This window comes from Ralstonia mannitolilytica (assembly GCF_905397375.1).
Taxonomy (GTDB): Bacteria; Pseudomonadota; Gammaproteobacteria; order Burkholderiales; family Burkholderiaceae; genus Ralstonia; species Ralstonia mannitolilytica.
The window spans coordinates 113,975-155,225 of sequence record NZ_CAJPVG010000011.1 but is presented as its reverse complement, the minus strand read 5'-3'; the positions used below and the strand labels follow the sequence as shown (position 1 = coordinate 155,225).

Below are 41,251 nucleotides of genomic sequence, written 5' to 3'. Positions count from 1 at the left end.
GCTGCAGCGGCAGCGGGGGCAGCGGCCGGAGCCGGAGCCGAAGCAGAAGCCTGCGGCGCCGAGGCGCCCGCAGGCGCTGCTGCCGCGCCGGCCGGTGCGGGCGGCTCCTGCAGCTTGCCGCCAGCCGAGTTGGCCATGTAGACAATGGCGCGTTCGATTTCGTAATCGCTCACGTCATCCGGCGACGTGCCGCCACGCGCGGGCATACCGCCCTTGCCGGCCAGCGCCACCTTGGTCAGGCCCTCCAGCCCTTGCGACAGGCGCGGGCCCCAGCTGGCCGCATCGCCAAACTTGGGCGCCCCGGCCACACCGGCCGCGTGGCAGGTCGCGCAGACTTCCTTGTAGAGCTGCTCGCCGGTCTTGTAGACGCGCGGCGCGTTCGGGTCTTTCAGTTCGAGGTGCGCCACGGGCTTGATGCGGTCGTTCACGGCCTCTTCCGACATGCCGGAACTGCCGGCGCCTTCCTTGACGCCCAGGCCGACATAGTTGGCCAGCAGGATGATGACGAGGATGGGAACGGCAAACGCGGCGATCACCGTGATGATCAGCTGCTTCGGGGTCTTGATCAGAGGCTCGTGTTCGTCGTGCTGCGCGTCGGACATGCTCAACTCTCAGGATGGTGGAACCGCTCTGGAGCCCCCGGGGGCGCCACCGGCATGAAGCACGGGCATCGCCGGCAGTGCGTGGGGCCGCGTAAGGTCGCGATGGAGGCAGGAAGACCACGCGATGCCGCCGCATTGGCCCGAACAGACCTGTCCCCGCATTTCTTCTGTCAAATAACGGGCGATTATATCCGTATTGTTTCGGCGTTTGACACGCGGGAGAGCCCTAAGCAGCGCTTTTTGGCCGGCGTCAAACAGGCCGCGAAACGCGACCGCAGCATGCGGCATGCCACGCGATTTCGCGGGCGGGCGATGGACGCTTGCCGCCAAATGCGCTATCCTGCGGGGCTTCTCTTTCGGCGCGTTCTGCGCCGATGTGCGCCCGTAGCTCAATGGATAGAGTACTGCCCTCCGAAGGCAGGGGTTGCTGGTTCGATCCCAGCCGGGCGCGCCACCGATTTTCCGCTCGTCGCCATTGCAGCGACGCCAACAGCGAGGACGGCCACGGCGGTGCTATGTGCCATCCTCGTCGAAAAAAGCTCCCACAGTGATTTCTGCCCTGCCCGCTCCGCGCGGTCCAGGTCTGCGGCCATGATGACCGGTAGCGGGTCTTGCATGTCCAGCAGTTGCGCGATTTTCAGGCACGTCTCGTTCTCGACTGTGCGCGTCCCCGACCGCCATTGACTGACGGTGTTGGGCTTCACGTCCAGCAGTTCCGCCAGTTGCCTGTCGGTCTTCAGGCCTTGCGACGCCATCACTGCGTCTAGGTATTTGGCGATCTTCATCAGGCCCTCCTCAAAAATTGCTTGCAAAGTTCTCGATACGTGAACTATTCTCGCTGCGAGAACTTCACGGAACGTGATTTTCCAGAACTATAGCCGGTAAACCGGAAGGGGGTAAACGATGGCAATGCGAGTCAGCGAAGGTGTGCCCTTCGCGCAAGGCTGCGACGTCTACATCGTCGCGGGTCGTCACCATCACCAACGCGCGCGCGTGGTGGCCCTTCATCAGCACATCCCCACTCATCTGGAAGTCCGGTTCTTCGCGCCCAACGGCGAGTTGTCAAAGAGCCGCGATCTGATCCGCCGTGACGACTGCAAGCGAGTTGGCTGATATGGCGAATCACGTCTACGAAGCGCATGAGCGTTGCTCTAATCCGGGCGTTTGTCCCATCTGCGATGGCGGTCTGTCGGTGTGCACCGTATGCGGTGGCATTGAGGGCAGCCTGACAACCGAGTGTCCAGGCGTGCGTATGTCAGCGGATGAGCAGGACCGCGTTTATGCCGGCCTGCTCGATTTTCAGGGTGGTGAGTGGGTTCGCGTTGGTGAGGGCGGCTTGTGATGCTCCTCCGCTTCCTCGCCTTCTTCTCGGTCCGCGCCGCTCGGCGTCTGGATCGTCGTCGTTTCGCGCGCAAGTACGTCGTGGCTGTCACGACCAAGCGTGTTGCCGATCGTTTTCAACGCATTAAGGGGCTGCGATGAACCACCGCGCTGCGCCGTCCCCCCGGTCTGTAACACGGGGGGAAAGTACCACTCCCCTCAAACCGTTCGATGGTGTGAAGACCTCTATCGATTGGGTTCACGCAACGTGGCACCTCAAGACTGGCGACATCGGTGCCATGTACACCGATCCGCAGATGGTGCGCGATTCGATTTTCGATGACGTTGAACGCTTCAAGTTTGAAGACGGCAAGGGCATCTTCGGCTTCCAGCACAGCAGCAACGTCCTCACGCTTGTGCATGGCGAGTGGGAGCGCATCGGCATTGTTGCGTGGGGCGGGAAGGGTAAGCAGGCCGACATGGGCTTCCTGCAAATCACGGGCGTAGGCTGCGCCGCGCTCGGCCTCAACGAGAGCATGAGCGTGCGTCGCCGGCTGCGTCACGTGTTGGAACTGGCCGAGGCCAAGCTGACGCGCCTGGACATCGCCTTCGATACCGAGGAGATCGACATTCTGCAGGCGGTCGAGGCCTACAAGCAGGGCGAGTTCATCACGAACGGGCTGCCGCCTTCGTTCTGTCAGCACGGCGATTGGGAAATCCATCGGGGCGACGGTCGGACGCTGTACATCGGCAAGATGGAAAACGGCAAATGCTGCTGCATCTACGAGAAGGGCAAGCAGCTTGGCGACAAGCTTTCTGAGTGGCTTCGTATTGAGCAGCGGTGGGGCAACCGTGATCGCGTCATCCCGCTGGATGCGCTGGTCGATACCGATACGGCTTTTGCGGGGGCGTCTCCGTTCTGCGCGCGTCTCGTGCAGACCGTTGGCGTGCGATTTCGCACGTTTCAGCAGACCGCCGCGATGGTGGCGGAGAAGGCAGTCGAGCATGCGACGCGCAACGTTGGGCGGCTGGTCAACGTCTTGGCAGATGCGTTTTCTGCGGAATTCATCGTGAACATGCTACGGCGCAAGGGCGCGCCGAAGCGTCTTGTGCCGTGGCTCGCGGAAGGGCACGGCTTTTATCCGGACCGGTTTTTCGGTCACAACATTGTCAGTGAGGTCATGCCATGAGCACTCAAATCGAAGCACTTAAGAGTCTGCAACTGAATCAAGCGGTGCTTGCCGGGAAGATCATCGAGGTCAACGCGTTGGAACAGGGCGGCTATGCGACCGTGATCGCGCAGCCTGCCCGCGATGAATACCACTCGCCGGGCCGCGTGAACGTCATCAGTGCGCGCCGTCTCGGCAACAAGGACGACGTTGTTCGCGTGCTGGTCGAGTGTGGCGGCTACGGCCAGCGCGTGAACGGCGCCAAGGGCCAGTGGATGAAGACCATCAACACGTATCGCGCTGTTGAGTGACGCCATGGGCCGCCTGCGACTGTTGCTCGTTGTGCTCGCGTGCGTGTCGCTGCCCGCGCTCGCGCAGAGCACTGGTGACACGTGCTGCACCGCTGAGCAGTTCGCGGTGATTGGCATCGATGGGCCGACGATCTTTCAGTGGTGGTCGTGGGGCTTTGGCGTCGTAACTGGCTGCTGGTGGGTCGGCCTCGGCGTAGGCGTCATCGTGCAGGCCATCAGGAAGGCTTAGGGCATGAGCCCAGCCGCGCCGGGCGGTTTCCCGGCATTTCAGAAAGGGAGTTTCACATGTTCAAGAACCGTATCAATGCTGTTCGCAAGCTGGGCGCCGCGACCGTGGGCGCTGCTGCTGGTGTCGCCGCTACGTCGGCGCATGCCGCTGGCAACACCGCGTTTGACACCATCAGCGCAGCCGTCGATTTTTCGACGGTGGGCACGTGGGTGGGTGTGATCGGCGTTGCCATCATCGGCATCGTGATGGCCTTCAAGGCTATCGACCTCGGCAAGCGCGGCGTGAAGAAGGCGTAAGCCATGGTCACGGGTGCGCTGGTGGCGCTGTTCTACGGGCTGGTCGCGATGATTGGCGCCATCAGCGCGCTCGTTTTTATCTGGGCAATCGGGAGGGTTTTGTGATCGCGCGTTTGCTGATGGGTACTGCTCGCTTTGCTGGCGGCGTAGCGCTCTGGATCGTCAAGCGTGTTGCGTTCTCCGTCGCCGTGGTGCTTGTCGTGGGGATGATGGGCAGGTGTGCGCATGCTGCGCTTGTCGTCGTTTGAGGGGGCTTCGATGCGTGCGTGGAAGTACGTTGTCCTGCTTATCTCGTTGGTGGCCTGTCTGTGGTCTTTATCGGCCAGCGCAGCCGTGTATGGCGGCGGTTCCATGGGCGCAACTTCGTGGGCCTATGAACGGATGATGAACAACATCGTTCGTACGGTTCCGGGCGGCGTGATGGTGGGCGGTGATGGTGTTGCGCGCATCGGCTACGCGGGCAAGCAGATCGGTACGGTTGCAATGACGGAAGCTTCTGTCATCGGATTGGGTGACATTGCTGCCGTTGTTGCTCGCTCGGTGAACCCGGCCATCATTGCGCTCACGGTTGGGATGTTCGCGGCTGAAATGGCTTACAAGCGTTGCAATGACAGCGCTACGGGGTGGTGTAAGCGCGCCCCGGTTAATGCTAATCAAGGTGATAGCGGCTTCAATGGCTATCAGTTTTGCTTTTCGGGTGGAACCGGTGTGGAGGCGTGTGGCGACAGCCCTGACGCAGCTTGCGCGGCAGTAATTCGTGGTGCCGGGTTGAACTATGTTGGGCTGCATCCCTCGGATAGCCCTACTTATTACTGGTGCAAGTATCGGCTCCCCGATGGCACGCTGTTTGATGCCTCTTCTGGGGTCATTCAGGTGGCTAGATGTGTCAAGGGCTACACGGTGCAGGGCGGTCAGTGTAAGCCTGACCCGCAAGCGCCGGAGAACTGGCTGCCTGCGAGCTATCCGGATATTGCTGCTGCATGGAATCGTTCTGCGGCCATGAACCCTGACGGCATACCGGACTTCTGGAGACAGATGACGCCGGAAGAGCAGGCGCAGGCCTCTGCGAATGCGCAAGCGCAGCCGACGAAGATCAACGGCTCGGATACGGTGTCAGACCCTGCCGTGGAGACGAGCACGCAGACAAAGACCAAGCCTGACGGTACTACCGAGGAGTGCAAGACAACCAAGTCGGTTACGGTACAGGCCCGTCCCAACACCGGTGACGGCGCGAAGGACTCGCCGCTGAACTACAAGACCACGACAGCGACGACTACCGTCTGCCCTGACGGCACGACTACCACGACTACCGATCAGGACACGGGTAACACCGGCAGTGGCGGCGGCGGCAAAAAGGAAGACCCTAAGCCCGATCCAGTCACGGATACGCCGCTTGGCGATTTGCCGAAGCTGTATGAGGCGAAGTATCCCGACGGCATCGTGGGCGTTTGGAAGGCCAGCAAGCCAAACGTCCAGACGACGCCGTTCTTTCAGGCGATTGCATCGATGTTTCCGAGCTTCGGCGGCGGAACGTGTCCCGCGTTCTCGCTCAATCTGAACGTGATGCCGCACGGCATGTTCGGCGTGCGCACGATTGATGTGTCGTGCTCTGTGTTTCAGGTCGTAGGGTTAATCATGCTCGCGACGGCTGCATTTACTGCTCGCAAAATCCTGTTCTGAGGGGCTTCTATGGGTGCTGCAATCTCGGCGTTGATTGCGAAGCTGGTTGCCATCGTTGCGTGGTTCGGCAAGCTCGCTGTGGCGATTTTCGCAGCGGGTTGGCTCATCATGACCGACCTGTTTTGTTGGGCATTCGAGGGCTTGCTTGCTGTGCTGCAGGTCGTGCTTGAGGGCTTGCCGGGTCCGCAGGCGTTTCAAGGCCTCAACCCTGCGCAGTACATCGCGGGCATGCCGCCTGAGTTGGTCAACATGCTTGGGCTCATTCGGTTGGGCGAGGCGTTGGCGATCATCCTCGCCGCCATTGGTATCAAGCTGGTGTTGCAGGTCATTCCTTTCACACGTCTCGGGAGTTGATCGATGGATCGTTCTGAACTGATCGAGCGGCTTGAGCAGTTGGCGTTTGATTACGCCTCCGAGCAGCATTACTACCAAGAGAAGGCCGACGAGGCCGAAGAGAAGTACAACATCGTTTCGGACCGTGTGCAGGCGCTGTTGGCTGCCGATGGGTCCGACGATGACGACGACGAGGCCGAGTGTGATTAACCTCTTGTTGGGCGCGCCGGGCGGTGGCAAGTCGTACGAGGCCGTCGCTTATCACATCCTTCCGGCGCTGAGCGCTGGCCGCAAGGTCATCACCAATCTGCCGCTCGTGCTGGATGCGTTTCCGCCAGAGCAGCGTCTGTTGCTTGAGATCGTGACAACCAGCAAGGGCAGGCCAGCGCCGGTGCGTGCATCTGCGGCAGGTTTCCTCGCGTCGTTGCGCGGCATCGAGGAGGAGGGCGATGCTCCCGCAGTCGTGCGGCCGTTCGCGGCTGTGGAGGACTACGGTGACCCGTGGCGTCACCCTGAGACCGGCTCCGGTCCGCTGTACGTCATTGATGAGTGTCACTTCGCCTTGCCGCGCACCGGGACGCGGCGCGAGGTCGCGGAATGGTTTTCGATGCATCGTCACGAGCACGCCGATGTGTTGCTCATCACGCAGTCGTACGGGAAGGTCTGCAAGGACATCATCGACCTCGTGCAGGTGTGCTATCGCGTGCGCAAGGCTGTGGCGTTCGGCACCAACAATGCGTATATCCGCAAGGTTCAGGACGGCGTACGCGGTGATGTGGTGAACACCAGCATCCGCAAATACGACAAGAAGTTCTACAAGTTCTATCGCAGCCATACGAAGAGCAGTCAGGCCGGGCAGGAACTCGCTGCCACCGACATTGTTCCGTTCTGGCGTCGCTGGCCGGTGATCGGTTTCGGGGTCTGCATGGTGGTGCTGGCGATCCTGCTCACGCAGGTTAAGGGCAATCCGATGGACGGTAACGCCAACGCGGCGCGCATCCGCGAGAAGATGGCCAAGGGCGAGCCCTACACCGTCACTAAGACAACAACGTCGCCTGTCGTCGCCAGTGCGCCCGCAGCCGTGCCGGCGTCAGCCGTGGCGACTGGCGCGCGCAAGGATGAGCACGCCGAAGGCGCCACGGCTGACGCCGGCGCGCAATCTCAGGCGCAGCATCCGTTTGCAGGCATGGGCATTCACGTCGCTGGATGGGCGAGCAATGGCACGAAGGGCGAGCGGTATGTGTTCCAGCTATCGCAGAACGGCGTGCCAGTGTCCACGATCTACGGTGACGAGTTCGAGCGTGCGGGCTATAAGGTCACCGCGATTGCGCCGTGTGCGGCCAAGATCGACTACGGCGACGATGTGCACTTCTTCGCGCGTTGCGATCTGCCCCGGCAGACGATGAATCCGGGCGGCGCCGTCGATGGCAAGCCCGTAACAGACGGTGCCGGGCCTTCTTCAAGCGTCTAGCGTCGGGAGTGCCTGCGCCCTTGCCGAAGCCGCTAGGGGGCCCCTTTGGGGACATGGTTAGGGTAGGGGTGCTCCGGGCCGTTATCGCGCGTCTCAGCGCGTCTGGCGAGGCCGAGCAGCGGGTATGACCCGGAGCGTTAGAAAAGGGTTGTGCGGATCTGAACACCCCATTTTCTGCAAGCCAGGTTTTCAGCGTCCGATGTACCGGATTGCCATGAGGATCATCATCAACATCCACCCCAGCGCGATGAGCTTCACGGTCCAATGCCAGTTGGCGCCCGGTAGGTCTCCGGGCCTGTTGCCATCAGCATCCTGGCTGCTTTGCCGGAACGGCGCGTCTCTGCTGTCTGGTGCCTTGGAGCGCCGAAAACCCGCACTTTCTCGGTAGTGCATTCGACGGCGAAGCTCCTCGATGTACCAGTCCCGATCTTGTATTCCCATCGCCCTCCCCTGTCATTGCTCTGTTGATGGCAGCGGTAAACTACACCAAAGAAAATGTAGCAGGCGGGGATTATGACGTTTGAGGATGTCATTGGCATCTATATGTCGTCGGTCGCGCATCGCAGTCGCCAGCGCGATTTTTATTCGCTTCAACGATTGCAACCCCACTTTGGCGGGATGCCGATTGTCGATTTAAAGCGCGCGCACGTGCGGGCCTATGTACAGCGCCGCACGGTGGATGGCGTGAAGCCCGCCACGGTCAATCGCGAGTTAAAGCTGTTATCCGCTGCGATCAACTATGTCCGCATCGAGCATGATCGTCCTGAGTTGCCAAATCCGGCGCAGCGCCTCGGAATTGGTGAGGGCGAAGGCCGCGTGCGCTGGATCACGATCAGCGAGGCTTCTGCATTATGTGAGGCTGCCGAACGGCACGCGCGGCGCCCTCATTTGGCCGCATTTATCCGCTTGGCCCTGAATACGGGTTGCCGAAAATCAGAGTTAATTAAACTGGAATGGGCGCGCGTCATTTTCGAGCGGCGGCTGTTGCTGCTTGGAGCAGATCATACGAAGTCGGCACGTAGACGTTCGGTGCCACTTAACGATGCTGCTATCGATGCGTTGCGCGAGTTGCTGGCGTGGCGTAACAGGCATGCCCCAGGTAACCCGTGGGTCTTCGCTACGAAGGCCGGCAAGCGCATTACGACGTTTCAGAAGGGATTTGCTGCGGCGGTGCAGCGGGCGGGTATCGTGGATTTTCGCATCCACGATATGCGGCATACCTGCGCTAGTTGGCTTGTGATGGCAGGTACGCCGCTGGAGGTGGTTAGAGACCTGCTAGGGCACTCTTCGGTGACGGTGACAGAGCGGTACGCACACCTTGCGCCAGAACAGTTGCACGGCGCCGTGCAGCGGCTACTGCCCTTCTGAGGCGTCGGATAGAGTACTGCCCTCCGAAGGCAGGGGTTGCTGGTTCGATCCCAGCCGGGCGCGCCAAGTGTTCCATCCCGGCTCCCTCCTGTTTGCTGATCCGGCCATGCACGGCCGCCGCTTGCGCCGAAGTGAGCGATTGCTGCACACAGGTATGCGGAACATTGACCCTACGCAGATGCCGCAGGCTGGGAGCTGTGCCAGAATGCACGAGCGGAAAAACGGCGCGCCGACGCCGTCCGCTGTCCCCTGGGGCGAGCCGGTGCGGCGCACGGGCCCGGCAAGGGACGCCACACAACACACTCCCACAAAAGGAATCAGCATGTCCAATCGTCGTCAATTCCTGAAGAGCATCCCCATTGTGGCCGCCGCCGGCGCCGTCGGCATGTCGATCTCGGACCTGGCCAAGGCTGCGCCGCTGGTTGCCGAGAGCGACCCGCAGTCCAAGGCGCTCGGCTATGTGGCCGACACCACCAAGGCTGACAAGGCCAAGTATCCGAAGCACACGCCGGATCAGCACTGCGGCAACTGCGCTTTGTACCAGGGCGGCACGGCCGCACAAGGCGGCTGCCCGCTGTTTGCCGGCAAGGACGTCGCCAACAAGGGCTGGTGCAGCGCCTGGGCGAAGAAGGCTTGAGCCAGGCCCACGGCCAACGCAAAACGGACCCCGCGGGGTCCGTTTTTCATGGGCGGTGCGCGCGTTGCGCTACGGTGCCTGGATGCCGGCGGCCCGCACGATGCGGCCGTTGCTGTCGTACTCCGCGCGGATGCTCGCCGCGAATTGCGCGGGCGTGCCGCCGGCGGGCACCACGGCGGCCTGCGTGAGGCGCTCGCGCAGATCGGGCGCGGCCAGGGCCTTGTTGATCTCAGCGTTCAGCCGCGCGATGACCGGGGCAGGCGTCTTGGCCGGCGCGAACACGCCGAAGGTCGAAGCCATGTTGGCCTTGGCGTAACCGAGTTCGGCAAAGGTCGGCACGTTCGGCAGCGCATCGAGCCGGTGTGGCGCGCCCACCGCGAGCGGGCGGAGCTTGCCGCTGGTGATGTGCTGCATCAACGTCGGCCCCACGTTCGTCGACATCACCTCCACCTGCCCGCCGAGGGCATCGGTCAGCTGCTGGCCGCCGCCCTTGTACGGGATCAGCGTGATATCGACATGCGCCTGCGCCTTGACCTGCTCCAGCGCCAGATGGCCCACCGTACCGAGGCCCGAGGTCGACCAGCGGATCGAACCCGGCTTGGCGCGCGACTGGCTCAGCATGTCGGCAAAGCTCTTGCCCGTGAACGACGGCGTGCCCAGCAGGATCATCGGCGCATACATGACGTTGGCCACGGGGGCGATGTCCTTGAACGGGTCATACGGCAGCTTGCCGAAATGCGGATTGAGCGTGAGCGGGCTGACCGACGAGAAGCCCAGCGTGTAGCCATCGGGCGCCGACTTGGCTACGGCGTCCATGCCGATGCTGCCACCGGCACCCGCGCGGTTTTCCACCACCACCGGCTGGCCCAGCTGCGCAGACAGCTTCTCGCCCAGCGCACGCGCCACGTTGTCGGAAATACCGCCGGTCGGATACGCGACGATGATGCGGATCGGCTTGACCGGATAGTCCTCCGCCTGCACGGGTGATGCGGCAAGCAGCGGCACGCCGGTGCACAGCAGCGCAGCGAAAGCAATCAGGCGACGACGGGCGATACGTGCGGAAGTCATGGCGCAGTGTCAGAGGGAAGAGAAAGGAAGCGACATTGTAGGCCGATGCCCAGGCAAGTTCGCTTGGCCGCAGGCAAAAGAAAAGGCGCCCGAAGGCGCCTTTTCCGTTCCCAATCGAGTGACAGCGTCGATTAGAAGATGTGGCGGATACCCAGGCCCACACCCACTTGGTTCGTCTTGCCGTTCTGGCCATTGGCCGTGCCACCCGGCAGTTCCGGAGCAGCAGCGTCCTTGACCTTGTCGTAAGCGACCGTGCCGTACAGCTGGGTGCGCTTGGACAGCGAGTATTCGGCCAGCAGCACGCCCGTGTAGCGCTTGCCGTCGGTACCTGCGGCCAGCGCCGCGTCCTTGATGCTGTCGTAGTAGAACGCACCCGTCAGTGCCAGCGCCGGAGTCGCTTGGTACGTCACACCAACCAAGCCGATACGGTCACGGCGCTTGGTGGCGCCCGGAGTCAGGCCAGCACCGGCGGCATTGCCGTACAGGTTCAGACCGAACGTGCTGCGGTCGCCCGCGCAAGTGGTCGTGCTGTTCACGCACGCCGTGTTATCGCTGCTGTCGATATAGCCAGCGTACAGCTTGGCCGGGCCAACGGCGTAGTTGCCGCCGATACCCCAGACCTTCTGCTTGTGGCCACCCTGGTTGCCCGTCAGGGCGTTGGGCGCATCTTGCTGCTGCTGGTAGAACGCGCCAACCATGGCCGGGCCGAATTCGTACGAAACCGCGCCGCCCATGTAGCGGTTGTCAGCTGCGCTGCCAGCCTGTTCGCCAAAGCCGTAGCCGAGGCCAACGTACAGGCCGCTCCACTTGCCTTCGTACTTCAGCATGTTGGACACGCGCAGGCCCGTCACGCCGTAGTAGATCCACGAGTTCTCGTCGTAGTTGCCCACGCCCAGCGGATCGAAGTTACCGCCCATCGTGAAGCCGAAGTTGTACTGGCGGCCCAGGGTGATGGTGCCCAGGTCCTTGTTGGACAGGCCCACGAACGCTTGACGATTGAACAAACCACCGCCGTTGGCGCGGCCGGTATCCGGATCGAAGCCGCTTTCCAGCACGAACAGCGCCTTGTTGCCGCCGCCCAGATCTTCATTGCCCTTCAGGCCCCAGCGGCTGTTGGACACAGCACCGTTGTCCAGACGGACCAGGCTGTTGCCGTTGGCATTGGCGTTGGTGGTGTAGTGGATCGTTGCGTCAACAATACCGTACAGCGTCACGCTCGATTGGGCATAGGCCGAACCTGCGAACAGGGCGCCGACTGCAACCAGAATGGCAGACTTTTTCATGTGGGCTCGAAATTAAAAGAGTTGTCTCAGACCGCCCGACCCCGTGTGCATGAGGCTGGGCTCCTCCGTTTCCTTTGCTTCCGTGTCGGAAGTGCCGCGCAAATTTAACAAAAGGCCCTAAGCGCGGCAAAACAATTCACGGAATCGTTCTACCAAGTGTGGTACGCGCGCATCGCTCTTAATGCATCGCACCAAAACAGCCTCTGACAAGGCCTGCCAGCTCGTGCCGCCCTGCTGTGGTGCACAAAGACTCGCAGCATGTCCCGCCAGCACGGATTGATTAGATAAAAAGGCGGGGAAATTGCCGCGGCAGCCCACCCACTGAGGCGTTTTTCACCGCCATTCACACCGGCTTGCATCATTTCGGCGCCAACAACAAACCGTTCGTCGCACCACCGTGGATGCGGTATGCGCGCTGACCTAGGCTTCAGTCCGTGGCAGGACGCAGACAAAGACCACGCTAAAACAGCATCGAAAATCAGTTGAAGAAGGAGTTCGCCATGCGACTCAGGCAGATTGGGTTGGCCGCGCTATTGGCGGCAGGTGCCATGGCGGCAGGCGGCGCTTGGGCGCAGGCCAGCCGCGTGGAAGTGTTTGGCCAGGCAGCACTGGCCCAGCGGTTCGATGTGTACAGCGACGGCGCCCGCACCGGCCGTTTCGACACCTATACAGAAGGCGCGCGCAGCGGCCGCTTCGATCCGTACAGCGAAGGCATGCGCAGCGACCCCGCCGGCCGCTCCCGCGAGGGCGGCGGCACGGTCTACGGGTATCCAGTACCGAATTGAGGCCTTGATCGGCAGTACGACTTACGGGCCGGTCTCCAGGCATCCTCCGTTTTCCGCCTCTTGGCCCGCGTGCCCCGCCGGTGATGCGCCAGCGGGGCTTTTTCATGCGCGCCCGCTCAGATGAGCTTGTCGAGCGTGATCGGGAGTTCGCGCACACGCCGCCCGGTGGCGTGATAGACGGCGTTGGCAATCGCCGCCGGCACGCCCGTGATGCCGATCTCGCCGATACCCTTGGCGCCAAGGGGGTTGATGTGCGGGTCGGCCTCATCGAGCACGAGGATGTCGATGTCGGGCACGTCGGCGTTGACGGGGACGTGGTACTCCGCGAGGTTGTTGTTGACGATGCGACCGTAGCGCGGGTCGAGCAGGCTCGCTTCGAACAGGGCCATGCCCATGCCCCACACAATGCCGCCCAGTAGCTGGCTTCGCCCGGTCTTCGCGTTGAGCAGCCGCCCCACGCCATAGCTCGCCACGATGCGCGAGACGCGGATCACCCCCAGGTCCGCATCAACACGCACTTCGGCAAACACCGCACCGAACGAGTGCATCGAGAACTTCTGCTTCTCTTCGCCCGGCTGGACCTTGGCCGTCGCCTCGATGGGACGGCCGTGGCGCGCAACGACGGCCGCGACGGGCTCGCGCGCCCCGCTGCGGGCTGTGAGCATGCCGTCCGCCACGGTGATGTCGCCGGCGCCCAGCCCATGCAGCGGCGAGCTCGCATCGGCAATCGCCACGGCAATCAACGCATCGCGCGCCTGCTGGCCCGCTGCCTGCACGGCCGGCGCCACACTGGCCGCACTCTGCGAGCCGCCTGACACCGGCGCCTCCGGCATGCGCGTGTCGCCCAGATCGAAGTGCACGCGGTCGACGGGCAGCCCCATGGCATCGGCCGCCACCTGCGTCATCACCGTGTAGGTGCCGGTGCCGAGGTCCTGCGAGCCCGATTCGACCTGCGCCGTGCCGTCCGGCAAGTACCGCGCGGCGGCCCCGGCCGGACTGCGGTTGGCCGGGTACGTGGCGGTGGCCATGCCCCAGCCGATGCGCGTCTTGCCCTCGCGCATGCTGCCCGGCCGCGGATCGCGTCGCGCCCAGCCGAAACGTTCTGCACCGGAGCGGTAGCACGCCGCCAGCGATTTGCTCGACCACGGCAGGCGCTTTTCCGGATCTTGCCGGGCGTCGTTGCGCAGGCGCAGCTCAACAGGGTCGATGGCCAGCGCGTAGGCCATTTCGTCGAGCGCGACTTCGAGTGCAAACGTGCCGGTGGCCTCGCCGGGGGCGCGCTGGAACGTCGGCGTACCAATGTTCAGGCGCGCCAGCCGATGCGTGGTCCGCTGGTTGGGCGTCTCGTACAGCATGCGCGTGACGATGGCGCACGGCTCGGTCCAGTCTTCGATCATCGACGTGGTGGTCAGCGAATCGTGCGAGATGGCGGTGAAGCGGCCATCGCGGGCGGCGCCCAGTGCGATGCGCTGCTCGGTGCGCGGACGTCCGCCGACGGGGCCGAACATCTGCGGGCGCTCCAGCGCCACCTTGACCGGCCGTCCGACCTGCCGCGCCGCCATCGCCGCCAGCACCACATGCGACCACACCGAGCCCTTGCAGCCGAACCCGCCGCCCACGAACGGGCACACCACCTGCACCTTGTCGGGCGACATGCCCAGCGTCTTGGCGACGGTGCGGCGCACGCCCGAGACATACTGCGTGCTGTCGTACAGCGTGAGCGCGTCGCCATCCCACACGGCGATCGTGGCGTGCGGCTCCATCGGGTTGTGCGTTTCCATGGGCGTGCCGTAGACGGCCTCGATGCGCTGCGCGGCCTGCGCCATGCCGGAGGCCATGTCGCCGCGCGTGGTGTCCGCCGATTGGTTCTGCACCTTGCCCGGCGAGTGCGCATCCGCGCGGGCCGTCTCGAAATCGAGCCGCGCCGGCTGCTGCGCGACCTCCACGCGCACCATGCGAGCCGCGGCCTGAGCGTGCTCGAGCGTGTCGCCCACCACCAGCGCGACCGGCTGGCCGTTGTAGTGCACCTGGTCGTCCTGCAGCAGCGACAGCACGCGGCCGGCCGGCGGCTCGAGCGCGGGCTTGCCGCCGTTGGGCAGGCGCGGCGCGTTCTCATGCGTCATCACCAGCAGCACGCCGGGCATGGCCTGCGCGACGTGCGTGTCGACCCGCGTGATGCGGCCGGCCGGTACGGTGCTCTGCACCAGGACCGCATGCACCAGGCGCGGCAACTGGAACTCCGCGGAGTAGCGCGCCTGCCCCGTCACCTTGAGCAGGCCATCGGTACGGTCCAGCGGTTGGCCGACGTTGCTCATGCCACACCTCCCGTCGGGTTGGCCGCGACAGCCAGCGCGCGCGCCACGGCGCGCTGGGCGAGCGGCACCTTGAAGCCGTTGTCGCGCAGCGGCTGCGCACCCTGCACCGCCAGCGCACCGGCCTGGGCAAACAGCTGCGGGTCGATGGCCTGCCCCGCCAGCATCTGCTCGGCCCCGTGCGCGCGCCACGGCTTGTGCGCCACGCCGCCCAAGGCGATGCGCGCCTCGCGGATCGTCCGCCCATCCGCCTGCAACGCCAGCGCCGCCGCCACCGACACCAGCGCAAACGCATAGCTCGCGCGGTCTCGCACCTTCAGGTAGTGCACATGCGTGCCGAACACCGGCGGCGGCAGATCGATGGCGACGATCAACTCGCCGGGCGCGAGCGTGGTGTCGGCTTCGGGGTGCGCTTCGGGCAGGCGATGGAAGGCCTCGATCGGAACGCGGCGCTCACCATGCGCACCGTGCACGACCACCGTGGCATCCAGGGCGGTCAACGCGACGGCCATGTCGGACGGATGTGTCGCGACGCACGCCTCGCTCGCGCCGAGGATGGCGTGCATGCGATTGAACCCTTCGCGCGCCGCGCAGCCGGAGCCCGGCTGCCGCTTGTTGCAAGCCGGATACGCAGTGTCGTAGAAGTAATGGCAGCGCGTGCGCTGCATCAGGTTGCCGCCGTTGGTCGCCATGTTGCGCAACTGGCCCGAGGCGCCGGAGACGATCGCCTCGGCCAGCAGCGGGTAATGCGTACGCACCAGCGGATGCGCCGCCGTGTCGGCGTTGCGCGCCATCGCGCCCAGGCGCAGGCTGCCGTCGGGCAACTGGCGGATGTCGGCCAGCGGCAGGCGGCTCACGTCCACCAGCCGCTGGGGCTGCTCGACGCCGCCCTTCATCAGGTCCAGCAGATTCGTCCCGCCGCCGATATAGCGCGCGCCGGGCTCACGGCCCAGGCGCACGGCGGCCTCGACGGAAGACGCACGGTCATAGGCAATCGATTGCATGGCGCCTCCTCAAACGGTGTTGCCCGGTTTGGCAGCCACCACGCGAATCGCCGCCACGATATTGGGGTACGCGCCGCAACGGCAGAGGTTACCGCTCATCCGTTCGCGGATCTCGTCCTCGGTGAGCGTCACCGGGCCTTGGTTGCCCAGCGCGGCTGGCGACGTGACGGTGCTTGGCATGCCGCGCCGCGCCTCCTCCAGCACCGCCACCGCCGAGCAGATCTGCCCCGGCGTGCAATAGCCGCACTGGAAGGCGTCGTGCTCGAGGAACGCGGCCTGCATGGGATGCAGCGAGGCCCGGTCGACCGCCCCGTCATGCGCACGCGCCAGGCCTTCGATGGTGGTGACCGCGTCCCCTTCGTGCATGATCGCCAGCGTCAGGCAACTGTTGATGCGCCGGCCATTCACGAGGACGGTGCACGCGCCGCACTGGCCGCGGTCGCAACCCTTCTTGGTGCCGGTCAGGCCGAGCACTTCGCGCAGCGCGTCGAGCAGCGTCACGCGCGGCTCCAGGGACAGCGCATACGGCTTGCCGTTGATGTTGAGCGACACCGGCCGCGCCGGCGCAAGGGCGGCCGGCGCGCGGGCGGGCGCCGCCGCCGAGCGTTGTGCGCCAGGCGCATCGTGCGCCAGCGCCAGCGCCGTGGCCGCTACCGCAGCGCCTTGCAGAAAGCCACGCCGGCTCGGCCGCGTGGGCGATCCATCCGATTCATGGGCAGGGTCCGGCCGATGCTCTGTCATGTCGCGTGCTCCACCGGCGCGGGGGGCCGGAGTTGAAGACATGCGTCAGGGGAAAGCAAGCGGAATACCCGGCACCCGGGCAGTGGAAGCCACCGGACGGCGGCTTCGCGAGGGACGTGTACCGCGGCGCGTGTAAGGCTTACGCGCCGCGTTGCAGTGCGGTTACCTGGCGGCGCCGGTGCGGTCGCGCGACACGTCCATGATCATGCGGGTGAGCAGATACAGGCGCGGCACGATCGAATTGAGATCGACATATTCGGCATCGTTGGAGTGCGCGCCAAAGCTCGCCAGGCCGAAGCGCTCGATCACCGGCGCCTTGGTCTTCGACGCGGCAAACGCGGCATCGGTGCCGCCGCCTTCGGCCTTGTCGTCAATCTCGAGCGTCTTGCCCAGTTCGCCGTAGATCTTCTGCGCATGCTCGGCCAGCGCGCGCGACGCGGGCGTGGCTTCCAGCGGCGGGCGGCGGCGTTCGAAGCGGGCCGTCACCTGGGTGTCGGGGATCAGCTTGTTCTTGATGCGCTCGTTGATGGTCTCTTCCAGCTTGTCGGCGTCGGCCGCGCGCAGCAGGCGCACATCGGCCTGGGCGCTGGCCACAGCGGGGATCACGTTGCGGTTGGTGCCCGCCTGCGCCACCGTCCAGTTCACCTTCAGGCCGGTCTCGGGCCTGGAGAGATCGCGCATCTGCAGCACCTGGTGCGACAGTTCGTACAGTGCGTTGCGGCCCTGCTCCGGTGCGCCGCCAGCGTGCGAGGCCTTGCCCTTCACATCCAGCAGGATCGCGCCGATGCCGCTGGTCGCCAGCGACAGCTTGTCCGACGTCACGCGCGTGCCTTCGCACGAGAACACGGCGTCCTGCTCGGCGCCCAGCTTCGCCTGCATGGCGCGCGCGCCCGGCGAGCTGATCTCTTCGTCGCCGTTGATCAGCACCGTGAGCGTGCCGTACTGCTTGAAGTTGACGGCCTGCAGGATGGCGATGGTGTGCAGGATGACCGCCACGCCGTTCTTGTCATCGGCGATGCCCAGGCCGTAGGCGCGGTCGCCGTCGATGCGGAACGGCTGCTGCGCGAGCATGCCCTTCAGGTAGACGGTGTCCATGTGGGCGATCAGCATGATGTTGCGCTTGCCGTCGCCCTTGAAGCGCGCCAGCACCATCTTGCCGATTTTCTCGGGCGTGTCGGCCATGCGGTAAGCGTGGTCGCTCGGGTCGATCAGCTTGACCTCGCCGCCCAGGGCGCGCAAACGTTCCGCAATCACGCCGGCGATCTTGTCCAGGCCTTCGATGTCCTTGCTGCCGGATTCGATCGACACCAGCGTCTTCATGGTCTCGATGAGCGCGGGCTTTTCCTGCTGAGCCCGCTTGTAGATCTCGGCGGGCGGCACGGCTGCGGCCTGACCGGCCGCCAGCGCGCCGGCGGCCACCAGCACGGACAACATCAAGGGGCGCATTCGCTGCCCGAACGACGGAAGGTTCATGGCTGTTTCCTCACCTGTTCTTAGTTATGGTCTGCAACAAAACGGCGATTCTCGCACGCCGTCCTGAGCGTTGCCCGTGGGGTTATCCGCCCTTTCGGCAAGCACGATGACGCAGCGCAAGGGAATACCGCCAGACCTGCGCAAAACGAAAGCGAAGCGGCAACACTCTCGCTACAATTGTTGCCATGCAATACATCCATGTCGTCAACGGCGATGTTGCCGGCGCCACGCTCAAGCAGGCGCTCGCACAGGCTGGCCGCCCCGATTCCGTAGTCGTACTGCGCGACGATCTTGCCGTCGGGCCGCTGGCCGACGTCGACAGCGTGGCGATGGCGCGCTCGGGCTTCTGGCAGCGTGTGGCGCCGAGCAGCAACATCGACTTCGCTTCCGAGATGCGCGACGCCCTGGCGTCGCTGGCGGATCTGCGCGAAGCCGCCACCGAAGTCGCCATCTGGCACGGCCAGAGCGCCTCGGACCAGCTCATGCTGCGCCGCGTGGCGTTCCACCTGCATCAATCGCCCCAGCGCATCAATGAAGTCGGCATGGATGTGCGTGAACTTGAGGCGCCCAACGGCCAGGGGCCGCTCACGGCCATCGGCATGTATTCGGGGGCGCGGCTGGCGCGGCGGTTTTCGACCATCGCGCCGGTGTCGGTGCTGCGTATCGGGCGGCTGGCCTACGAATGGCAGCAGACCGTGCGCGAGAACGCCGACGTGCGCCTCTGGAAAGGCAACACGCTGGTGCCGGTGTCGTACGGCACCGTGGACGAGGTGATCCTTGAGCACGTGCCCACCGACTGGGCCAGCGCGCGCGACGTGGTCGGCAGCATCATGGGCGCCATCGACGGACTGCTCGCCAGCGACTGGTTCGTCTTCTGGCGCTGCCGGGAACTGATCGGCAACGGCCAGTTGCTGCTGCGCGGCGATGCGGACTCGCTTGCCACGTGCGAGCTGCGGCGCAATGTGAGCGTGGCGGTGTAGCGCGCCGCCCGATCGGCCCAAACAAAAAAGGAGCGCCGGGCCGCTCCTTTTTTTGTCTGGGCAGCCCCGCATCAGTCGTCCCGGCGGAGGCCCGCGCGCGCCGGGCAGTCGATCGGCGTGCCGGGCTCGCCGCCGTCGACTTCGTTGGCGAGGTCAGCGTCGGGCTGTGTGCTTTCCACCTCGCTGTGGACATCGCCCTCGCCCCACGGCATGCCGGATTCACGCAGGCGTTTGCGCTGCACGCGGTCACGCTGGAACATCTCGGCCAGTTCATCGCGGCCCTGCTGGGCGAGCGAGACCAGCTTCTTCTGGTCGCGATACACGGGGTAGACCTGGTCCATCGAGTTGAGCGTATGGCGGCGGAAGGTCTGTGCGATGCGGTGCGCCTCGTACGGCGCCTTGCCCAGGCCCTCGAGCACACGACGCGCCAGCATGAGCGAGCCCTCGAACATCTCGCGCTCGATCACGTGCACGCCGCGGTCGCGCAGCTGATACACGTGCGACACGTTGCGCGCCCGCACGTACAGCTGCAGGTGCGGAAAGCGCTCGCGCACGCGGTCGACGACTTCCAGGCTGGTTTCCATGTCGTCGATGGCGACGACCATCATGCGGGCCCTGTCGGCACCGGCGGTTTCGAGCAGGTCCATGCGCGTGGCGTCGCCGTAGAACACCTTGAAGCCGAAGCGGCGCAGCATGTCGATCTGGTCGGGGTCGTGGTCGAGCACGGTCGCACTGTAGCCCTGGCTGTAGAGCATGCGGCCGACGATCTGGCCGAAGCGGCCGAAGCCGGCGATGATGACCTCGTTATCCTGCGGGCCGATGGCGTCGGGCGCGCGCTTCTTGCCGTCCATCAGCCGCGGCATCAGCACCTTGTCGTGGAGCAGCAGAAGCAGCGGCGTGGCGGCCATCGAGAGCGCCACGACCAGGTTCAGCGTGGCGGCCATCTCCTGGCCGAGCACATCGCCGGCGACGCCGGGGCCAAACACCACGAACGCAAACTCACCGCCCTGCGACAGCAGGAACGCGAACAGCCACGCCTGCCCGCGCGCAATACCGAAGCGCGTGGCGAGCACGCGCAGCGCACCGATCTTCACGACCAGGAACACCGCCACGAACACCGCCACCGCCAGCGGCTGGCGCATCAGCACGCCGAAGTCGATCGACATGCCGACGGCCAGGAAGAACAGCCCCAGCAGCAAACCCTTGAACGGCTCGATGTCGGTTTCCAGCGCGTGGCGGTATTCGGAATCGGCCAGGAGCACGCCGGCGATGAAGGCACCGAGCGCCATCGAGAGGCCCACGCTGTGCATCAGCAGCGCGATGCCCACCACCAGCAGCAGCGAGAAGGAGGTGAACATCTCGCGCATGTTGGTGCGCGCGATGGCACGCAGCACGGGCCGCAGCAGCGTGCGGCCACCAAAGATGACCGCTGCGACCACGCCCACCGCCTTGGCGGCGGCCATCCAGCTGTGTGCGCCCGAGGCGTCGCCCGTGTCGGGCGCCAGGAGCGGCAGCAGGGCGATCATGGGAATGGCCGCAATGTCCTGGAACAGCAGGATGCCGAAGCTGGCCGTGCCTGCCGGCGTGCGCATCAGGTTGCGTTCGGTGAGCGTGGCCAGCGCAATCGCCGTGGACGAGAGCGCGAGCCCCAACCCCGCCACCACGGCCGCGCGCCACGGCTGTCCGACGGCCATCACCGCCAGGCCGACGGCCAGCGCGCATACCGCCAACTGCAGCCCGCCATAGCCGAAGATGCTGCGCCGAAGCGACCATAGCCGCGCCGGCTCGAGCTCCAGGCCGATCACGAACATCATCAGCACGACGCCGAATTCCGAAAAATCCAGGATCGACTGCACATTGGTGATGAGCCGCAGCCCCCAAGGCCCGACGATGACGCCGGCCAGCAGGTAGCCGAGCACCGAACCCAACCCCAGCCGGCGCGCCAGCGGCACCGCGGCCACGGCCGCAGCCAGGTAGATGACGAAATTGACGAGCAGGTCGTGCGATTGCATGAGCGAAAAGGTCAGGGAGCGTCAGGCCCGGACGCTCGTGGCAGCGTGCCCTTCGGGCAGCCAAGGCTGCAGCGCGGCACGCACGCGGGCAATGTGGGCGTCGATGGCCTCGTCGGGCGCGTCGTCGGCGTCGTGCAGCACATGCGGAGGTTGCCAGTGCATGCCACACAGCGCGGCGGTCTGCTGCAGCGGCAGCAGGAACATGTCGAGCGCATGGCCATGGATGCCGTCCTGGCTGTACGCATGCGCCCGGCCACCGGCGGTGGCGAGCACCATCATGTGCTTGCCGCGCAGCGCCGTGCCGCCCGGCCCATAGGCCCAGCCCATCTCGAACACCACGTCGATCCACTCCTTGAGCAGCGACGGCGTGGCATACCACTGCACCGGAAACTGCAGGACGAGCACCTCGGCCGCCTCCAGCGCTTCCTGCTCGGTGCGCACATCGATATCGAAGTCGGGGTAATGCCAGTACAGGTCGTGCATGGCCACGCCGGGCAGGCCGGCCAGCATGCGCGCCAACGGCTTGTTGACGCGGGAGCGGCGCGGGGCAGGATGCGCGTAGACCACGAGAATGCGCGAAGAAGTCATGGAAAATCCGGAGACGGCGGCGGCTTGATGGCGCATCTTCGCACGGCTACTGTGGAGCGGCGTTGCGGGACCGGTCCCGCCGCTTGCAAAACGGAGAGGAAAACCTCGTCTGGAAAGCGCTCGCCGCTTCGCTTTTGCGCACTGCAGCATTGAGCGTTGCTTACACACAACATCTTGCGGGCCGGCACTCACCCGCGCTACATCAAGGGGTGACGAGGCTTTCTTGGCAGGAAGCTGACACGAGGCTTACGGGAAATCCCTGATTGGCCTACAATCGCATGGTGCGTTGCACAACACGCGGGCGCATGCCGCTTGCGTGCCCCCAAGGCGGATGTTCCGCCTTCGGCTGATCACTTCGCGACCCCGCGTGGAGGGGCGCTCGGAATAGGAAACCCTGTCGTGAACCCGCTCGAATTGAGCAAGGCCATCGGCGTCGTCACCCAGGACGACATCGACAAGACCGAAGCGGCGCAAGGGGCGCCGCGCTCCACCGTGCTGGTGCGTGAGCTTGCCGCGCACCATCGGTCGCGCCTGCTCAAACACCTGCTGGCCCTGGGCGAAGAAGACCGCCTGCTGCGCTTTGGCCAGGTGGTGGGCAATCACGTGATCGAAGCGTACGTCGACAGCATCGACTTCGACCACGACAAGGTCTTTGGCGTGTATGACGACCGGCTGGAGCTGGTCGGCGTGGGCCACCTCGCGTATCTGCGCGACAACCCGCAGGGGCGCGTGGCCGAGTTTGGCGTGTCGGTGTCGGAATCGGCGCGCGGCAAGGGCGTGGGTAGCGCGCTGTTCCAGCGTGCCGCCATCCACGGCCGCAACACGAAGGTGCGCACGCTGTACATGCACTGCCTGTCGCGCAACGCGGCCATGATGCACATCGCCAAGAAAGCCGGCATGCGCGTGCAATACGCCTATGGCGAGGCCGATGCGTACCTGGAACTGCCGCCCGCCGACACGATGAGCGTACTGAGCGAGGCCATCGACGAACAGGTGGCCGACCTCGACTACCTGCTCAAGCGCAACCTGCGCAATGCACGCCGCTTCGGCCAGCGCTTCTGGCGCTCGCTGGTGCCGCAAAAGCGCACCGTCTGATCGATCCCGCCAAAGAAAACGCCCGGCTCTGACCGGGCGTTTTTGTTGGCGCGCCCAACTTCAGCCAGCGGCCTCGTCTTCCGGCGACGCGCCCACGTTTGCCGCCATCTTGCGCAGCACCGCACGAAACACGTCCAGATCGGCTTCGTCGATGCCGGCGCGCAGGCGCGCGTCGTATGCGATTGCCGCATCGCGCAGCTTGAAGAACAGGACGCGGCCGGCGTCCGTGAGCGCCACCTGATGCACGCGACGGTTCTCCGGCAGCGGGCTGCGGACCAGCAGGCCGCCCTTTTCCATGCCGTTGAGGTGGTGCGTCAGCGTCGGCCCCTGCACGCCGACCGTGGCGGCCAGCTCGGCCTGCGTGCGGTGTCCGCCCTGCATCAGCGCTTTCAGGATCAGCCAGACCGGCAGCGAGCCGCCGTGTGCCTGCAGCGCATCGTCAAATGCGCGGGCCGTGGTCTTGGCCGTCTGCGCGAGGAGGAATCCCACAGGAACGCTATGGGCTTGCATTGGCTTCATACCCGTCTATGATAGATATCGAACTATTCGATGTCAAAGAGTTGCACACCGGTCGGCGCGCTGTTCTGGCGTCAATCCATCACCTTCAAACGGGGAGTCGTCATGCAATTTGGATGGATTCTGCTGATTGCGCTTCACGCCATGGCCACGGTGTTCTGGGCCGGGTCCACTTTCATGCTCGCCCGCACCGGCGGCGCCAATGCCGCTGTCATGTTCCGCCCGCAGATGGGCGCGGCTACCGTGGCCGTGCTCACCGGCGTGGCGCTGGGCGCGTTCGTCCACGCCGGGCTGCTCGGCTGGCCGCGCACGGTGCTGATGATGGGCGCCCTGGCGGCCATCGTTGCGGTCGGCGTGCAAGGAGCGCTGCGCAAGCGGCCCGCATTGGCGCATCGCGTTGCGGCGCCGTTGCTGGCCGTGGCGCTGGTGTGCATGGTCATCGCTCGCTATGTCGGCTAACAGGAGATTCGCCATGATTGTGCTCGATCACACCATCTTGCGGGTGCGGGATACCGCCCGCTCCGTCGCCTTCTACACGCAGGTGCTCGGCTTCGCGCACGAGGGGCGCATGGGGCCATTCGATGTTGTGCGGGTGAATGACGACCTGACGCTGGACCTGCGGCAGGTCGACACGCTGGAGGTCGAACACCTCGCCTTCAGCCTCGACCGCGCGTCGTTCGATGCCATCCACGCACGGCTCATCCAGCGCGGCATCGTCTATGGCGGCTCGCCGTTCGACCGGCGCAACGGCCAGGTTGGACAAAGCCACGGCGCACGCGGCATGGCAACGGCCATCTACTTCGATGATCCGGATGGCCATGCGCTGGAGATCCGCGTCTATCCGGAGGCCATGGCCGCCTGAGACCGCGCGGCCGGGCGCCTGTGCCCGGCGCGCCCCGTCCCAAATGGACGGCCCTAGTGCAATTGCGCGCTTGTCAGCCGCACGGGTCGCTTCCCTACGATGAGGGCAAGGCACCTCTCGCCCTTCAAGGCGACCGCGCCGGTCGCCTGCGAGCCGATGCCAAGGCCAGAAGGAGACGACGATGAACACATCCTCCGTGCGATTGCCGCTGCTTGCTGCGGCCCTGCTGTACGCGGCCGCGTTGCCCGCCAACGCCCAGGACGCCGCCATGAGCAACATGGCGATGACAAACCCGTCCGCCATGAAGTGGGTCGACGCGCCGCCCGGTCTGCCCAAGGGCGCCAAGCTCGCAGTGCTGCAGGGCGACCCCTCCAAGGAGGGGCCGTACGTCGTCCGCCTGAAGGCGCCCGGCGGCTACAAGGTGCCGCCGCACTGGCACTCGCAGACCGAGAACCTCACGGTGATCTCCGGCACGCTCTACCTCGGTGCCGGCGACACGATGGACATGGGCGCGGCGCACGCCCTCAAGGCAGGCGGCTACCACTACCTGCCCGGTGGCGCGCATCACTACGCGTTCACGAAGTCGACGACCGTGGTGCAGATCCACGGCACCGGCCCGCTGGATATCAAGTACGTCGATCCGAAGGACGATCCGACTGCCAGCCAGTAGCCGCTGAAGCGCCGACATCAACGCCCCTTAACCCTCCTGCGCCCCGCGCTGGCGACCCTGCCCCTCGACAGCAGAACTGCCAACGAGGGGCAGGGTCGTCCGCGACCCCGCGTGCGGTGTAGAGTGAATGCCCCGCCCCACCGACACCCGCATCGCCACGACCGACGACGAACGCGCCATCCGCAACGTAGTGGACACCTGGATCACCGCCAGCAAGACCGGCGACGTCGCCACCGTGCTGAGCCTCATGACCGACGACGCGGTCTTCATGACGCCCGGCCAGCCGCCCTTCGGCAAGGAAGCCTTTGCCAAGATGTCCGGCGGTATGAAGGACGTGCAGGTCGACGGCACGAGCGACATTCAGGAGGTGCAGGTGTTTGGTGAGGTGGCGTATCTGCGGAACTTCCTGCGCATCAGCATGACGATGCCGGACGGAAAGACGGTGCGGCGGTCCGGCTATACGCTGACGATCCTGCGCAAGGGCGCGGATGGGAAGTGGCGGCTTTCGCGGGATGCGAATCTGGTACTGCAGTGATTCCCGGCATGATGGCAGGCGACGTGATCGTCGAGGGGGGCACCGTCGAGCTACGGGGTATGGTGTCCGGCAACGTTCACAACAACGGCGGGAATCTTCAGACGGCGCCTACGGCCATGGTGCGCGGACAGATCATCCAGCGTTCCGCGCCAACGTGATTCGCCTCAAACCACCACCGGCAACGCCGTCGTATCCTTGATCCGTTCCAAAGCAAAACTGCTCTTCACATCGATCACCGCCGGGTGCGCGAGCAGCTGGTCGCGGATGAAGCGCGCGAAGTGCTCCATGTCTTCCACGAACACTTTGAGCAGGTAATCCATCTCGCCGGTCATGGCGTAGCACGTGACCACCTCGGGCCACGTCGCGACGGCCGCTCGGAACAGGTCGGACGGCCCCTTTCCCTTGGGCGCGCCGCCCTGCTTTTCCAGCCGCACGTTGATATACGCCGACAGGCCCAGGCCGATCTTGGCCGGGTCGAGCAGCGCGGCGTACTGCCGGATCACGCCGCTCTCCTCCAGACGGCGAATGCGTCGCAAGCACGGGCTGGGCGACAGATTGACCCGCTCGGCGACCTCCAGGTTGGTGAGGCGGCCGTTGTGCTGGAGAACCTCAAGGATCTTGCGGTCGATCTTGTCGAGCTCGACTTTATTCATTTTGTTGCTCCGCACCAATCAATTCGGCAATTTTCTTGCGCAAATTTAGCAAGGTGGGCACAACTTCGCAATTTTTGCTTTCCCTGACACTCCTACACTGCGAGGATCGTCAAAGCGCCAGCACCCCACACGTGCGGCCCCCGCAGGAGACATCGCCATGCAATTCACGCCTTGGGAAAACCCGATGGGCACCGCCGGCTTCGAATTCATCGAATACGCCGCGCCGGACCCCGTTGCCATGGGCAAGCTGTTCGAGAACATGGGCTTCACCGCCATCGCGAAGCACCGCCACAAGAACGTGACGCTGTATCGCCAGGGCGAGATCAACTTCATCATCAACGCCGAGCCGGATTCGTTCGCGCAGCGCTTTGCGCGCCTGCACGGCCCGTCGATCTGCGCGATCGCGTTCCGCGTGCAGGACGCCGCGTTCGCCTACAAGCGCGCGCTGGAACTCGGCGCCTGGGGCTTCGACACCCACAGCGGCCCGATGGAGCTGAACATTCCGGCCATCAAGGGTATCGGCGATTCGCTGATCTACCTGGTCGACCGCTGGACGGGCAAGAACGGCGCCAAGGCGGGCGACATCGGCAACATCAGCATCTACGACGTCGATTTCGTACCGATCCCCGGCGCCAACCCGAACCCGACCGGGCATGGCCTGACCTACATCGACCACCTGACGCACAACGTCTACCGTGGCCGCATGAAGGAATGGGCCGAGTTTTACGAACGCTTCTTCAACTTCCGTGAAGTGCGCTACTTCGACATCGAAGGCCAGGTCACGGGCGTGAAGAGCAAGGCGATGACGAGCCCGTGCGGCAACATCCGCATCCCTATCAACGAGGAAGGGACGGAGAAGCCGGGCCAGATCCAGGAGTACCTGGACATGTACCACGGCGAGGGCATCCAGCACATCGCCCTGGGCTCGACCAACCTGTACCACACGGTGGATGCACTGCGCGCCAACGGCATCAAGCTGCTCGACACGATCGACACGTATTACGAGCTGGTCGACAAGCGCATCCCCGGCCATGGCGAAAACGTGGCGGAACTCAAGAAGCGCAAGATCCTGATCGACGGTGCGCCAGGCGACCTGCTGCTGCAGATCTTCTCGGAAAACCAGCTCGGCCCGATCTTCTTCGAGTTCATCCAGCGCAAGGGCAACCAAGGTTTCGGCGAGGGCAACTTCAAGGCGCTCTTCGAGTCGATCGAACTCGACCAGATGCGCCGCGGCGTGCTCAAGGCCGACGATCAGCCGGCCTGACGCCCTCAACGTCGCGCTTGCTGGACCCGCACCCTGGTGGCTCGCCATCGGGGTGTTTTGTTTTGCGCGCATGAAAAACGGCGCCCGCAGGCGCCGCGTGTGCCGCAACGGTCGGGTTATTCGCCCTTCGTGGCAGACGGGCCGCCCGGCATGGCCGCGGCCGCAGGCGTGTTCTGCTGCGCCTTGCGGGCATCGTGGCGGGCCTTCATGTATGCGCGGATCTCGTCCGGCGTGATCTTGCCGTCGTGGTTGGCGTCGATCTGGTCGAAGTTCTTCGCCAGGCGCGGCATGCCGGCCTGCGCCTCGTCCTTGGTCAGGCTGCCGTCGTTGTCCTTGTCGGCGGCCTTGAACTTGGCGTCGAAGCGCTGCGCCATCTTTTCGCGCATTTCGCCCTTGTGCGCCTTGTGCCAGGCGGCCAGCTCGTCCTTGCTGAGTTGGCCGTCGTGGTTGGTGTCGATCTGGTCGAAGTTCTTCTCGAGCCAGGCATGACCCTTGGCTTCGTCGCGCGAGACCTGGCCGTCGCCGTTGGTGTCGATGGCCTTGAGCCCGCCGTGGTGGCCCGGCTTGCCGGCGCGGCCGGTCGACTGCGGCGCCGGTGCGGCAGCCGGTGCCTGGGCGCTGGCAGCGGGGGCGCTGGCCTCCTGCGCACGGACGTTCACACCGGACATGGCGAGGAACAGGGCCGAGGTGGCAAGAAAGGTTTGGACAGCACGTTTGTTGGTCATGGTCAGCTCCTTTTCACATGGACTGTGTAGCCGATTAGAACCCGACAATGACGGCACGTTGCCGTGTTTTACACGCTGTTACCCCAATGACATGCGCTGTAATATGCGCGCGCCGCCGCACGGCGGCGCCGCTGCGGGCTTACTCCTGGGGCGGCTGCGGAGCCCCCGGCTGCGTAGCCTCGCCCTTGCGCGCGGCGGCGGCCGCACGATGGCGCGGGCCGGCAATGCCGCCCTCGGCCACGCCGTTCTCGCCCGTATTCAGCTGCGACGGGGCGATCGGCAGCATGGCCCCCGGCATGGCCGTGTTGGCCGGGTTGTTCGCCACCGACGGCGCGGGCCCGGGTGAAGGCGGCGTGGCGGGGGTCGACAGCGGCGCCGCGGCGCCCGACGGCGGCAACGGCATGGCCGGGGCATTGCGATTGGCCGGCGAGACGCCCGCGGCGACGGCGCTGGCCGGCAGCGGAATCTCCTGGCGCGCACCGTTGCGCTCGATCACCACCGAGCGCGCCTTGATTGCGATCAGCTTCAGGTTCGACGACAGCGATTTGCCGGCCCGCACGGCCTGCGGTGCGCCGCCGTCCACCGACACGATCGCCGCGCCCGAGCCATCGGCCAGGTCCGCCACCACGCCGATCACCTGCACGTCGCGCGGGCCGTTCTGCGGGCCGCCACCGAACAGCGTGATGGCCGCCCCGGTCTCGAGTGCGTCGGTCTGGGCCACGCGGGCCTCGCGCGGCACACTCAGCGAGCGCAGCGACGACAGCGTCAGCACCCAATGCGTCAACAGCGCGCACAAGGCAGCAAACAGGACAAGGCTGAGCAGGCGAGACGACTGTCGAGCGTTCATGAAATGGCCGGAGCACCGTAGGAATGCGCTGATTCTATCCGCCATTCGTGCCGGCTCGGTGAACGGCCTGGAGGAGGGCTCTACGGCGGGCGCTGCATGACCGTGCCGCGCGATCTATGGTCATATGTCACAGATATACTGTGTCTCTTACTCCCATTGCCAACTCTCTCGCCATGATGCAAGGCCAACTTCGCTCCTCTTTCCGCCAGCGCGCCCTCGCCGGACACGCCCGCCGCGCGGCGCGCGGCTTCACCCTCATCGAGATCATGGTGGTGGTGGTGATCCTGGGCATTCTCGCCGCGCTGGTGGTGCCGAAAATCATGAGCCGGCCCGACGAGGCGCGCATCATCGCCGCCAAGCAGGACATCGCTTCCATTTCGCAGGCGCTCAAGCTCTATCGCCTGGACAACGGCCGCTACCCGACCACCGAACAGGGCATCGCGGCGCTGGTCACCAAGCCGACCACCGAGCCCATCCCCAACAACTGGAAGGGCGGCGGCTATCTGGAACGCCTGCCCAAAGACCCGTGGGGCCATCCGTACCAATATCTGAACCCCGGCGTGCGCGGTGAAGTGGACGTCTTCAGCTTTGGCGCCGACGGCCAGGCCGGCGGCACGGGCAACGACGCCGACATCGGCAACTGGGACAACTGAGCCCGCGCCATCGGCCATCACCGTCCATGCTCGGCAACCGACACCGCGCCCGGCGCTTCCAGGGCTTCACGCTGCTGGAGCTGCTGGTGGTGGTGGTCATCATCGGCATCGTGCTGGGGGTGGTGGCAGTGAACGCCACCCCGAACCCGCGCTCGCAGCTGAACGATGACGCGCAGAAGCTGGCGCGACTCATCGAGCTGGCACAGGAAGAGGCGCAACTGACCTCGCGCCCCGTGGCCTGGGAAGGCGACACGCAGGGCTGGCGCTTCTACGAATCGACACCCAACGGCTGGCGTCTGCTCACGCGCGACGTGCTGGCACCCGGCCACTGGCGGCAAGGCATGGATGGCGTTCAGATCGTCGCCGGTGCAGCGGCCGCACCCGGCGCCCCGCAGCGGCTGGTGTTCGGGCGCGAGGCCATCGGCCTGCCCTGGCGCGTGGCGCTGACCTCGCAGGGTTCGCGCGTCGATGTGGTGTCGGACGGCGGCCCCCGCGTGCTGACGGAAACGCAATGACCCGCCCGCGTGGCTCCGCCCTGCGGGGCTTCACCCTCCTCGAGGTGCTCGTCGCGCTGACCATCGTGGCCGTGGCGCTGACCGCCACCATGCGCGCGATGGGCAGCATGACCACCGCCAGCGATTCGCTGCAGACCCGCATGATCGCCACCTGGAGTGCCGAGAACCACCTCGCCAACCTGCGCCTGTCGCGCGCGTTTCCCGACCCGGGGGCGCGCGGCTTCGCGTGCCCGCAGGGCGATACGCAGCTGTGGTGCGAAGAAACCATCGCGACCACGCCCAACCCGGTGTTCCGCCGCGCCGAGGTGTCGGTCTATGCCGATGCTTCCAAGTCCGTGCGCCTGGCCTGGCTCGTGACGCTGCTGCCGAACGACGCGCGCAATGTCTTCTAAGCACCGCGCACGCGGCTTCACCCTGCTCGAGCTGCTGGTGGCGATCACGCTGCTGGCCATCCTGGCCGTCATCGCCTGGCGCGGGCTGGACAGCATGACGCGCACGCACGAGGCGCTGGCCCAGCGCGACGAACGCATCGAGGCGCTCAAGACCGCCTACGCCCAGTTCGATGCCGATTGCACGCAACTGGCGGACCCCAACACGCTCTCGCGCGCACCGGTGGAGATGGACGCGAACCGCGTGCTACTGGTGCGCGACCGCCGCGACGATGGCCAGCCGCCCGCGTGGCAGGTCGTGGTCTACCGCATCGTCGACGGCCGGCTCGAACGTCTGCAGAGCGCGCCCATCACCAACCGCGGCGACCTGCGCGGCGCGCTGGACAGCTTGCGCCAGGGCGGCCCCGGTGCGGCGCGCTACGTGCTGGCGACCAACGTCGAAGGCATCAGCGCGCGCGCCTGGATCGAACCCGGCGGCTGGATGGACAACGCCGGGACGCTGTCGGCGGCGCTGTTTCCCGCCGGCAGCAATACGACCACGCTGAGCGGCCTGCCGTCGGCGTCCACCCCGGCGGCGTCGGGCGTGCCGGGCAACAACCCCGGTGTGGTCGTGCCGGCCGCTTCGGTGCGCGCCATGGAACTCGCCCTGCTCGTGCGCATGACGCCGCAAGGCACGCCGCAGCGCTTCACGCGCATCTGCATGACGGGGCTCTGACATGGCGCGATGCTCCCGTCGACGGCCCCAGCGTGGATCACGCCAGCGCGGCGCGGCCATCATCACCGCGCTGCTGGTCGTCACGCTCGCGGTGGTGATCGTCTCGGGCATGCTGTGGCGCCAGCAGGTGGAGATCCGCGCGGTCGAGAACCAGCGCCTCAAGGCACAGGCCACGTGGATCGCCCGCGCGGGCATCGACTGGGCGCGCCTGATCCTGCGCGACGATCAACGCCGCACCGGCGCGGTCGACCACCTCGGCGAGGTGTGGGCCGTGCCGATCCAGGAGACCAAGCTGTCGGACTTTCTCGGCAGCTCGCTGCGCACCGATACCGCCGGCGAGGCCTCGTACCTGTCGGGCCGCATCTTCGATGCCCAGGCGCGCTTCAACCTGATGAATCTGCTGACGATGCAGACGCTGGGCGCGCGCACCGTCGTCACCGCGCGCGACAAGGACGGCATCAAGGCGTATGGGCTGCTGCTGCAGTCGCTCAACATCGACCCGAGCCTGGCCAACGTCACGGCGACGTACCTGGCGCAGATGATGGGCGGTTTCCAGTCCGTTGAAGGAAGCCAGGGCGGCCAGCCAGGCGGCGAAGACAGCGGGGGCGGCAGCGAAGCGAGCAACGGCCCGCGCCCGCTCGACAGCGCCGACAGCCTGCTGACGATTCCCGGCTACACCGCCGACATCGTACGCAAGCTGCGCCCGTACGTGATCGTGCTGCCCACGCGCACGCCCATCAACGCCAACACGGCCAGCACCGAGGTGCTGGCGGCCGTGATCCCCAACCTCGGGCTGGACCGCGCACGCGCGCTGGTGCAGGCGCGCGACCGCGCGTACTTCCGCAACATCGGCGACGTCACCAACCAGTTGCGCGGCATCGCGCCAGGGGCCGACACCACGGCGGCGGCCAACCTGCTCGACGTGCAGACGCACTATTTCCTGGTCTACGGGATGGCGCGCCACGAGCGTGCGCAGATCGGCGAAGTGGCGCTTGTTTCACGCGGCGACCCCGTGAACAATACCGCCACCCGTATCGTGTGGGTCCGCCGTATCGACGAGATTCCGTCATGACGACGCTGCAACACCCCTCTTTTTGTGTAGCCGCCAGTTATAGACAGGCCCCGACCTTCGCCGTATTGTCATCCGCATCGTTCAGCATCGCGGGTTTTGCGCGAGCGGACGGCTCTCTCGGCTCCGTGGATAGCCCGCACCCAAACTCTCAAAATCAATAGAGGAGCGGTTTGACGACCTCCCTGTACGTGCGCCTGCCGCACCGGCCCATTCAATCGCCCGAACGCTGGTCGGCGGGGGCACTGGCCTCCGTGCCGTTTGCGCTGGTGCGCGAGGAAGGCGCGCAAGGCGCCCAGCGCATCCAGCGCGAAGGCACGTCGCGGCCCGACGAGCTGCCCGGGGCCGACCGCCTGATCCTGCTGCTGCCCGCCGCCGACGTGCTGCTGGTGCCGGCCAACGTGCCGCCGCTGGCAACGCCCAAGCTGCGCCTGGCCCTGCCCAACCTCGTGGAAGACCGCCTCGTGCAGGACGCGCAGCAATGCCATATCGCCCTGGGCCCGCGCCTGCGTGCGGCACCGGCCCGCGGCTGGCGCGCGCCGCGCGAGCCGCAGTCGCGCGCGCTGATGATTGCCGACCGGGCATGGGTGCGCTTCATCCTGGATACCTTCGCCGTGCACAAACACCGCACGTGCCATCTGTTGCCTGCGCAGCTTTGTGTACCGTTTGAAACGGCCGCCCCGGTGCCCGCGCCGACTGCGGAAGCGGCGGGCGAGCTCGTGCGCGCGGAGCCGTCGCTCGATGCGCCTGCCGAGGTGCCTGCGGTGGCGGCAGCAGCGCCCGTCGCCCCGGCCACCATCGCACTCGACGCGGCACCGCCGACGGACCCGGACGCGCCCGTCGCGGTCGACATCACCGTACGCACCGGCCCTGCCGAGGGCTATGGCCTGCGCCTGCTGCCGGCAAACGTCGCCAACTGGCTCGCCATTGCGCCCACGCCGGCCACGCTGATGGTCTCGCCCGCGTTGCGCGCGCTGGCCCCCGGCCTATCGGCAGACCCGGCCACCGCCACGCTGGACTGGTCCACCTGGGCCGCCGGCGCCCGCGACGCCCTCGCCTCAGGCGAAGCCGATCTCTGCCAGTTCGACTTTGCACGCGGCGGCGTGGCCGGCATGGACTGGAGCCTGTGGCGCCTGCCCATCGCGCTGGCCGTGCTCATCGTGGCCGTGCAGCTGATCGGCATGAACGCGCGCTGGCTCACGCTGCGCGCCGAGCAGAAGCGACTCGATACCGCCATGCGCGCGCAACTGCAGACGGCGTTCCCGAATACGCCGGTGATCCTCGACCCGCCCGCGCAGATGCGGCGCCAGGTCGAGCAGCTTCGCCTGGCCGCCGGCAAATCGGCGCCCGAGGATTTCCTGCCGCTGGCCGATCGCTTTGCCCAGGCAGCCACGGGCCTCGCGCCCGATGCGCTGCTCGCGCTCGACTACCACGGCCGCGCGCTCACCGTCACGCTCAAGGACGGCACCGACACCGCCGCCCTGCGCACCGCGGCCCGCAACGTCGGCCTGAACATGGACGCGGCCGAGGCCCCGCGCGGCGCCGAAGCCACCGTGCCGGGCTCGCGCTGGACGGTCTCCATCGCCCAATAACGCTTCCGACATGGCGACTTCCTCCCCCTCCTCCACGTCCCGCCGCCTGCCGCGCATTGGCGTGCCGGATTCCGTGCGCGATGCGGCCACGACGTTCTGGAACCAGCGCGAGCCGCGCGAGCGCCGCATCCTGGCCGGCGGCGGCGTGATCCTGCTGCTGGTCATCCTGTATCTGCTGCTCTGGGAGCCCGCCTTCGAAGGCCAGCGCCGCATCGAGAAAGCGCTGCCGCAAATGCGCACGCAGCTCGCCGAGATGGAAACGCTCGGCCAGGAGGCGCGCGCGCTGTCCGCCATTGCCGCCGCGCCCGTGCCGCACGGCGCCGAGTTGCAGCAGGCGCTCACCACGAGCCTCGCCAACCACGGCCTGAAGGCCACGCGGATGGCAATGTCGGGCGAGAGTGTGCAGGTGCAGCTCGACAAGGTGCCGTTTGGCGCCGTCGCCGAATGGCTGCAGGAAGTGCGGCAGGCCCAGCGCATGAAGGTGATCGACGCGAGCATCAGGTACGTGGGCGCCACCGCCCTGGTCAACGTGACGGCGACGCTGCAAGGCCCTGCCGCCGCCGGCCACTGACGAGCCGACCGTGCCGATGCGCATTGAATCGCTGCCGCCGCTGCGCCTGCGCCGCCGTGCCGACGCCGACGAGCGCGCGGGCCTCGGCTGGAGCGTGCTGTGGGCCGTCGCGGCGCTGCTCGCCGTTGCCGTGACGGTCGTGATGCAGTATCCGGCCGCGTGGGCTGCCGAGCGCGTGGCTGCGGCCACCGGGCAGCGCGTGCTGCTGGCCGACAGCCAGGGCACGCTATGGCACGGCAGCGCCACGCTGGCGCTCACGGCCGGCAACGGCGGCGCCGATGCGACCGTGCTGCCCGGCCGGCTGTCGTGGTCGATCGACATGCTGCCGCTGCTGACCGGCACGCTGCGCGCGCACCTCACGCACGACCGGGCGCTGGAAAAGGCCGTCACGTTGACGGTGTCGCCCGGCCATTGGGAGGCCGAAGCGGGCGCGATGACGCTGCCCGCCTCGCTGCTGCAGGGCATCGGCGCGCCGTTCAACACGCTGAACCTGGACGGCCGGCTGCGCGCGCAATGGACGCCGCTGTCGGGCCAGTTCGGGCGCGGCAAAGGCCAGCCGGACACCGCCCAGGGCGCGCTGACCGTCACGCTCGAGCAGGTATCATCCAGCCTCAGCCGCGTGCGGCCGCTGGGCAGCTACCAGGCCGTGGTGTCGTTTGGCGGCGTGGCGGGCGGGCCGATGCAGCTGTCCCTGTCCACGCTGGCCGGGCCGCTGTCCCTGCAGGGCCAGGGTACGCTTGGCCGAGGCGCACATTTTGACGGCGTGGCCAGTGCCACGCCGGAGTCGGAACCACAACTGATCGGCCTGTTGAGCCTGCTGGGCCCGCGTGACGGGTCGCACCATCGACTACGCTTTTGACCGAACGCCGGCGTGCGAGCCAGCGCGCCGACAACCATGAACGAGACCATGCACAACGCCTCTTCCCGACCCGCCGTCCGCGCCATCGTCCTGGCATGTTGCGCAGCGATGGTGGCCGGCTCGATGCCCGTCTATGCCGCGCCGCCCAGCGCCACCTCAGCGCAGAGCGGCAACCCCGGCAATCCGGGGGACGAGGTCTCGCTCAACTTCGTCAACGCCGATCTGGATTCGGTCGTCAAGGCGGTGGGCCAGGCCACCGGCAAGAACTTCATCGTCGACCCGCGCGTCAAGGGCACCGTCAACCTCGTCACCGAGAAGCCGGTGACGCGCGCGCAGGCGCTGGAATCGCTCGGCTCGATCCTGCGCATGCAGGGCTATGCGATCGTCGAGGGCAATGGGTTCACCAAAGTCGTGCCGGAAGCCGACGCCAAGCTGCAGGGCTCCCCCGTGGGCAACGCGGGCGCGCGCGGCGGCGAGCAGGTCGTCACGCAGGTCTTCCGCCTGCAGCACGAATCGGCCAACAACCTGGTGCCGGTGCTGCGCCCGATGATCGCGCCGAACAACACCATCACCGCTTACCCGGCCAACAACACGCTCGTCATTACCGACTACGCCGACAACCTGCGCCGCATCGGCCGCATCATCGCGTCGATCGACACGCCGGCCGCGGGCGAGACCGAGCTGATTCCGCTGAAGAACGCCGTGGCCATCGACGTGGCGGCCACGCTGCAGAAGCTGCTCGACCCGTCGGCCGGTGGCGCGGGCGGTGCAGGCGCCGGTGCGGCGTTGTCCGACCCGAGCCTGCGCACGTCGGTGGTGGCCGAGCCGCGCTCGAACAGCGTGATGGTCCGCGCCTCCAGCGCCGCCCGCCTCGCGCAGGCCAAGCAGCTCATCGCCAAGCTCGACATGCCCGCTGCACGCCCCGGCAACATCTGGGTGGTGCCGCTCAAGAACGCCAACGCCGTGCAGCTGGCGACCACGCTGCGCGCCATCGTCGCGGCGGACGCCACGCTGTCGGCCTCCGCCGCCACCGGCCCGGGCGGCCAGAGCGCCGCGCAGGGCGCCACCTCGCAGCCGACGGGCAGCACGACGGGCTCGCAGTTCAACCAGAACACGCAGAACAGCAATTACGGCAACGCCGGCTCGGGCAGCGGCATGGGCAGCGGCAACTCGTCGTTCCGAGCGTCGTTCGGGCAGAACAACACGCCCGCCACCGGCGGCATCATCCAGGCCGACCCGGCCACCAACGCGCTCATCATCACCGCCAGCGAGCCGGTCTACCGCAACCTGCGCGCCGTGATCGACGACCTCGACGCACGCCGCGCGCAGGTCTACATCGAATCGATGATCGTGGAGGTCACGTCGGACAAGGCCTCGCAGCTCGGCATCCAGTGGATGGTCGGCGCGGGCGGGCCCAACACCTACGGCTTTGGCGGCACGAACTTCGGCAGCGGCGTGGGCAACATCCTGAACCTCGGTGCGATTGCGGCCACGGTGGGCAGCGGCGGCATCGGCAGCACGGCGGCGCAGACGGCCATCGGCACCATCACCGGCAGCAACGTGTCCGGGCTCAACGGCGGCAACTTTGGCGTGTTCAACAAGAGCACGGGGCTCGGCGCGATCCTCTCGGCGCTGGGTTCGGACGGCTCGGTCAACGTGCTGTCCACGCCCAACCTGATCACGCTCGACAACGAAGAGGCGAAGATTCTCATCGGCCAGAACGTGCCGATCACCACCGGTGCGTACGCACAGACGGGCAGCGCCGCCTCGGTCACGCCGTTCCAGACGTTCGACCGCAAGGACGTCGGCATCACGCTGCGCGTCAAGCCGCAGATCACCGATGGCGGGCTGGTGAAGATGCAGATCTTCCAGGAGTCCTCCGCCGTGGTGAACGGCACGCAGAACGCCGTGCAGGGCCCGACGACCAACGTGCGTTCGATCGAGACCAACGTGCTGGCCAACGACGGCCAGATCGTCGTGCTCGGGGGCCTGCTCGAAGACAACTACCAAGACGGCGAGCAGAAGGTGCCGGGCCTGGGCGACATCCCCATCCTGGGGGCGCTGTTCCGCTCCGAGACCAAGCAGCGCAAGAAGACCAACCTGCTGGTCTTCCTGCGCCCGATCATCCTGCGCACGGCAGAAGCCACCGGCGCACTGTCCGACAACCGCTACAACTACATGCGCGAGACCCAGCAGGGCTTCGTCTCGCCCAACTGGCTGCCGACCACATCCGACAAGGACACGCCGGTGCTGCCCGCCCCCGAGACGGTGCGCCCCGCCCCCAACTACGGCGATGTGTCGGTCGTGCCGAAAAGCGCCCCGGGCGTGCAGGTGCCGCCGGGCGCCCCCCTGCCGATGCCGCAGTCGACCACACGCAGCCAGCCACGCCTGCAGAACTTCGCGGCGCCCACGTCCGGCGGCTACGACAGCAACGCGCCGCGTAATGGTGGCTAAGAGCGGCTGAGAACGATATGGCCACGACCCAAGCCCCCATCGCCGATGCCCGCACCCTCGAGCCGCCCTCGCAGTCGGCCGTGCGGCTGGTGCCGTACGCATTTGCGCGCGACGCCAAGCTGCTCGTGGCGCGACAGGATGTCGATACGCTCGAAGTGTGGGTCTGCCCGGAAACCTCCCGCACGGCGCTGGCCGAACTCGGCCGCGTGTTCGGCGCGCTGCATCTGGTGACGCTCGACACGGCAGCGCTGTCCACCGCCACGCAGACGGCCTACAACGCGCAAGACGGCAGCGCCGCCCAGGTGGTGGGCGAAGTGGAAGGCGAAGTGGATCTCTCGCGCCTGATGCAGGACATTCCGGCCGTGGAAGACCTGCTCGAATCCGAAGACGATGCGCCGATCATCCGCATGATCAACGCGCTGCTTACGCAGGCCGCGCGCGAAGGCGCATCGGACATTCACATCGAGCCGTTCGAGAACGCCTCGGTGGTGCGCTTTCGCGTCGACGGCACGCTGCGCGACGTGGTGCGCCCGAAGAAGGCGCTGCACGGCGCGCTCATCTCGCGCATCAAGATCATGGCGCAGCTCGACATCGCCGAGAAACGCCTGCCGCAGGACGGCCGCATCACGCTGCGCGTGGGTGGGCGCCCGGTGGACGTGCGCGTGAGCACCCTGCCCACCGGCCACGGCGAGCGCGCGGTGCTGCGTCTGCTCGACAAGGAAGCCGGCCGGCTCGACCTGGGCAAGCTCGGCATGGGCGCCGAGACGCTCGCGCGCTTCGACCACCTGATCAACCAGCCGCACGGCATCGTGCTCGTCACCGGCCCCACGGGTTCGGGCAAGACGACCACGCTGTACGCGGCGCTGTCGCGGCTCGACGCATCGTCCACCAACATCATGACGGTGGAAGACCCGATCGAATACGACCTCGACGGCATCGGCCAGACGCAGGTCAACCCGAAGATCGACATGACCTTCGCCAAGGCCCTGCGCGCGATCCTGCGCCAGGATCCGGACGTGGTGATGATCGGGGAAATCCGCGACCTGGAAACCGCGCAGATTGCCGTGCAGGCCTCGCTGACGGGCCACCTCGTGCTGGCGACGCTGCACACGAACGATTCCGCATCGGCCGTGACGCGCCTGATCGACATGGGGATCGAACCGTTCCTGCTGTCGTCGTCGCTGCTGGGTGTGCTGGCGCAGCGCCTAGTACGTCGCCTGTGCGTGCATTGCCGCCGCGAAGAAGTGCTCGAACTCACGCCCGCAGAAGTGGAAGCCGTGGCCGGCACGCCCGTGGCCGACGGCGTGACACCGGCCACGCCGGCGCGCAAGTCGGTGTGGCACCACGTCGGTTGCGAGCGTTGCAGCAACTCCGGCTACCAGGGCCGGACCGGCGTGTATGAACTGCTGACCGTCACGCCCGAAATCCAGACCATGATCCATCGCCAGGCCCCGGAATCCGAGATCAAGGCCTTCGCCATCGGGCAGGGCATGCACACCATGCGCGCCGACGCGCAGCGCTGGATCGACACGGGCGTCACGTCGCTGGAAGAAGTGCTGCGCGTCACGCGCGATTGAGCGAGTCGCGCATGCCAGCCTTCCGCTACGAAGCCGCCGACGCCACCGGGAAGACCGACAAGGGCGTCATCGAAGCCGACAGCGCGCGCCAGGCGCGCACGCTGCTGCGTGCACGCGGGCTGACGCCGCTGCTGGTGGACGCGCTGGGCGCACAGGCCACCAAGCGCGGCGGGTCCAGCTTCGGCAAGCGGCTGTCTGCGCAGGAAAACGCGCTCGTCACGCGCCAGCTTGCCAGCCTGCTGATCGCCGGACTGCCGCTCGATGAAGCGCTGGCCGCACTGGCCGACCAAGCCGAGCGTGCGTACGTACATGAATTGCTGGCCGCCATTCGCGCCGAGGTGGTGGGCGGCAGTTCGCTGTCGGTGGCGCTGGCGCAGCATCCGAAGGATTTTCCGGACATCTACCGCGCGCTCGTTTCCGCGGGGGAGCACTCCGGCAACCTCGGCCTCGTGCTCTCGCGCCTGGCGGACTACATCGAGAGCCGCAACGCGCTCACGTCCAAGATCAAGCTGGCGTTTACGTATCCGGCCATCGTGACGGTCGTGGCGTTTGCGATCGTGATCTTCCTGCTGTCGTACGTGGTGCCGCAGGTGGTGAGCGTGTTTGCCAACACCAAGCAGAAGCTGCCAACGCTCACGATCATCATGCTGTGGCTGTCGGACTTCGTGCGGAACTGGGGGTGGCTGTCCGCGATCGTGCTGGCGGCAGTGGGCGTGCTTGTCCGCAACCTGCTCCAGCAGCCGGCGTTGCGGCTGTCGTGGCACAGGTGGCTGCTCACGGCACCGCTGTTCGGCAAGCTCGTCCGCGGGTACAACACGGCGCGGTTTGCGAGCACGCTCGCGATCCTGACCAGCGCCGGCGTGCCGATCCTCCGTGGGCTGCAGGCGGCGGGCGAGACGCTGAACAACGTCGCCCTCAAGACGAACGTGGAGGATGCGTCGACGCGCGTGCGCGAGGGGACATCGCTGGCGCGGGCGTTGGCGGCACAGAACCAGTTCCCGCCGGTGCTGGTGCATTTGATCCGCTCCGGCGAGGCGACGGGCAACCTGCCTGCCATGCTCGAGCGCGCCGCTCAGGGAGAAGCGCAGGAGCTGGAACGCCGGACCCTGTTCCTGACCGGGCTGCTGGAACCCGCGCTGATCCTGACGATGGGGGTGGTGGTGCTGCTGATTGTTCTGGCGGTGTTGATGCCCATCATCGAGATCAATCAATTGGTGCACTGACTTTTTTTTGGTGGGCATTTCTTGGTGTGTCTCCCTGCGGGGGCGGGTTCTTGTGGTGCATCCCTTGTTTCTCCCCCTGCCGGGGGCGACTCACTTTCTTTGTCTTGCCAAAGAAAGTAAGCAAAGAAAGGCGCGCCCGATCCGGCGACCCCCTCCTTGAATTTATGTCGCAAGGAGGGGAAGGGAAAAACTCGCTTCGCTCAAACAGTTTCCCTTCCTTTTTCCTCCTTGCAACACAAATTCAAGGCGCCGCATAGGGCAGGGAAAGGCCAAACCATCGACCACGAGTGCAGCAGGCACCAACAACACAACGCGAAGCAAAGCGAGCAACAACAGCAGCAAACCAGTGCAGCCCAGGCCAGCACACCGTCGGTGTGGCCTTTGACGTTCCTGCCCTAGATGGCGCCTTGGATTTTTGTAAGCGGGCGGAAAAAAGACGGGAAACTGTCTGAGCGAAGCGAGTTTTTCCCGTCTCCGCACGGTTACAAAAATCCAAGGAGGGGGTCGCCATCTCGGGCGCGCCTTTCTTTGCTGACTTTTCTTTGGCAAGACAAAGAAAAGTAAGTCGGCCCCTGCCGGGGACGATACAAGGGATGCACCACAAACAACAAAACCAACGCGCCCCTCACTCCCTCCCCCACTCCCGCACATACACAGGCGTCCCCACAGGCGCAGCCTCCACCACCGGCGCCAACGGCACCAACGCCATCGGCAACACCCCCGCCCACACGGGCAACGCCAGATCCTCCACCTCGTCCTTCGGCCCGCCCGTACGCACCTTGCAGGCCGCTTCGTCCAGCGAGAT

At 66.2% G+C, this 41,251-nt stretch carries 45 protein-coding genes, 2 tRNA genes and 1 pseudogene (1 of these 48 only partly in view); 32 read left to right on the top strand and 16 right to left on the bottom strand.

Features of this window, described 5'->3' with window-relative positions; all coding sequences use genetic code 11:
* Positions 1–602 (bottom strand): c-type cytochrome (locus tag KHN96_RS18890; RefSeq protein WP_211888730.1); only part of this gene is annotated, 602 nt, incomplete at its 3' end.
* 378 nt (positions 603–980) lie between these two features.
* Between KHN96_RS18890 and KHN96_RS18885 the strand changes: the two genes are divergently transcribed.
* Positions 981–1,056: transfer RNA gene (locus KHN96_RS18885), tRNA-Arg, on the top strand.
* Positions 1,057–1,231: 175 nt separating this feature from the next.
* On the opposite strand, the pseudogene KHN96_RS22840 reads toward KHN96_RS18885, so the two are convergent.
* Positions 1,232–1,357: pseudogene (locus KHN96_RS22840) on the bottom strand (helix-turn-helix domain-containing protein); the annotation flags it as partial.
* Between the two features lie 148 nt (positions 1,358–1,505).
* Here KHN96_RS22840 and KHN96_RS18875 point away from each other — a divergent pair.
* The 5 genes from KHN96_RS18875 to KHN96_RS18855 all read left to right on the top strand — a co-directional run bounded on the left by KHN96_RS18875 (position 1,506) and on the right by KHN96_RS18855 (position 3,927).
* The gene (locus tag KHN96_RS18875) at positions 1,506–1,715 is read left to right on the top strand and encodes a hypothetical protein (protein ID WP_147282537.1); all 210 of its coding nucleotides are present in this window, start codon (positions 1,506–1,508) and stop codon (positions 1,713–1,715) included.
* Positions 1,716–2,221: 506 nt separating this feature from the next.
* Positions 2,222–3,112, top strand: coding sequence for a replication initiation factor domain-containing protein (locus KHN96_RS18870; RefSeq protein WP_181817648.1), 891 nt, complete (start codon positions 2,222–2,224; stop codon positions 3,110–3,112).
* Positions 3,109–3,402, top strand: a complete 294-nt coding sequence (locus KHN96_RS18865) for a hypothetical protein (RefSeq protein ID WP_147282538.1) — start codon at positions 3,109–3,111, stop codon at positions 3,400–3,402. Before KHN96_RS18870 ends, KHN96_RS18865 begins: the two co-directional genes overlap by 4 nt.
* Positions 3,395–3,631: a hypothetical protein gene (locus KHN96_RS18860; protein ID WP_147284180.1), complete on the top strand. Its 237-nt coding sequence runs from the start codon at positions 3,395–3,397 to the stop codon at positions 3,629–3,631. Before KHN96_RS18865 ends, KHN96_RS18860 begins: the two co-directional genes overlap by 8 nt.
* A 56-nt stretch (positions 3,632–3,687) precedes the next feature.
* Positions 3,688–3,927 (top strand): hypothetical protein, encoded by a 240-nt coding sequence (locus KHN96_RS18855; protein ID WP_115044114.1) that lies wholly within the window; start codon positions 3,688–3,690, stop codon positions 3,925–3,927.
* 32 nt (positions 3,928–3,959) lie between these two features.
* Here the strand turns inward: KHN96_RS18855 and KHN96_RS18850 are convergent, their stop codons facing one another.
* Entirely contained in the window at positions 3,960–4,280 is a 321-nt protein-coding gene (locus KHN96_RS18850) for a hypothetical protein (RefSeq protein WP_147282539.1), read from the bottom strand.
* On the opposite strand from KHN96_RS18850, the gene KHN96_RS18845 reads away from it, so the two are divergent.
* The 7 genes from KHN96_RS18845 (at position 4,279) to KHN96_RS18815 (ending at position 9,416) form a co-directional block, all read left to right on the top strand.
* Entirely contained in the window at positions 4,279–5,607 is a 1,329-nt protein-coding gene (locus KHN96_RS18845; RefSeq protein WP_147282540.1) for a hypothetical protein, read from the top strand. The two genes, KHN96_RS18850 and KHN96_RS18845, sit on opposite strands and share 2 nt — an antisense overlap.
* 9 nt (positions 5,608–5,616) lie before the next feature.
* Positions 5,617–5,961 (top strand): DUF2523 family protein, encoded by a 345-nt coding sequence (locus KHN96_RS18840; RefSeq protein WP_115044118.1) that lies wholly within the window; start codon positions 5,617–5,619, stop codon positions 5,959–5,961.
* Between the two features lie 3 nt (positions 5,962–5,964).
* Positions 5,965–6,150 (top strand): hypothetical protein, encoded by a 186-nt coding sequence (locus KHN96_RS18835; protein ID WP_115044120.1) that lies wholly within the window; start codon positions 5,965–5,967, stop codon positions 6,148–6,150.
* On the top strand, positions 6,122–7,411 hold the full coding sequence (locus KHN96_RS18830; RefSeq protein ID WP_181817649.1) for a zonular occludens toxin domain-containing protein: 1,290 nt from the start codon (positions 6,122–6,124) through the stop codon (positions 7,409–7,411). The genes KHN96_RS18835 and KHN96_RS18830 overlap by 29 nt, the downstream gene beginning before the upstream one ends.
* 513 nt (positions 7,412–7,924) lie before the next feature.
* Positions 7,925–8,779 carry a tyrosine-type recombinase/integrase gene (locus KHN96_RS18825; protein ID WP_115044125.1) on the top strand — a complete coding sequence of 285 codons (855 nt, stop codon included), beginning with the start codon at positions 7,925–7,927 and terminating at the stop codon, positions 8,777–8,779.
* Positions 8,751–8,845: transfer RNA gene (locus KHN96_RS18820), tRNA-Ser, on the top strand. Before KHN96_RS18825 ends, KHN96_RS18820 begins: the two co-directional genes overlap by 29 nt.
* Positions 8,846–9,101: 256 nt before the next feature.
* Positions 9,102–9,416 (top strand): high-potential iron-sulfur protein, encoded by a 315-nt coding sequence (locus tag KHN96_RS18815; RefSeq protein WP_045785113.1) that lies wholly within the window; start codon positions 9,102–9,104, stop codon positions 9,414–9,416.
* Positions 9,417–9,485: 69 nt separating this feature from the next.
* On the opposite strand, the gene KHN96_RS18810 is transcribed toward KHN96_RS18815, so the two are convergent.
* The gene (locus tag KHN96_RS18810; RefSeq protein ID WP_062737737.1) at positions 9,486–10,484 is read right to left on the bottom strand and encodes a Bug family tripartite tricarboxylate transporter substrate binding protein; all 999 of its coding nucleotides are present in this window, start codon (positions 10,482–10,484) and stop codon (positions 9,486–9,488) included.
* 131 nt (positions 10,485–10,615) lie between these two features.
* Positions 10,616–11,767 carry a porin gene (locus KHN96_RS18805; RefSeq protein ID WP_062737736.1) on the bottom strand — a complete coding sequence of 384 codons (1,152 nt, stop codon included), beginning with the start codon at positions 11,765–11,767 and terminating at the stop codon, positions 10,616–10,618.
* 500 nt (positions 11,768–12,267) lie between these two features.
* Between KHN96_RS18805 and KHN96_RS18800 the strand changes: the two genes are divergently transcribed.
* Positions 12,268–12,552: a hypothetical protein gene (locus tag KHN96_RS18800; protein WP_045787681.1), complete on the top strand. Its 285-nt coding sequence runs from the start codon at positions 12,268–12,270 to the stop codon at positions 12,550–12,552.
* A 116-nt stretch (positions 12,553–12,668) separates the two neighbouring features.
* Here KHN96_RS18800 and KHN96_RS18795 read toward each other — a convergent pair whose 3' ends face one another.
* The 4 genes from KHN96_RS18795 to KHN96_RS18780 all read right to left on the bottom strand — a co-directional run bounded on the left by KHN96_RS18795 (position 12,669) and on the right by KHN96_RS18780 (position 18,082).
* Positions 12,669–14,867: a xanthine dehydrogenase family protein molybdopterin-binding subunit gene (locus KHN96_RS18795; RefSeq protein ID WP_062737735.1), complete on the bottom strand. Its 2,199-nt coding sequence runs from the start codon at positions 14,865–14,867 to the stop codon at positions 12,669–12,671.
* Positions 14,864–15,868 carry an FAD binding domain-containing protein gene (locus KHN96_RS18790; protein WP_062737734.1) on the bottom strand — a complete coding sequence of 335 codons (1,005 nt, stop codon included), beginning with the start codon at positions 15,866–15,868 and terminating at the stop codon, positions 14,864–14,866. Before KHN96_RS18790 ends, KHN96_RS18795 begins: the two co-directional genes overlap by 4 nt.
* A 9-nt stretch (positions 15,869–15,877) precedes the next feature.
* Positions 15,878–16,609 (bottom strand): 2Fe-2S iron-sulfur cluster-binding protein, encoded by a 732-nt coding sequence (locus KHN96_RS18785; protein ID WP_062737733.1) that lies wholly within the window; start codon positions 16,607–16,609, stop codon positions 15,878–15,880.
* A gap of 162 nt (positions 16,610–16,771) precedes the next feature.
* Positions 16,772–18,082 carry a M20/M25/M40 family metallo-hydrolase gene (locus tag KHN96_RS18780; RefSeq protein ID WP_045785119.1) on the bottom strand — a complete coding sequence of 437 codons (1,311 nt, stop codon included), beginning with the start codon at positions 18,080–18,082 and terminating at the stop codon, positions 16,772–16,774.
* A gap of 185 nt (positions 18,083–18,267) precedes the next feature.
* Between KHN96_RS18780 and KHN96_RS18775 the strand changes: the two genes are divergently transcribed.
* Positions 18,268–19,062: a DUF1835 domain-containing protein gene (locus KHN96_RS18775; RefSeq protein WP_045785120.1), complete on the top strand. Its 795-nt coding sequence runs from the start codon at positions 18,268–18,270 to the stop codon at positions 19,060–19,062.
* A 71-nt stretch (positions 19,063–19,133) separates the two neighbouring features.
* On the opposite strand, the gene kefC is transcribed toward KHN96_RS18775, so the two are convergent.
* Together kefC and kefF are read right to left on the bottom strand one after the other, a co-directional pair.
* The gene (gene kefC, locus KHN96_RS18770) at positions 19,134–21,074 is read right to left on the bottom strand and encodes a glutathione-regulated potassium-efflux system protein KefC (RefSeq protein WP_045785121.1); all 1,941 of its coding nucleotides are present in this window, start codon (positions 21,072–21,074) and stop codon (positions 19,134–19,136) included.
* A gap of 21 nt (positions 21,075–21,095) precedes the next feature.
* Complete coding sequence (gene kefF / locus KHN96_RS18765; protein ID WP_045787682.1) at positions 21,096–21,662, bottom strand: glutathione-regulated potassium-efflux system oxidoreductase KefF; 567 nt, start codon at positions 21,660–21,662, stop codon at positions 21,096–21,098.
* A gap of 399 nt (positions 21,663–22,061) precedes the next feature.
* On the opposite strand from kefF, the gene KHN96_RS18760 reads away from it, so the two are divergent.
* Positions 22,062–22,757, top strand: coding sequence for a GNAT family N-acetyltransferase (locus tag KHN96_RS18760; RefSeq protein WP_102080196.1), 696 nt, complete (start codon positions 22,062–22,064; stop codon positions 22,755–22,757).
* Positions 22,758–22,817: 60 nt separating this feature from the next.
* Here KHN96_RS18760 and KHN96_RS18755 read toward each other — a convergent pair whose 3' ends face one another.
* Positions 22,818–23,276, bottom strand: a complete 459-nt coding sequence (locus tag KHN96_RS18755) for a MarR family winged helix-turn-helix transcriptional regulator (protein WP_211888729.1) — start codon at positions 23,274–23,276, stop codon at positions 22,818–22,820.
* A 102-nt stretch (positions 23,277–23,378) separates the two neighbouring features.
* On the opposite strand from KHN96_RS18755, the gene KHN96_RS18750 reads away from it, so the two are divergent.
* The 4 genes from KHN96_RS18750 (at position 23,379) to KHN96_RS18735 (ending at position 25,340) form a co-directional block, all read left to right on the top strand.
* Positions 23,379–23,732, top strand: a complete 354-nt coding sequence (locus KHN96_RS18750; protein ID WP_045785124.1) for a hypothetical protein — start codon at positions 23,379–23,381, stop codon at positions 23,730–23,732.
* Positions 23,733–23,745: 13 nt separating this feature from the next.
* Complete coding sequence (locus tag KHN96_RS18745) at positions 23,746–24,135, top strand: VOC family protein (protein WP_181817650.1); 390 nt, start codon at positions 23,746–23,748, stop codon at positions 24,133–24,135.
* A gap of 181 nt (positions 24,136–24,316) precedes the next feature.
* A complete protein-coding gene (locus KHN96_RS18740; RefSeq protein WP_045785126.1) occupies positions 24,317–24,805 on the top strand; it encodes a cupin domain-containing protein in 489 nt (162 codons plus the stop codon).
* 127 nt (positions 24,806–24,932) lie between these two features.
* Positions 24,933–25,340, top strand: a complete 408-nt coding sequence (locus KHN96_RS18735; protein ID WP_062737729.1) for an SgcJ/EcaC family oxidoreductase — start codon at positions 24,933–24,935, stop codon at positions 25,338–25,340.
* Positions 25,341–25,504: 164 nt separating this feature from the next.
* Here KHN96_RS18735 and KHN96_RS18730 read toward each other — a convergent pair whose 3' ends face one another.
* Positions 25,505–25,993 carry an Lrp/AsnC family transcriptional regulator gene (locus KHN96_RS18730; protein WP_045785129.1) on the bottom strand — a complete coding sequence of 163 codons (489 nt, stop codon included), beginning with the start codon at positions 25,991–25,993 and terminating at the stop codon, positions 25,505–25,507.
* A 157-nt stretch (positions 25,994–26,150) separates the two neighbouring features.
* On the opposite strand from KHN96_RS18730, the gene hppD reads away from it, so the two are divergent.
* Positions 26,151–27,257, top strand: coding sequence for a 4-hydroxyphenylpyruvate dioxygenase (hppD, locus tag KHN96_RS18725; RefSeq protein ID WP_062737728.1), 1,107 nt, complete (start codon positions 26,151–26,153; stop codon positions 27,255–27,257).
* Positions 27,258–27,373: 116 nt separating this feature from the next.
* On the opposite strand, the gene KHN96_RS18720 is transcribed toward hppD, so the two are convergent.
* Positions 27,374–27,982, bottom strand: a complete 609-nt coding sequence (locus tag KHN96_RS18720; protein ID WP_045785131.1) for an EF-hand domain-containing protein — start codon at positions 27,980–27,982, stop codon at positions 27,374–27,376.
* A 139-nt stretch (positions 27,983–28,121) separates the two neighbouring features.
* Complete coding sequence (locus tag KHN96_RS18715; RefSeq protein ID WP_062737727.1) at positions 28,122–28,829, bottom strand: type II secretion system protein N; 708 nt, start codon at positions 28,827–28,829, stop codon at positions 28,122–28,124.
* A 173-nt stretch (positions 28,830–29,002) separates the two neighbouring features.
* Between KHN96_RS18715 and gspG the strand changes: the two genes are divergently transcribed.
* The 11 genes from gspG (at position 29,003) to gspF (ending at position 40,446) form a co-directional block, all read left to right on the top strand.
* The gene (gspG, locus tag KHN96_RS18710; RefSeq protein ID WP_045785133.1) at positions 29,003–29,482 is read left to right on the top strand and encodes a type II secretion system major pseudopilin GspG; all 480 of its coding nucleotides are present in this window, start codon (positions 29,003–29,005) and stop codon (positions 29,480–29,482) included.
* Between the two features lie 26 nt (positions 29,483–29,508).
* Positions 29,509–29,997, top strand: coding sequence for a GspH/FimT family pseudopilin (locus KHN96_RS18705; protein WP_045785134.1), 489 nt, complete (start codon positions 29,509–29,511; stop codon positions 29,995–29,997).
* Complete coding sequence (gene gspI, locus KHN96_RS18700; RefSeq protein ID WP_045785135.1) at positions 29,994–30,389, top strand: type II secretion system minor pseudopilin GspI; 396 nt, start codon at positions 29,994–29,996, stop codon at positions 30,387–30,389. Before KHN96_RS18705 ends, gspI begins: the two co-directional genes overlap by 4 nt.
* Positions 30,379–31,101: a PulJ/GspJ family protein gene (locus KHN96_RS18695; protein ID WP_045785136.1), complete on the top strand. Its 723-nt coding sequence runs from the start codon at positions 30,379–30,381 to the stop codon at positions 31,099–31,101. Before gspI ends, KHN96_RS18695 begins: the two co-directional genes overlap by 11 nt.
* A gap of 1 nt (position 31,102) precedes the next feature.
* Positions 31,103–32,173: a type II secretion system minor pseudopilin GspK gene (gene gspK / locus KHN96_RS18690; RefSeq protein ID WP_062737725.1), complete on the top strand. Its 1,071-nt coding sequence runs from the start codon at positions 31,103–31,105 to the stop codon at positions 32,171–32,173.
* Between the two features lie 170 nt (positions 32,174–32,343).
* Entirely contained in the window at positions 32,344–33,762 is a 1,419-nt protein-coding gene (gene gspL / locus KHN96_RS18685) for a type II secretion system protein GspL (RefSeq protein ID WP_045785138.1), read from the top strand.
* 10 nt (positions 33,763–33,772) lie between these two features.
* Positions 33,773–34,333 (top strand): type II secretion system protein GspM, encoded by a 561-nt coding sequence (gspM, locus tag KHN96_RS18680; RefSeq protein ID WP_045785139.1) that lies wholly within the window; start codon positions 33,773–33,775, stop codon positions 34,331–34,333.
* A gap of 16 nt (positions 34,334–34,349) precedes the next feature.
* Complete coding sequence (locus KHN96_RS18675; RefSeq protein WP_045785140.1) at positions 34,350–35,192, top strand: type II secretion system protein N; 843 nt, start codon at positions 34,350–34,352, stop codon at positions 35,190–35,192.
* 36 nt (positions 35,193–35,228) lie between these two features.
* Positions 35,229–37,646 carry a type II secretion system secretin GspD gene (gspD, locus tag KHN96_RS18670; protein ID WP_045785141.1) on the top strand — a complete coding sequence of 806 codons (2,418 nt, stop codon included), beginning with the start codon at positions 35,229–35,231 and terminating at the stop codon, positions 37,644–37,646.
* Positions 37,647–37,663: 17 nt separating this feature from the next.
* Complete coding sequence (gene gspE / locus KHN96_RS18665; protein WP_062737724.1) at positions 37,664–39,223, top strand: type II secretion system ATPase GspE; 1,560 nt, start codon at positions 37,664–37,666, stop codon at positions 39,221–39,223.
* 11 nt (positions 39,224–39,234) lie between these two features.
* The gene (gspF, locus tag KHN96_RS18660; RefSeq protein ID WP_045785143.1) at positions 39,235–40,446 is read left to right on the top strand and encodes a type II secretion system inner membrane protein GspF; all 1,212 of its coding nucleotides are present in this window, start codon (positions 39,235–39,237) and stop codon (positions 40,444–40,446) included.
* A gap of 625 nt (positions 40,447–41,071) precedes the next feature.
* Here the strand turns inward: gspF and KHN96_RS18655 are convergent.
* Positions 41,072–41,251, bottom strand: the end of a protein-coding gene (locus tag KHN96_RS18655) for a pyridoxamine 5'-phosphate oxidase family protein (protein WP_373994657.1). Its footprint extends 486 nt past the window's final position; the window shows 180 of its 666 coding nt (coding positions 487–666); the start codon falls outside the window, past its right edge; it ends in the stop codon at positions 41,072–41,074.

Bases quoted from the DNA above. Each gene is read 5' to 3' on its own strand.
- kefF (WP_045787682.1), bottom strand. From the start codon at position 21,662: ATGACTTCTTCGCGCATTCTCGTGGTCTACGCGCATCCTGCCCCGCGC.
- KHN96_RS18780 (WP_045785119.1), bottom strand. From the start codon at position 18,082: ATGAACCTTCCGTCGTTCGGGCAGCGAATGCGCCCCTTGATGTTGTCC.
- KHN96_RS18675 (WP_045785140.1), top strand. From the start codon at position 34,350: ATGCGCATTGAATCGCTGCCGCCGCTGCGCCTGCGCCGCCGTGCCGAC.
- KHN96_RS18815 (WP_045785113.1), top strand. From the start codon at position 9,102: ATGTCCAATCGTCGTCAATTCCTGAAGAGCATCCCCATTGTGGCCGCC.
- KHN96_RS18870 (WP_181817648.1), top strand. From the start codon at position 2,222: ATGTACACCGATCCGCAGATGGTGCGCGATTCGATTTTCGATGACGTT.
- gspE (WP_062737724.1), top strand. From the start codon at position 37,664: ATGGCCACGACCCAAGCCCCCATCGCCGATGCCCGCACCCTCGAGCCG.
- KHN96_RS18750 (WP_045785124.1), top strand. From the start codon at position 23,379: ATGCAATTTGGATGGATTCTGCTGATTGCGCTTCACGCCATGGCCACG.
- KHN96_RS18740 (WP_045785126.1), top strand. From the start codon at position 24,317: ATGAACACATCCTCCGTGCGATTGCCGCTGCTTGCTGCGGCCCTGCTG.
- KHN96_RS18720 (WP_045785131.1), bottom strand. From the start codon at position 27,982: ATGACCAACAAACGTGCTGTCCAAACCTTTCTTGCCACCTCGGCCCTG.
- KHN96_RS18810 (WP_062737737.1), bottom strand. From the start codon at position 10,484: ATGACTTCCGCACGTATCGCCCGTCGTCGCCTGATTGCTTTCGCTGCG.
- KHN96_RS18785 (WP_062737733.1), bottom strand. From the start codon at position 16,609: ATGACAGAGCATCGGCCGGACCCTGCCCATGAATCGGATGGATCGCCC.
- gspM (WP_045785139.1), top strand. From the start codon at position 33,773: ATGGCGACTTCCTCCCCCTCCTCCACGTCCCGCCGCCTGCCGCGCATT.
- gspI (WP_045785135.1), top strand. From the start codon at position 29,994: ATGACCCGCCCGCGTGGCTCCGCCCTGCGGGGCTTCACCCTCCTCGAG.
- KHN96_RS18805 (WP_062737736.1), bottom strand. From the start codon at position 11,767: ATGAAAAAGTCTGCCATTCTGGTTGCAGTCGGCGCCCTGTTCGCAGGT.
- KHN96_RS18735 (WP_062737729.1), top strand. From the start codon at position 24,933: ATGCCCCGCCCCACCGACACCCGCATCGCCACGACCGACGACGAACGC.
- KHN96_RS18840 (WP_115044118.1), top strand. From the start codon at position 5,617: ATGGGTGCTGCAATCTCGGCGTTGATTGCGAAGCTGGTTGCCATCGTT.
- KHN96_RS18715 (WP_062737727.1), bottom strand. From the start codon at position 28,829: ATGAACGCTCGACAGTCGTCTCGCCTGCTCAGCCTTGTCCTGTTTGCT.
- gspF (WP_045785143.1), top strand. From the start codon at position 39,235: ATGCCAGCCTTCCGCTACGAAGCCGCCGACGCCACCGGGAAGACCGAC.
- KHN96_RS18865 (WP_147282538.1), top strand. From the start codon at position 3,109: ATGAGCACTCAAATCGAAGCACTTAAGAGTCTGCAACTGAATCAAGCG.
- kefC (WP_045785121.1), bottom strand. From the start codon at position 21,074: ATGCAATCGCACGACCTGCTCGTCAATTTCGTCATCTACCTGGCTGCG.
- KHN96_RS18790 (WP_062737734.1), bottom strand. From the start codon at position 15,868: ATGCAATCGATTGCCTATGACCGTGCGTCTTCCGTCGAGGCCGCCGTG.
- gspG (WP_045785133.1), top strand. From the start codon at position 29,003: ATGATGCAAGGCCAACTTCGCTCCTCTTTCCGCCAGCGCGCCCTCGCC.
- KHN96_RS18755 (WP_211888729.1), bottom strand. From the start codon at position 23,276: ATGAAGCCAATGCAAGCCCATAGCGTTCCTGTGGGATTCCTCCTCGCG.
- KHN96_RS18875 (WP_147282537.1), top strand. From the start codon at position 1,506: ATGGCAATGCGAGTCAGCGAAGGTGTGCCCTTCGCGCAAGGCTGCGAC.
- KHN96_RS18835 (WP_115044120.1), top strand. From the start codon at position 5,965: ATGGATCGTTCTGAACTGATCGAGCGGCTTGAGCAGTTGGCGTTTGAT.
- KHN96_RS18845 (WP_147282540.1), top strand. From the start codon at position 4,279: ATGGGCGCAACTTCGTGGGCCTATGAACGGATGATGAACAACATCGTT.
- hppD (WP_062737728.1), top strand. From the start codon at position 26,151: ATGCAATTCACGCCTTGGGAAAACCCGATGGGCACCGCCGGCTTCGAA.
- gspD (WP_045785141.1), top strand. From the start codon at position 35,229: ATGAACGAGACCATGCACAACGCCTCTTCCCGACCCGCCGTCCGCGCC.
- KHN96_RS18850 (WP_147282539.1), bottom strand. From the start codon at position 4,280: ATGGAACCGCCGCCATACACGGCTGCGCTGGCCGATAAAGACCACAGA.
- KHN96_RS18825 (WP_115044125.1), top strand. From the start codon at position 7,925: ATGACGTTTGAGGATGTCATTGGCATCTATATGTCGTCGGTCGCGCAT.
- gspK (WP_062737725.1), top strand. From the start codon at position 31,103: ATGGCGCGATGCTCCCGTCGACGGCCCCAGCGTGGATCACGCCAGCGC.
- KHN96_RS18830 (WP_181817649.1), top strand. From the start codon at position 6,122: ATGACGACGACGAGGCCGAGTGTGATTAACCTCTTGTTGGGCGCGCCG.
- KHN96_RS18745 (WP_181817650.1), top strand. From the start codon at position 23,746: ATGATTGTGCTCGATCACACCATCTTGCGGGTGCGGGATACCGCCCGC.
- KHN96_RS18775 (WP_045785120.1), top strand. From the start codon at position 18,268: ATGCAATACATCCATGTCGTCAACGGCGATGTTGCCGGCGCCACGCTC.
- KHN96_RS18695 (WP_045785136.1), top strand. From the start codon at position 30,379: ATGTCTTCTAAGCACCGCGCACGCGGCTTCACCCTGCTCGAGCTGCTG.
- KHN96_RS18855 (WP_115044114.1), top strand. From the start codon at position 3,688: ATGTTCAAGAACCGTATCAATGCTGTTCGCAAGCTGGGCGCCGCGACC.
- KHN96_RS18705 (WP_045785134.1), top strand. From the start codon at position 29,509: ATGCTCGGCAACCGACACCGCGCCCGGCGCTTCCAGGGCTTCACGCTG.
- KHN96_RS18800 (WP_045787681.1), top strand. From the start codon at position 12,268: ATGCGACTCAGGCAGATTGGGTTGGCCGCGCTATTGGCGGCAGGTGCC.
- KHN96_RS18730 (WP_045785129.1), bottom strand. From the start codon at position 25,993: ATGAATAAAGTCGAGCTCGACAAGATCGACCGCAAGATCCTTGAGGTT.
- KHN96_RS18795 (WP_062737735.1), bottom strand. From the start codon at position 14,867: ATGAGCAACGTCGGCCAACCGCTGGACCGTACCGATGGCCTGCTCAAG.